Genomic DNA, 57,671 nt, shown 5'->3' on the forward strand with positions numbered 1-57,671 from the left:
ACAGCCATCCACAACAGGTCACGGTCCAACGACGGCCCAGCAAAAGGACAGACCGGCCCGGCCCGCCCCAATTCATCGTGTGGCTGAGCAAGATAGCCTGTTACCCAGCTATGAACTACCTGTACATGGGAGTCCGAACCCCCGTGTGCAGCAGTGCTGTCCGATAACTTCGACAGGCATCGAATAACGCTTTCTGCCACCGCTGTTACCCCGCTCCCCGTCCATACGCCCGACGTACAACACCGGCACGCCAGAGATGAGATCGACCGATGTCCGCTACGACACTGCCTCGCGTCGCGATCGTATATGAGCCTGAGTCGATTCCGCTGCTGGACCTCACAGCAACCGCAGCGCGCAATGGATTTCACCTCGTTTGGGTCACCAACGGTGTCGACGCACGGATGCTTGACCGACTAGGCACAGTTGTGACAACCGTGGGCCTGTCACCCAACGACATAGCGCAACAGCTGACGAGGCTGGACGTTGTCGGCATCACAACATTCGCCGATGACCAGATCGAACAAACAGCCGCGCTCGCTTCGCTCATGAATCTCCCGGGCAATTCAGCGACCACAGCGCATCGTCTTGTCAACAAGATTGCGCAGCGGCAGGCACTCGCCGATGCGGGCCTGCCCGGGCCCTCGTATGTCGGCATCCAATCACCTGCCGACATTGCCGTTCAGCGCAAGCCTTTGGAAAAGCTCAGATACCCCGTCGTCATCAAACCGGCATTCGGCTTCGGCGGCCTGGATACCTTCTGTCTGCCCAACGCTGCTGCGGTCCATGACGAGCTAGACATCCGCCGCGCCGCCGGTCCGTGGCAATCCACGATAATCGAAGAGTGCCTTGGCACGTACCCGCCCCTGGCGAGAAACGGATTCGGTGACTATGTCTCCGTCGAAATGCTTGTCGAAAGCGAACTCGAGTCGGTGGTGGCCATTACCGGCCGTATGCCGCTGGCAGAACCCTTCCGGGAGACCGGCGCCTTCCTGCCGTCAACGCTCAGCCCAACCGAACAATCCGACGTGATCGACATGGCGGTCCGCGCAGCGCGCGCGCTAGAAGTGCGTCATGGCTGCTTGCACATCGAGATCAAGCTGACTGACGCCGGGCCGCGCATTATTGAAGTGAACGGCCGGGTTCCTGGAGGCGGCATCGTCGACCTGGTTTCCACGTTTACCGGAGTCGACCTGTTTGAGTGCGCACTGAAGTCGGCGCTAGGACACCCAACACAGCGCAAGGCCAGTGCCACGGCCAGCGGAGTCTGCTATCAGCTGGCGCTGCAACCACCGATAGGGCGACGAGTTCGCCTGATGCCTCGCTGGTCCGACCAAGCACGTAAAATCCGTGGGCTGGAAAGCGTTACGCTGCGTTCGACGGAGGCCGAGGTGGACATTCGCGAGGGTTCGTACGGTTATCTACTGATGGCCGCGGGCGTTGCGAACGATCACTGCGCATTGCTCGACACGCACCACTCGCTCGCGCGTCTGTTGGTGGCTGACTGAGGCCATCGGCATCTGACAATGGAAGAAGTTATGGGAGAACTGCATCCACGGGTCTTTGAACACCTGAGTTGTTCAAACGCAACATATCTCGTCCGCGATCACGCTTCGATGACTACTGCGATCGAGTCACCCTCAGATTTCGCAACTGCGCTCGGCTACCCGCTCGGCCGAATCATGAAGACACTGCTGTGCCGCACGCGGTCAACCGGAAACTATGCCGCAGTGACCTGTCCGATGGATGTCCGGATTGATTTCAAAGGCGTTGCCGTAGAACTAAATTGCGGTCGAATGGAAGCAGCCAGCGCACAACAACTCGAAGAGGTCACCCACTATCCGCAACGCGGTGTATCCCCGTTCGGGCTCGATGAACGTATAGCCGTCGTCATCGCCAGGCAGGCATTGAACTACGACACGGTGTTGGTCGGCGGTGGTGCGGTCGGTATCGAGATCGAGATCGCTCCACAAGAGCTGATCCGAATCGCCGGAGCCAGAGTGGTCGATTTCAGCCCACCTAATTGACGCACTCTCCGCCCAGAGTCCGCCAATCATCCTTGGAACGCTCCGTGGAAGTACTCAAGGACACGGTGAGCGTGTCGGAACGGTTGGCGCGCAGAGCCGTTGGGCTGGCCCCCTGCACCTACCGCCGCCTGCGCAGGCCTAGAAGCTGCCAGGCCCGGACGCGCAGTATCCCCCCGGGGCGTAGAGCCGTTGGCCTCAGTTGGCTCCGCCGATGAGTATGTGAAGTTACTAGCCCGGCAACGCGTTTGGGCACATTCAGTATGTAATTCACAGCTAACGATTTCACAACGGGCGGTTGCATCGGAAGCCGATGGAACTAGTAGTGGAATCTAGCCTGCCAACTTCATCCGGTGGACCACTGAAACGTTACTGACCGACCAGGCCATTAAAGCCCAGTTGGCCTGACCCCGACCGGTCGATCACGCGGACCAGTCCACGGGTTCGACCACTACGGTGTGGTGACCATGACGTTGGCCGAACTAACCGAGATGTTTCCGACCCCATCCTGGGCACGCACCGCGTAGTTATACGTCGTGTTCGGGGCTGCGGTCGTGTCGGTCAAAGTAGTTGCAGGCCCGGTCGCGACCTGCACCCAGTTGTTGTATGAAGCATCTCCGCGCCACAGGTTGTAGGTAACGACGCCCGAGCCTTGTCCGTCGCTCGACGGACTGAAGGAAATGGTCGCACCGTTAGCAGCCACGTTCGACGCGGTCACGCCCGTAACTGTTGTCGGTGCCGCTGTGTCGGTGCCACCGTTCCACTGTTGCAACACACGGAGACTGGACCACGGAATGTCCGTCATATCGTAGTAGTCCCACGACAGTCCGGCGTTCGAGTATGCCATCGGCACCTGGCCGGACTGGCCGATCAAGCTCGGATCGCCTTCGAACGCCAGAGCAAATGGCGAACCTGCCGTGTCACATACATACGCACCGTACGTTTGCAAAGCCGCGGCAATGGCCTTCTCTCCAGCCGGCAGGGAGCTGATGTTCACCGAGGGGTCGAGTTGGATTCGAGCACCTTCCGGAATGCAGTTGGCATTCGTTGAGGGACCGTCAGTCTTCGCCGCCGGATAGCGGAAGTAGCCAGTGCACGCGAAGCTCGATCCGATCTCCAGCGCGTGTGGTATTGAGCCAGCTTGGATTTCGCGCATCCGTATCACACCAGCCAACCTCGATACGTTGGAAGCGGTGGCCGATCCGGTCGTACCGCCGCCTGCGGCGATACCGGGTCCGGTCTTGACATCGACGGCAGTACCGCCCCAGGCCGTCGAAATCGCGCCGCTCGATGGGGAATTGGCCTGCCAGAATTCATATGCCGTAACCGGACTCGTACTCCAGTCGATGTCCTCGATCACGTGGTCGGTACCCGCATTCGGGATAGCGCCAGAAGGCAAGTGAATGGAGCTCGGGATCGGACACGTGCCCCAACTGGTATTCGTGCACGTGACCGTCACCGTCGGCGACGAGGACGTTGCGTTGTAGATCGGTATCGCATAGTCGTTGAGATCTGCGGTGTGCTGACTACTGTTCAAGTTGGCCACCATCGATGACGAATTCGACATCAATGCGGGCGACGAGGGGATCGCAGAGTTCCACACGCTGGTCGTAGCGAACGGAAAGCCCGAAGTGGCCGTGAAAGATGAGTCAGCGTGCGCTAACGGCGCTACGACCGTCAGTGATGTGGCGATTGCGAGGGACGCACCAACCCGCCGCCAGCACGCTACCGGCCGAGTGTCTGCGGTCGAGATCCCCATCTGACGCCCTGCAACGTAGTCAGTCATGCGCCGCAAGCTAGCACACCAGATCGCACCACACGGATGGAATTGGGCAAATTTCTTCCAAATATACGGTGATGGGCATCCAGACTGGGATTCGTGAATGAATTTGTATTTCAACGATTTTCGTTATGCTAAAAGACGTATCCGGCCCGCTTGGGTGCATTTGGTGACGTCTTAGCTAACTTCGTCCGCGGAGGCGTCGAGATGCGGACTCCAGAACCGTTCGGCGCAGTCGGCGACGGTGGGACCGATGACACCGCGGCATTTGCAACCGCGACATGGACGTTGCCCGCAGTGTCCGATAGCACGGGCGTCGAGCTGCTGAGCAAGAATCGCGGATCTGAAATATTGACCCTGAATACAGTTGGGACGGACCTCGTCTACTCCACACCTTCACTAACCGCAATCGCGATCACGCAAGGTGGTCTTCAGCGACTACTCAACGACGGCACCTAACTGGTGCACGGCCTAATTTGCTGAACCACAGGAGGTTCCATGACCGCTCCATCGTCATTCGTCGCGGTTGCCGCGCCGACCGGTAACGCCACCACCGACACCGCCAATATTCAGAACGCCATTACCGGCCTTGGTTCGGCGGGCGGCACGGTCGTGCTTCAGGTCGGGTACTACGCACTGAGTGCCCTCGGGATTACGGTCAGTGCGCCGGTGCGCCGGTGCGCCTGGTGGGCCAAGGTCCGGTGACTACCGGCGTCTATGTGAACTCTGCGTCGGGTACGGCGATCATCGTCAATGCCACGGGTGTGACGATCGAAGACATGGCGATTGCCAACGCAATTGGGGCCGGCGCGGCCCACCTCCGGCGCCGGGGTTGCTGACACATCTGCCTCATGGTTGCTGCTGAAGAATGTGGATCTATTTCCTTGGGCGCCGGCACGGCTAGGTCCGTCGACAGCGTGGCGGTGGGCACATCACTGATTACGGGCAACGTGTTCCACATACCGCCTTCGGGCACGTTCAAGGCTACCCACTCTTCAGCTCGGCACTCGTTGCGATGAGCGGCTGACATACGTTGAATAGCAATGCTTTTGACGCTTCAGTATCGTTATTGCCCGTCTTCTGTATTGATCACCGATGCGCAGCTACTGTTCACCTCGCCGCTGTCTGCGACGTACATCAGGCTGCCGCTGGGGCTAACCGCTACTCACCGGGGTGCCAATCATTCGAGCGCCAAGCTGCTTGCCTCAGCGACCGTCACGACTGGCCATGCCAAGGCCGGGCTGCAAACTGCCCACCACAAAATGGTTACTTTCGGCTTCTCTGATACATCGAACAGACTGCCAGAACCGTGATTTCGCGTTCGTCAGCAATGCAAACTCGCGTCACCGTTCCACCGACGGGGACATAGAAGATCCGTGCGTCAGACTGGCCCCATCAGAACTTCGCCAGCGGCGTACTGATCTCTTTGGTATGGCATCGCCAGCGGAGGCTAGACGACATCCTGTACTCGGGTATAGAAAGCATCGACCCACCGGCAACACATGTATAGGTCAGGTTGGTTGCCTTGTTCGGCAATATGCCGAATCGTTTGATATCCAACATGTTTGGTGTTCAATGCAACGTTGGACCAGTACCCTCGATCCGACCTGCGGCTGCCCGGGCACACGATAGCGAGGCCAGCTACTGCGGCTGCTCAAGAACCACGCTGCGGATTGCGGTCAAGATGGCCGGGTGATACGCGGAATGGTCACCAGCCTCGGTGTGCACCAATTCGGTGCCGGGGAGTCGGTCGAGGGCTCGAAGACCGCCCTTGATACCGAACTGCTCTACGTCCCATGGCGAGGCCACCACTGTGATCTCAGTGCCACCCCGCGACAACGAACTCAGCACAACCTCCGGTACATGCAGCAGCCCAAGATGGCCGAGCAGCACTCGCAACAAGCGTGGCATCCAACGACTCGACAATTCGCCCACGCGGATCCGCATCGGTTTCAACAAACTGATGATCCGCTTTCGGGCGTGCTCGGCGCTCTGCGCCGAGTCCCCGGCCCCCACACTGGAAGCCAATAGCGACTTCCTTAGTCTCCACTGCCACGGCCACGTGGTGAAAACTTGCCAGGTCCACATGACCTGATTGATCATCACCAAGTGACCCGCGTTGACCGCCCGCGCTACATGCGCGGCATACCACGATCCTGAGCAGACACCCACGAGCTCAAGCTTTTCCGGATTGTCGGTGGTGTGACGCGCCGCATCTATCGCATCATTGACATCCGACGTGGAGTACACCGTCAGCCATTGATCGCGCGAGATTTGGCCGCCAGATCCCAGGCCCGATCGATCCCAACGCACCGCCTGTGACCCAGACTGCGCGATTTGGCGAGAAAGTTCGACCCACTCCCTGCCCGGACCGTGATGTGAATCATTAGCCGTTGCAAAAAACATCACCGATTTGCCTGCGGCATCGGCGCCCGTAGTAGGGAGTGTCCGAATAGCGAAGAGCGCCTTATCTCCAATACGTTCGATCCGTTCCTCAACCAGAGCACTGTTGGGCTCGCTGGCGGGCATCACCGCTGAACGCACATACTTCGGCAAGACTTGAACACGGTCCGTCGGAGTATTCCTGTCGATCCAGTCAATGGCCGAATCCCCCGCGTCGAGCGGCATCGGCACCATCACGTCCGCCGATTGCGCAAATTCAGGAAACCCCTCTGCAGCAATCGACTCGACGCCGTCGACCCGTGCCGATTCCTCGACGCCGTCGGCCCTCTCCGAACGACCGATAACAAGAGTGCCATTGACTGGCCGGTGCCCGGTGTCAAACCGGAATCCGCTGAATTGCGCCGCCGCTCGTTCATCGATACGAGAGCCGATGATCGACGTACTGCCTGGCACGGTCGCATCCTCGCCCACAGCCAGGCGGTACAACGTTGTGTGCTCTCGCAAGTACCTGCGGCCGGTACTAACCGGATCCAGATACACCACGTTGTCCAGAGAAGCCGGCCGCTGCTCAAGATATCTGTTTAGCAATAACGAACCCGCGCGAATGCCGATTCCGGTGATCGATTGCGTACCAATGGATCTCAAGTATTTGATCGCCTGGGCAATACTCTCCAGCCAGTCTGCGACAGCGTCTCCACGCCCTTGCGGATACGCGGAATCGCCGGTGCCCAGGTAGTCGAATCGCAAGACCGCAAAGCCGTGCTGCGCCAGCGAATCGGCAACAACCCGCTGAAACCGGGCACTGTCCATGCCTTCCTTGCCCAAGGATCCGCACATGAACACCCCGCCCCGCACCCGACCGTCAGCGGGGAGATGCAGGACGCCGAACAGTGGGCCCTCATCAAGAGCAAAGAATGTTGGCTCTTCGATGGCAGCCGTGCCTTTGGATCGCGTCAACTCTGATTTTTCAGCCATCACATTCCCAGCTCGATTTGCTGAGCATTGACGAAGACCCCCCGTCACCGCCGTTCCCACGGTACCCACGAGCACCATCTCCCTTAACTGCAACACACCTGTCGGCAGTCACCGCGCCACCCGAAAACAGGCCCGCAGCAACATCTGCCAGTTTCGTACCATCCGCCTCAACTTAGAACATACGTCGACCTATGGCAATCTATCAGTTAAGTCTCACCGAGGACGGTTCAGCGGACTTGACCTGCATAACTCGTCGCCATCAACCATCTATGGCTAACGTCAATAACCGTGGTCGATCCGGCCCATAAACGGGCTCGTAGCAGGGGCGACGACATTGTCGGGCATCAATCAAATCGACGGCGCCGCGATCACCCAAGCCCCCCGGGAGGCTCCCGCCCCAAGCAACGCTGCACCACTCCGGAAATTGACGGCGATGACGTATCAAGTTGCTCGAGGCCCCACCCTGCTGCTCCTGAAGGTCCAACCCACCAAGACATACCGCCAAGCCCAGACGATCACAATCGTCCATGCCATCAGCCCGTTCATGCAGCTCCAGCCCTCCCCCGAACCCACTGAAGGCAACTCCGAAGGAACGTCTTGCCGTGATCGACTCGGCCATCCCTGGGCAAAATCCATGAAAACGATATCCTCACATATATTGCCTGATCAGTAGCTATTTTACGCACGCGAGACAGGTCCGAAATTAACCCTCGCCCAGGTTATGCTGTTATCGTTTCGTACACACACATCAAGTTTCAGCAAATTTTCGATGCGGCCCAGTTGCCCACTCAGGGGAGTGATCAAGTGCCAGATGTAGCACTCGCGCCACTCAATGAGCGCACGGATACGCCCACGCATCGAGGCGCACTCACCGGTGTGTGGGTCGGCGTTGCCATGGTCGTGGTGATACCAGCCGCTCTGATCCATTTCACGCCCAGCCCGACCGATCACAGCTGGCTCGGGACACTGCTGATCGCAATGTTGTCGGGCAGCCGGTACGCGTGGATCGTAGGTGATGGACGTAGACGCCTGGTCGAAATGTCGTTTTGGGTGTTCACCTATGTTTTTCTGGGCATCGCAGCAACAGTGCAGATCCGGACCGGTGTTTACCCTGTTACCACGCCGCGCGTTGATCCAGCGCTCAACGGGCCGGCAACGATACTGGTACTTGTCGGACTTGCCGCTTTCACCCTGGGGCTGATGGTGCCTGCCACATCCTCGAGACGAGCGCGGACGCCGGTTCGGATCAACGAACGCAGGACGATCTTTCTCGCGTTTGTAGCCTTAGCCGCCAATGGCTACTACGTAGCCAAGCTCGGCGTCGGTGTGCTGTTCGCGAATCGACTAGACCGCGATAACACGGAGCAAACCGTTTGGCCCGACTCGGCCACATTCGGAATAATCGCCGCATTGGCGTCGATGTCGATCGTGGTTGCCTTCGTAGCTCTGGTCAAGCACCTCCAACAGTCCACGACTCCCAGCCGGCCCATGATTGTGCTGACGATCATCGTCGGCGGCACTCTGGCGATGACCATCAATCCGATTTCCAGCGCGCGTTATATCTTTGGGACCGCAGCCCTCGCAGCTCTCGCTGCCTTTGGAATGTTCGCCACCCGCCGCCGTTTCCGGATTGTCTCGATACTCGCGGTTGTCGCGCTGATCGTAGTGTTCCCTCTTGCGGATGCTTTCCGTTACACCAGCAACGCCGACTTCAAAGCCACCGACACCCTTTCCGCACTGAGCTCAGCCGATTTCGACGCCTTCGAGCAAATCAACAACACGATCTTGTACGTCGACAGGCACGGGAGCACCCACGGCAGGCAGGCGCTCGGTGTTGTCCTGTTCGCGGTTCCGCGGCGAATCTGGCCAGGCAAGGCAAATGACACCGGAGCTCTCATCGCCGAAAGTCGCCACTACGAGAACTTGAACATGTCCGCGCCGTTCTGGTCAGAGCTCTACATCAACGGCTTGTGGATAGCGCTGGTTGCCGGCATGTTTGCATTGGGCGCACTGGCGAAGATCGCCGATACACGAATCGAAGAAAGCCTCCTGCGTTCTAGGTCACCGGCCATGCTGGCCTGCGTGCTGCCGTTCTATTTGCTGATCGTTCTACGGGGTTCGCTGCTCCAGGCCATGTCGTACTTGACAGTCATCGTCGTCTGCAGTCTGTTCGTCACCGACCTCCGAAAGAGGCCCGATGGCACTGAATAACCTGCGGACCTCGGCGGTACAGAAATGGCTGGTGCTCGCGCTCTCGTTGGTCCTTGTCCTGATGACTGCGCTGCTCTGGTCGAGACCGACCGCCGCACAGACCAGCAACACGCATAGCGAATCGGCACTTGTGATCCCACAATCCAAGTCGGCGCTCTTTGTTGGTGACAGCTTTACGGCGGCCGCTGGCGTAGGCGGTAACGGCCGCAGCGCATACCCATTTCTTGCCTGCGCGGCCGTCGGCTGGGGATGCAACGTCGATGCGCAGGGTGGAACCGGTTATATCGACGATGGTCACCAATTCCGCGCAGGCATACAGCAAGAACACGCAGGCACACAGAAGGCGATCGATCGGCTCGACGGGGACAAAGCTAGATACATCGTCGATGTGCTAGTTGCAGACCTCGGCCGCAATGACATCGGCGTTGAATCCGCCGCCGCCATCCTTGACGCGATCACCGCATTCTTCACGAAGGCCAGATCATTCTGGCCCGACGCCGTCTTCATCGCAATTGTTCCAACCTTCATCGACCCGATGCCATACGACAACTACGAACCGTTAAAGAGCGGGTTGGCGTTGATTGCTGAGAATCTGAACGTGAAAATTATCGACCCAATTGCCGACGGCTGGTACCGCGGCGTGGACACCAGCGCGATGGAGATCGAGCAGGATCACATTCATCCCAACGCCTACGGCAACCAGTACATCTCGGAGCGAATCCAGGACTCGTTGGCTGCATTAGGGGTAGCTGCACCGAGGACGGTCTCCTGATATGGACGGACAGTCTTTTCTGCAATTGCTGCGTACGCGCTGGAGCCTGGTCGCGGTTGGTCTGATGCTCGGGCTCATCGGCGGTACCACTGTGGCATTGCTGACACCGATCAAGTTCTCCTCGACAGCAGAGGTTCTGCTGCGCACACCCGGATGGGCTGCGATCACATCCGGAGATGTCGCCGACTCCAGCCCGTACTCGGCGAACGAGTTCGCCCAAGAGCGCGCAAAGACTTATGCCAACCTGCTCAGCGCTCCCGGTTTCTCGGGCAGGTTGGTTGAAAATTCTCATCTGCAGCGCGATCCGTCCGAACTCTCGAGTGATCTGAGCGGGCGCGTCATCCCGGACACCGTCCTGATCGAAGTCACAGCAACCGATCGGACCGCAACTGGCGCGCATGAACTCGCGACAGCGACAGCCGATGAACTGGTGAATGAGATCAGAGCACTCGAAACACCTGCAGGCGCCCGGATCGCAACAATCGATCCGGTGCTGACCAGTCCTGCCACCGTTCCCCGAAACGCGTCCGATCCGGACGTGGCGTTCATTTTGATCATCGGCGGAGCCGCCGGATTCTTGGCGGGCATTACCGCCGCAACTTTGATGACCGACCGCCGCCGTGCCACGGCAGCGATTCACACGTCGGATGGGAGTTCCGAGTAATGCAAAAGCTCAAAAGCCTTCTCCGTTCATGGCCGCTGTTCCTTGGCGCAACGATCGGCGTGATAGCGGGCCTGGCGTATGCCCTTCTGATACCCACGACCTACACCGCAACATCGGTCATGTTCCTGACCTCTCCGGCCAGCACCGACTCCATCGGCGCGTACCAAGGTGATCTGTTCTCGCAGCAGCGCGCCACCACCTATGTCCAACTGTTCGCCAGCGACGACCTGGCCACGAAAGTGATCGATGACCTCGGGTTGAAAGCCACACCCAGCGAACTCAAACAGAAGGTCGTCGCCTCTCAGGTTCCCAAGACCGTTCTGATGACGGTCTCCGCCACCGACACCTCCGCGCAGCGGGCCACTGACATCGCCAACGCCTACGCCGCGAACTTCAATGACTATGTGCAGCGGCTGGAAACCTCCCGCGTCACCGGCACACCGGCGATCGCCGTCAGCATTGTCAACAAGGCGGTAGTGCCGAAAACTCCGTCCTCCGTGGCACTTCCAATCGTCTTGGCTGCGGGGCTGGCCGGCGGGTTGGTACTCGGCGGAGTCGCGATGTGGGCATGGCGGCGCTGGCGGTCACCGAAAGTTGGCGCGAGCTCTCCGGCCACTGCAGCGAAACTCGTCGACGACGCGCGGCAACGAGCATCAGCCACGGTTCCTTCTGACTCAGCGCCCCAGCCGACTGGTGACGCAGTGCCCCAGCCGACTGAATCGATTGCCGCCGGGTCGCCGACGCACCCCGGCGCTGGGGCGCCGTAGATGACACATGCCCGTCGCCCGCGCCAGCAGTGGCGCACGCTCAGAAGAATTCTGGTTACCGCCGTTGCTGCCTCCATCACAGCGGTGCTGCTGATGCCCGGTATAGGACCGCCTTTCACTCACAGCGGACCGCGACTGCTACCCGGGTACGCAGCCAAAATTGCAGGTACCTTCTTTGCACCGAAATCGGTTTTCGCACTGTACTTTCCGCCTTATCCGGTGTCACTTGACAATCTGCCACCTCAGTCGGACTACTACGCAACGCAGTATCTGCAGCCCAACGGAGAAAGCGGAAAGCACGCGTATTGCGGTGGGCTGCTTCGGGATCGGCCGATTCCGCGCAGCCCACGCTCAGGCAACTGGCGACTGGCAGATCTGCAGGACGAGGTTCGCACCGCGAAAAAATTCGGTTTGGACGGTTTCACCATCGACATCCTCACCAAGTCATCCAATCCAGAGTGGGTCACCCAGGTTCCCGCTCTCCTCCTGACCGCCGCGCACAATGTCGATCCAAGCTTCAAGATCATGCTGATGCCGGACATGAGTGGTGAGCTCGCCAGCCTGACGCAAGACGAATTAGCTTCGGACATGATGAAGTTGGCGTCTTATCCGTCGGCGTTCCGACTGGGCGATGGCCGATTGGTCCTATCCCCCTTTCTCGCTGAGGCCCATGATGCGCCGTGGTGGTCTGTGTTCCTGAACATCATGGCCAACCAGTACAAGACACCGGTGGCGTTCGTTCCCCAGTTCCTGAACTCCAGCCCGTATATCGATTCGTTTACCCCATTTACGTACGGCATGGCCGAATGGGGTGGCCGCAGTCCCCAGTTCACGCCGATCAGCAATACGCAAGACCCTGATGTGCAACACATCCACAACAACGGGATGCTGTGGATGCAACCAGTTTCGGTACAGGACGAACGCCCAAATCAATCCATCTACGACGAAGCCGTCAACACCACGAATCTTCGGGCCACCTGGATGGCCACGATTTCCAATCAGGCCGATTGGGTCCAGTTGAACACCTGGAATGACTACAGCGAGGGAACTTCCTTCGCGCCTTCGGTCAAGCACGGCACGGCCTTCCTCAAGGCAAGCCAGTACTACATGCGCAAGTACAAGACCGGAAAACAGCCTGCAATCAACGGGGACCTTGTCGTGTTGACCCACCGAACCCAGCTCACGAACGCCCCGACAAGCTTCCAAGAATCGCAACCCATGGTGCTGCGGGACGGTAGTGGCCCTGTCTCTGACGCCGTCGAGGCACTGACATTCTTGGCCGTTCCTGCCGATGTCACGGTGACTGTGGGGTCGAATAAGCGCACCTGCAAAGTCCCAGCCGGCGTATCGGTGTGCACTCTTCCGCTGGCCCAACCCAGTGCAGCGGGCGACTCGGTGTCTGCGCGGGTAACCCGTTTGATATTCGGCTTCCCAATGACGTTCGCATCAGTCACCTCCCCGAACAAGGTCATCCCGTTGCCGTATGTCCAAGACCTGCAATACGTAGCGGCGGTGAACTGATGCGAGTATTGATTGTCGGCCTCAACTACGCGCCCGAACCGAGTGGAAACGCGCCCTACACCTCGGGGTTGGCAGCCGGACTGAAGGCTCGGGGCCACGACGTCCACGTGTTGGCGGGGCTGCCCCACTACCCGGCATGGAAAATCGAGCCTGGCTATGCGCGGCGACGAGCCTGGATTGATACCGTCGAATCCGTTCCGGTGCAGCGTCTTCCACACTACGTTCCCGATCCGCCCAGTCAGCGCGGCCGATTGTTGATGGAACTGAGCTTCGGCCTCAAGACGCTGCTTCTCCGTTGGCCCGACCATGACGCCATCGTCTTCGTCAGCCCGGGCTTGATCCCCACCGCAATGGGTATGCTGCGTGCAAAATTTCGGTTCCGTCGGCCAGCGATCGGAATTTGGATTCAAGACCTGTACAGCCGTGGCGTGGTCGAAACCGGACTCATGTCTGGCCGATCAGCAGGACTGGTAGGAACCCTCGAGTCGAGATCCCTGAAGGCGGCTGACGGTGTGGCCGCCATCCACGATCGATTCAAGGCATACCTGGTGTCCGAACTTGCGGTCCAACCGGACTCCGTCAAAGTTATCCGCAACTGGACCCACCTGCGCCCCTACGAATTGAAGGACCGTGCCGGGGTGCGCAGCCGCCTCGGCTGGCGGTCCGACGAAACTGTGGTGCTGCACGCTGGCAACATGGGCAACAAGCAAGGGCTGGAGAACGTCGTGCACGCCGCCAGAGCGGCTCAAGAACGCGCTGCACCAGTGCGATTCGTCTTGTTGGGTGACGGGAACCAGCGCGAGCTCCTGGAACAACTAGGTGCGAACATTTCCACGCTGCAGTTCATCCGGCCGTTGCCGGACGACGAGTTCAAGGCCGCGATGGGTGCCGCCGACATCTTGCTGGTGCAAGAAAAGTCGGGCGTCGGAGAGATGTCGGTGCCGAGCAAAATGACGTCCTACTTCACCACCGGCAATCCGGTCATCGCCGCAACAGATGCTGGCAGCATCACCGCTCAAGAGATCACAGTCTCTGGCGCCGGCGTGGTGGTCGGCGCCGACGATCCAGACGAATTAGTGGATGCCGCAATAAATCTCGGTTCAGATCCAGAACGCGCACGCAAACTGGGGGCGGCCGGTCAGCAGTTCTGCGCTCAGACACTTTCGATGGATCACGCCATCGACCAATACGAAGAATGGATCCGGGCATTGGTCGACCGTCGTAATCAGAGCACTACAGCAACGACTCCGCAGAAGTAGAGAGGAACTCTTAATCATGACCAAGAAAGCACTCATCACCGGCATCACCGGTCAAGATGGCTCGTATCTAGCAGAGCTATTGCTACACAAGGGATATGAGGTCCACGGACTTATCCGTCGGTCATCCACGTTCAATACCTCCCGGGTAGAGCACCTGTACGTCGACCCGCACGAGTCCAATGCCCGGATGTTCCTGCACTACGGCGATCTGAGCGAAGGTTCGCGGCTGGCCACCCTATTGAACGAAATTGCACCCGACGAGGTGTACAACCTCGGGGCACAGTCGCACGTACGGGTCAGCTTCGACGAGCCGACCTATACCGGCGACACCACCGGCCTGGGGTCCATCCGACTGTTGGAGGCCGTACGCATGGTCGGGTTGGACTGCCGCTACTACCAGGCATCAAGCTCCGAGATGTTCGGCGCTACCCCGCCGCCACAGCACGAAGAGACCCCGTTCTACCCTCGCTCCCCCTACGGCGCAGCAAAAGTCTATTCCTACTGGGTAACTCGTAACTACCGTGAGGCCTACGGCATGTACGCGGTCAACGGCATCCTGTTCAACCACGAATCACCGCGCCGTGGTGAAACATTCGTTACTCGAAAGATCACCCGTGCGGTTGCTGCCATCAAAGCCGGCCGGCAAGAGCACCTGTACCTGGGCAATCTCGACGCAATACGCGACTGGGGTTACGCGCCCGAATATGTCGAGGGCATGTGGCGGATGCTGCAGGCTGATACCCCTCAGGATTACGTACTGGCCACCGGAACTGCCTACTCTGTCCGCGACTTCGTCGAACTGTCGTTCGCGCACGTCGGTCTGGATTGGCAGGAATACGTCCGATTCGACGACCGGTATCTGCGCCCAACCGAAGTGGACTCGCTCATCGGCAGCGCCGCGAAGGCTCACGAAGTACTCGGATGGAAGCCCAATGTGTTGACCCCGGAATTGGCTCGCATCATGGTCGACGCCGACATCGAAGCACTCGAGCACAGTGGCAAGCCGTGGATTGACCGACCTGTGATGGACGATTGGCTGTCCCACGCATGACCGACGAATTCGCGCCAACCGCAATGGATCGCGATGCCCCGGTTTTCGTCGCCGGGCATCGCGGGCTGGTCGGCTCAGCTATCTGGCGAACGTTCACTCAACGGGGATTCACCAATCTGATTGGGAAGCGTTCGGACGAACTGGATTTGCGCGATCGCGACGCAGTGTTCGACTTCTTCGCCGACACGAGACCGGAAGTGGTGGTTCTGGCAGCGGCGAAAGTCGGCGGCATTCTTGCCAACTCGACGTACCCGGTGGATTTCCTGTCCGACAACGTCCGCATTCAGACCAACGTCTTGGACGCGGCCGTGGCGCAGCGTACTGAGCGACTGTTGTTTCTCGGATCGTCGTGCATCTACCCGCGGTTGGCACCGCAGCCCATCCGAGAGGACTACCTACTGACCGGGCCGTTGGAGGAAACCAACGATGCTTACGCGATTGCCAAGATCGCCGGCATCATCCAGGTGCAATCCGTTCGGCGTCAGTACGGCCTGCCATGGATCTCTGCAATGCCGACCAATCTCTATGGGCCAGAGGACAATTTCTCACCGCAGGGATCACATGTACTGCCCGCTTTGATCCGCCGCTACGACGAGGCGGCCCGTGACGGAATCACGTCGGTGACCAACTGGGGCACGGGAAACCCGCGGCGTGAATTCCTCCACGTCGACGATATGGCTTCGGCCTGCCTGCACCTGCTGGAGAACTACAACGGCGCGCAGCAGGTCAACGTCGGTACCGGGCAGGACTGCACGATCGCCGAGATCGCAGAAGTGATTGCCGATGTTGTCGGGTTCACCGGCGAAACCCATTGGGATACGGCGAAACCCGACGGAACTCCGCAGAAATTGTTGGACGTCGGCCTATTGCAGTCAACCGGGTGGTCAGCGTCGATCGACCTGCGCAGTGGCATCGCGTCGACCGTCGATTGGTATCGCAACCATCTGCAGGAGTTACGGACATGACCACGAACATCAGGCGGTCTTTGGCCGGCTTCAGCGGTGCCGGTTATGACAAAGGCGCCGGCATGATTAAGCAGATCGCCTGGCTGACGTTGTCCGGCTTACTGGTCACCCAGTGGTGGTGCCCACTGCGCTTACGCCTGACAATCTTGCGTGCCTTCGGCGCAAAGGTGGGCCCCGGCACGCTGATCCGGCACCGAGTGCGTATCCATTGGCCGTGGAAGTTGACCGTTGGGGCCAACAGTTGGATCGGCGAGGACACCTGGATTCTCAATCTCGAGCCGGTGACGATCGGTGATGACGTCTGTGTCTCACAGTCGGTGGTGTTGTGCACCGGAAGTCACGATCGCTGGTCGCCCACTTTCGAATTCGACAACAGACCGATCACTATCCGCGATGGCGCCTGGTTGGCGATCAGAGCAACAGTGCTACGTGGCGTGACCATCGGTGAATGCGCGGTGATCGGCGCCACGGCTCTGGTCACCGCCGATGTGCCTGACGGCGCAACGGTTCTCGCCCCGCGGGCGGCGGCGGTCGAACGGAAGTCCTGATGAGGATACTGCAGGTAGTGACGCTGCTGACGCCAGACGGCGCGTACGGCGGGCCGGCACGAGTCGCTTTGAATCAAGCTGCCGCGTTGAGCGACCACTCACACGACGTCACGGTTGCCGCGTCATGTACCGGCTATGCAGTGCCGCCGACCACGATCGATGGAGTTCGGGTACAGCTCTTTCCGAATTCGACGGTCATCCCCCGTACCGGCTTCGCGGGGACTCGCGCCCGAGGCATGTTGCCGTGGCTCCGCACCGCGATATCGGACTTCGACGTGGTTCACGTCCACCTCGCCCGAGATTTCGTGACCCTCCCGGCAGCGAGGCTCGCGCTGCGAAACAAGCCAGTGGTCCTGCAGACCCACGGCATGATCGATTCCTCCGACCGACTGCTGGCCAAGCCGCTCGATGCACTATGGACCAAACCTGTTCTACGGCAATCAAGTTCGATCATGTATCTGACGCCTAGAGAAGCTGTCGACCTAACCGAGGTAGCTGGACCCCGTATCCGACTGCATCCCCTGCCCAACGGGGTACCGGTGCAGGACTACCAGCCGCCCGCCGATGCTGATACACCCGAAGTCCTTTTTCTCGCTCGGCTGCACCCACGCAAGCGGCCGGAGTTATTCGTCGAGATGGCACACCAACTCCTGCGCTCGGGCACCAACGCGCGGTTTGCACTGGTCGGTCCCGACGAGGGCTCTGGTCCTGCAGTCAGACAACTGATCGCACAGGGTGGCTTCGCCGACCGGATCACGCTGGAACCACCCATCGCTCCCGAACACGTGGCACGACGGATGTCCAGTGCCACCATTTACGTGCTGCCATCGGTAGACGAGCCGTTCCCGATGAGCGTGCTCGAAGCGATGGCACTAGGGCGGCCGGTAGTTGTTAGCGATACCTGCGGTTTGGCGCCGATGATCCGTGAGTCGGGCGGTGGACGAGTCGTGAACCATAGCTTGGCTGAGCTGGCGGAGGCCGTCGGTGAGCTACTCGCCAACCCCGAAGCCGCAATCGCAGTCGGTAGTCATGGCCGAGCAGCGACACTCGCGAACTACGGAATGCCCGAGGTAGCAATGCAATTGGAAGATATCTATACCGATGCCATTTCGACGAACCGGATCGGCAGGTGAATCGATGAGACTCAGCCAACGCCTGTCCCCGCTCATTGGATGCGTAATACTACTTGTGTCGGCATGTGCGTCTGGCACGTCTGCCCCCCAGACGACTGAACCACCGCTGAAAACGGCAGCCCCTCCGTCAATCGCACCCGATGTACTCGGCCGGCGCGGCGAGTTGGTCGATTCAGCACCGTTCGATTCGCCATCCGAGGCCTTGACCCACGCTGGCGGCACAGCAACCAGAATCGTCTACCGCTCCACCTCCGGCATCGATGGCGGACCGCGGTTGGTCCGCGGCTCGGTCTTCGTGCCGCCAGGTAACTCGCCGGATGGCGGATGGCCGATCATCACATACGGCCATGGCATCAACGGTGTAGCGAACGGCTGCGGTCCGAGTTTGTTCCCCGACCTCCTCGGCTACGACCTGGTGGTCGCATCCTTGTTGAAACTGGGCTTCGTGGTTGCTCTCTCAGATTACGAAGGGCTTGGTGAAACGGGCCAATACCCGCTACTCGAGCCAAAAACGGCTGCATACAATTTGATTGACATCGTCCGTGCAGCGCGGCAGGTTGTCCCAGCTGCATCAGACGAGTGGCTGGCGTTCGGGGTATCCGAGGGCGGTCATGCCGCTTGGGCGGCGAACGAGTGGGCGAGTACCTACGGCGACGGACTGCACTTCCTGGGGTCCGCCGCACTCTCACCGACTACCAACCTGTCAGGTCTCGCTCGGCTTGCGTCCTCCGGGTGGCTAAGCCATGACGAGCAAGCTACTTTGCCGATGACACTCGCGGGTCTGCGGGTTACCCATCCAGACATCAATCTCAACGATTATTTGCACGGCCCGCTCGCCATCAACCCGGCAATGTGGCAGGCGTGTGCAGGGCCCGACGTTGCACAACGATTGCAGGTTGCATCCACCCTTGACCGCTACGCGAGCGAGCCGTCCTCCGATGCGGCTGCCGACCGTCTCACACACGCGCTGAACGATCTGGCTGTCCCGCAAAGACCGGCATCCGGACCAATGTTGGTGATCACCGGCGATAACGACACCATCGTCCGTCCGCAATGGGTCCGTACCGCGGTACACGACGCGTGCCGATTCGGCGATAAAGTCCAGTTCATAGTGCGCCCGGGTGAAGGTCACGACAATCTCAAGGGCGGAGACGATGCCGGCGTATGGCTGCTCGACCGTCTTGCGGACAAGCCCGCTCCCAACAATTGCTGACAAGGCACCGACCGAATGACATTGCGCGCGAAGCTAACTCAACTGCCAACCTGGCAACTGGCCGGGACAGCCGCGGGGGCCATGCTCACGGCTGCAGCAGTGATCACTGGGGCTGTGGTGATCGATCATCGGCAAGCCGCCCTGGCTGAGCCTGTCCGCGCCGCAACCACAAACTCGGGACCGGCCGCTCGCGATGTCACCATTCAACTGAATTTCGCCGCACTCCCAGACGGCAGAATTCCAGACCACCTCGGGAACGTCGCGCTGTCGACGGTCGAAGCCGGCCGGAGCCTCACCCCAATGCAGGTTCTCGATGGGCAGCTGCGGCACGGCGCCCCAACGGACAGCGACGCGTCCAGCGAAATGGTTGCGGAGCTTCCTCAACCCGTAACCCAAATCGGTGCCACAATCATCTTCCCGCCGTACAGCGGGAGCGTCGCTCTGGCGGCCTGGGATTCGCAACCCTTTCCTGACGCCAAACCCGACGCCGGCATCCATATGGTCGTCGGTCCCGACCGGTGGGAGATGAGCGTGTGGGACGCGAACGCGGGGCGCGATGTACTCGCAGGCGGGAACTACCCAGCGGGCAAGCCCGGTACCGCTCAATCGTTCCAAGTGGTTCGAAACGGCGACACTGCGGTGTTGACCACACCTGACGGCAAACAGCACTCGGTGACTGATCCGCGTGTCGGTCAATGGACCGGCAGCTCGGCGACGTGGGAACTCTACGAAACCCAGCCGGGCCTCACGCCGGCGTCGATCAGCGCATTGTGGGCAACATGACACCGGATGACATCGAGAACCCGCCGGTCGGCAGCAGACCGGCGGCCCGGCTGCACGCGATCAGCAGTGCCCTCGATCAGGCGATGTCGAGCGCGAGCAATGGGCTCATCGTGATGGCGGTGGCCCGGGTGGCCTCGGTGGACGCCTTCGGTACCGCATCACTGCTGTTCGCGGCGATGGCCGCCGCCCTCTGTGTGGTTCGCGGTGCGGGTGGAACACCGATCATGTTGGCGGCAGGACACGGCCGCGCAGCACTGCGCACCGAGGCCGGCTTCGCAATGACCGCCGCAGTGGTATTCGCACTAGTGGTTTCCGCAGTCGTCGCGATATCGACATCCCTTACCGGCATGCCCGTGCTGGGTTTGGTTTTCGCGGTAGCGATTCCTTTGGTGCTGGGCTTTGACGTACTGCGCTACGCGGCCATCTCAGCGGCCCACCCTCACCTGGCGCTGCTGTGGGATTCGATCTGGGCGCTGGGCAGTGCGACTGTATTCATCATCACGGTGATCAAACAGGACTCATTCTCCGAGAACGGCGTCCTGTTGATCTGGACCGGCCTCGCCGGCGGCAGCCTGCTAGGGCTGGCGATCATGTCCCGGCTGCGTCCGCGGTTCAGCGGTATCGGCCACTGGTGGCGGGCCGGCTACGCATCGCGAATCCGGTACGGAACCGAGGCCGGTGTCGAACAGCTCACCGTGATCGTGGTCCTCTCCATGGCGTCAATCGCCGCCAGCACCGCTGCCGCCGCGGCACTACGCGGCGCGTCTGTACTGGTGTCCCCCATCGCCATCCTGATCAGCGCGCTGCCGCTTGTCGTCATCCCCCAATCGGTGCGTGACGGCACCTCAGTAGTCGCGGTATGGGGCAAGCTGATCCGTATCGGCGCCTGTCTATCTGCAGTCGTCGTCATCCTCGGTGGGGCGTTGTGCTTGCTGCCCGACCACATCGGAGTGTTCATCTTGGGCGACTCTTGGCCGCTGGCGCACTCGGTGTTGCCGATCATCCTGGTGGAGTACGTCGGTGTGGTCTGGATGTCGACGTCGATGAGCTTCCTGCGATTCCAGGGCAAGAGCGCCCAACTACTCGCTACCCGAGTCTCGTACGCAACCGCAACCGTTGTCCTGTGCACAGGAATCGCCTTCGTTACTCGGTCCGCGCAAGGAGTAGCCACCGGTTTGGCATTTACGGCGCTCAGTATGGGAACCGTTCTGGTGCTGCTGAACCGACCGAAACACGGAGCGAATGCTTCGATTCCCCTACACGAAAGCGTTCAGCCCGATTCCGGCATGGAACCCAATTCCCTGCCAGGCCTTTGACCGTTGAACTGGTCGATTCGCGCACGAAAACTGCGCACTGCCAACGGTTCTCAAAACCGTAACTATGCTGGGCGCAACCTGAAAGACCCACTGCCGAGAAGCCCGGTGTGATCTACTGCACAAATGGGGGCGATACGCAAGGCAGGACGGCACCGAGTTCGGGTGTGGCAATTGGATGTTCTCGCTGCCGGATCTCCTGTATGGGTAGTGAGCGGCCCGGTCGGACCAAACAGTACCGAACAGACATTGCTGGCAACGCTCCGCAATATGGCCCATTACGGTTCGCAATACCGGGTTGGTCTCATCCCAGACTCTCGGAGGAACGGCTGGCGATTTCAGCCTGAAATCAGTAGTGACGCGGTCATAGACACCGGGCTCGAAGGCGGGGCTTCAACACAACAAGTACTCGACAAGGTCGTTGGCAACCCACTCGGGCATCCCGTCACACTGTCGTTGATCGGTGAACGGGTGTGTGTCGGCCTTGATCACGGTATCGGCGACGCCCATATTCTGGCAGACATCATCGCCAGCCTCTCGGACTGCCACACTGATGTCAGTTTCCTCGAGCCACGAGTTACCGACAACGCCGCTCACCCGTTGGTGCGAGCCTTATTTGCACAAGTGCGAAACTCCCAGTCGCTGTTCAGGGCCATTGAAAAAGACTTGCGTTCCACCCGTTCTATTGCGCGTAAGGCAGTCCGAACAATACGCACAAGAAAAAGCAACCCTCTAGATGCGGTCGAAACTGAACGTTATTCAGCGGTATTTGTGACGAGCGGACCCGGTTTTGCCAACGTTATACGACACCTCCGTCTGGCGTCGGGCTCGACCGCCTCAGTGAGTTCAGTGCTGATGCTCAGCATTCACCGGGCACTGTGCACTGCGGGAATTCCGTTGACGGACAACATCGAATTCCTTGTTGATCTGCGCCGTTTCTTGCCCACGGACCGAACCACTCTTGCAAACTTCATGGCCGTTGCAAGTGCGCGTGACATACGCGCTTCGTCGATCGACAAATTCGCTGATCAACTGCGCGAGGCACTTAACTCTCCTCGAATCTTGGTGAAGGTTGGATTGTCCGTCACTCTGGCAAAGATGTTGATGTGGTGCGGCCTCGACCGCCGCAATACTTGGCCGATCCCCGCGGGAAGTACCGAAGGTGATCTAACGCTGACTGTCTCAGATCTCACGAAGACTTCCACACGCACCAAGACGCGGTGGTCACAACCAGAGGTGGTCGAAATCTCCGTCGCGATGCCACCCGCCAGCCGATCACACGTTTCGGCTGCGATATGGCTAGCGCCCAATGACTCTGTCCAGATCACCGCAACGTACTTCCCATCGAAAGTCGACGGCGCCGCGCTGCGCGCAGCCCTGGAAGATGCATTACGTCCAGAGCTGCCCACCCGAGTGCTAGAGGTTCACCTCGGCCTGGATTCTGAGCTACACGCCGAGTAGGACCCCCTCAGCCTTCCAGTTTGTAACCCAACCCACGGACCGTCACCAGGTGCACCGGGTTGGCCGGATCCGCCTCGATCTTGGAGCGCAGACGCTTGACGTGCACGTCCAGGGTCTTGGTGTCACCGACATAGTCGGCGCCCCAGACCCGGTCGATCAGCTGGCCGCGGGTCAGCACCCGGCCGCTGTTGCGCATCAAGTACTCCAACAAATCAAATTCCTTGAGCGGCAAGGTAACCGGCTCACCGTTGACCGACACGATGTGGCGTTCGACATCCATCCGCACCGGACCGGCCTCCAGGACACCGTCGACCGCACCGACGTCATCGGAATCCCCACCACGACGCAGCACGGCCCGAATCCGGGCAATCAGCTCGCGGGCTGAATACGGCTTGGTGACGTAGTCGTCGGCGCCCAATTCCAGGCCGACGACCTTGTCGATCTCGCTGTCCCGCGCGGTCACCATGATGACCGGAACGCCCGAACGTGCCCGCAGTTGCTTGCACACGTCGGTGCCACTCATACCCGGCAACATCAGGTCCAGCAACACGATATCGGCTCCGGCGCGGTCGAATTCGGCCAATGCCGAAGGACCGTCACTGACGACGGTTGCCTCGAACCCCTCTTTGCGCAGCAGGAATGCCAGGGGATCAGCCAGGGACTCCTCGTCCTCCACGATCAGCACACTGGTCATTGATTCTGACGCCCTCCTTGTGATGGGACTGGGTATTCATCCGACTCGTCGTCCGAGTCGAGATAAGCCGGAATCGACAGCGTGAACGTCGATCCGGTGCCCGGCTGGCTCCACAGCCGGATGCTTCCATTGTGGTTGGCCGCAACGTGTTTGACGATGGCCAACCCAAGACCGGTACCACCTGTGGCCCGGGACCGCGCCTTGTCGACGCGGAAGAATCGTTCGAAGACCCGCTCCTGGTCGGATTTCGCGATACCGATGCCGCGGTCGGTCACCGCGATCTCGATGGTGCCGTCCCGCTCGCGACGGCTGATTGAAACACGAGAACCCTTGGGCGAGTATGCAATTGCGTTGGACACCAAGTTCGACAACGCGGTCGAAAGTAGCGTCTCGCTGCCCAGCACCTGGTAGCCGTGCGGGGTGTCGGTGGTGATGGCGATATCGGCGTTGTCGGCGGCCACCTTGTGCCGCGAAACCACCTCGGCCACAATCGAATCGATATCCACCGCGTCAAGATCCGGCAGTGGCTCGGCGCCCTGCAGACGCGACAGCTCAATCAGCTCGCCGACCATGTTGGCCAGCCGATTCGATTCCGTCACGATCTTCTCGGCGAACCTGGTCACCGTCTCGGTGTCGTCCGTGGTGGCCAGCAACGCCTCAGCAAGCAAGCCCATCGCCCCCACCGGGGTCTTCAGTTCGTGGCTGACATTGGCCACGAAATCGCGCCGGCTGGCCTCCATCCGAGCCTGTTCGGACTGATCAGAGGCGTACACCACCGCGAACCGACCGTCTTGTTCGGTCAACTGGCGCACCCGACCATGTACCGACAAAGCCTCGCGGCCAGGGGTGGAGCGCTTGGCCGGCGCCAGATCGAACTCGACCTCCTCGCCGGTGGCCAGCGTCCGCTGCGCGGCCGCCCACGCCTGATCGACCAGCAAGCGATCTCGCACCAGCCCCAGATCGGTGGCCCGGTCATTGGTGTAGACGACGTCACGGTAGGTATCGACCACCGCGATCCCCAACGGCGACAACGACACGATGTGGGCGAACATCTCCGAGAGGGTCATCCCGGACTCGTCCGCGACGCGACGCTGCCTGCGCTCGACCAACCGCGGCGCCAACCAGAAACCGATGGCGAGCCCGACCGCCAACGCGAGCAGCGCGACGACCACTGCCATCGGCAGTGCGGACGACACGCTCACGGGCAAATCGTACGCATTCGGTGAACGCCATCCCAGCAGCGTGCAGCCAGATCGGGACAAGTCACACACTCAAATCCAGGTGTTCTGCCGGTGTTTACCCGCGTTCACCCACTGTTCGCTGTGCGAGCGTCTCGTAATTGGCGTTGGTCGACTAGTGCTTCTTGGCACCCTGCGCCGCCACCGCGGCGGCTCCGGCGGCCGCAGCCTCCGGGTCCAGGTACTCGCCGCCCGGCACCGTCGGCTTGAGGTTCTCGTCCAGCTCGTAGCGCAGCGGGATGCCGGTCGGGATGTTCAGGCCGGTGATGTCCTCGTCAGACATCCCGTCCAGGTACTTGACCAGGGCACGCAGCGAATTTCCGTGCGCGACGATCAGCACTGTCTTGCCGGCTTTCAGGTCGGGCACGATGGTCTGCTCGAAGTAGGGGACGAACCTCTTGACGACATCGGCGAGGCACTCGGTGAGCGGCCCGCCGTCGATGTCGGCGTAGCGCGGATCGGCGTCCTGGCTGTAGGTGCTGCCGGCCTCGATCGGCGGCGGCGGGGTGTCATAGCTGCGCCGCCACGTCATAAATTGCTCCTGGCCGTACTTGGCCAGGGTCTCGGCCTTGTCCAGACCCTGCAGCGCACCGTAGTGCCGCTCGTTGAGGCGCCAGTCCCGGTGCACCGGGATCCAGTGCCGGTCGGCGGCGTCGAGCGCCAGGTTGGCGGTGGTGATGGCGCGCCTGAGCAACGATGTATAGAGCACGTCCGGCGCCACGCCCTGCTCGACCAGCAGCTTGCCGCCGCGGACGGCTTCGGTCCGGCCCTTGTCGGTCAGGTCGACGTCGACCCATCCGGTGAACAGGTTCTTCTCGTTCCACTGGCTTTCGCCGTGACGCAGCAGGATCAAGGTCGCCATGGGCTGCATCTTCTCACGGACGGATTCGGGGTGGCCGTCCTGGCTGCTCCCCGGTCACACCCATGCGACGGCCCACCCGTTCTGCGCACGGCACAACGCTGCCCTACTCGGGACGAAGATGCTCGAATGCCTGCAGGTTCTTCACCGACTCGCCACGGGACAGGCGCCACTCCCACTCTTTCTGAATGGAGGTGCGAAAACCGAGTTCCAACAACACATTGAAGTCGAAATCGACGGCTTCGAGCACCTGCCCCAGGATCCGGTCGATCTCATTGGGGGTCACCGCGTCCAACGACATCCGTCCCACCAGGTAGATGTCGCCGACATTGTCGAGCGTGTATGCCACCCCGTACAGCCGCCGATTACGGCGCAGCAGGTGCTTGTACACACCCTCGAAGTTCTCGTCCGGCCGACGGCACACGAACGCCTCGACCCGCACGCCATGGTCACCGACGGTCAGCAGCGTGTTGGTGCTCAGTCGTCGCTCCCCCGGCAGTACCACCACGATCCCCGGATATCCGCCGGCACCGCCGTCGTGATAACTGAAATCCAGTTCCTGCGAACGCAATACATCTTCGATGAGCCGCTGCACGTCAGCCGCGGTGCTCATGGGTGATCTGCCTTCCCCACTCGCTCGCGAGTCACGCGCGCACCCCACGGCGCATCGAGAACCGGCGGGCGCGGCGGACGGCGTCGCGCCTCGGCTGCCGCCCACGGTAGTCGGCAATGGCTCGGGTGTAACTGGCCAACAGCGCGTCGACCGTGTGCACCCAGGAGAACGTCGCGGCATGCTGTAAAGCGCCGTCGCGCAGGGATTCCGCGCGTCCCAGCGCCGATCGCAGTGCCGCAGACCAATCCTGTGGGTCGTGGCTGTGCACCAGCACGCCACTGACGCCGTCGCGCACCGCCACCGGCAGGCCACCCACCGCGGCGGCCACCACCGGAGTGCCACATGCCTGCGCCTCCACCGCGACCAATCCGAAAGACTCCGAATAACTGGGCACGGCAACGAGATCCGCAGCCCGGTAAAGGTTGACCAACTCGGCGCGGGACTGTGGCGGCAGGAACGTCACCCGCTCGGCGATCCCCAACTCTTGCGCCAAAGCCACCAGCCCGTCCGGAGCGGCCAGGCCGCTGCCCGACGGACCTCCGGCCACCACCACCCGCACCCCGGGCAACAAGGCCGCCGCCCGCAGCAGCACGTCGGGCGCCTTCAGCGGCTGAATCCGGCCGATGAAGGCGATCATCGGCTCATCGAGCGAAAGCCCAAGGGCCGCACGAGCTTGCGCCTTGTCGCCCGGCGTGAACGTCGACAGGTCGACGCCTGGATACACCACGTCGATCCGCCCGCGGTCCGCATGGTGTAGTGACACCAGCTGCTGTGCTTCGTCTTCGGTATTGACGATCAACCGGTCAGCGGCGTCGACGACCTGCTGCTCACCCACCGCACGCAAGGCCGGTTCCGGCGTATCGCCGTCTGCCAACGACAGATTCTTCACCGCGGCCAGCGTGTGCGCGGTGTGCACCAGCGGCACTGCCCAGCGGTCCGAGGCCAGCCAGCCAACCTGACCGGACAACCAGTAGTGCGAGTGCACGATGTCGTAATAGCCCGGCTCGTGATTGGCCTCGACCCGCAGTACGCCTGCGGTGAACGCGCACAGCTGGGTCGGCAGATCGTACTTGTCCAGGCCTTCGAACGGCCCGGCGACGATGTTGCGGACCAGCACCCCGGGCGCCACCCGGACCACCGGCGCGTCGGTCGACGACGTCGCCCGGGTGAAGATCTCGACCTCGACCCCGCGGCGCGCCAATTCCAGCGCACTCTGCAGAACGTAGACGTTCATACCGCCGGCATCGCCGGTGCCCGGTTGAGCCAGCGGCGAAGTATGGACCGAGAGGACGGCGACACGCACGCCCTCCATCCTTACACCGCCGGCCGGGCGGCCACTCGCCCGGTCTCCCGAGCTGGGATTTCAGGCGGCGCGAGAGGCGCGACGCATGGCTCCGATCGGGTCGGCATACAGCCCGCCCAGCGACACCACGCCCGCCCCGGCCTCCTGGACCCGGTTACCGAAGGACGTCAAGCGCAGCTCGCGCGCCCCGAGCACCGACCGCTCAGCAAAGGCCTCTTCGACCAGCGCGATTCCCTCGGGATACTCGGTGAACGCCTGGCCGCCGACCACCAGGTCGTCAGGGTTGAGCATGTCGCGAAGCAGTGCGACCGCCTCGCCGAGCACTCGGGCCCGCTCGGCCAGCAGCTCCCGGGCACCGGCATTGCCGCCGCGCGCCGCCCGCAGCACCGCTGTGATGGTCGACGCCGGCCCCTCATCGCGCACGATCCGCTGCTTGCGGGCCGCAGTCAGCACCGCTTCGTCGCTGACGGTGGACTCCAGCCGGCCGGTGCCGCCCAGCAGCTCCGAATACGCCGGCAGCGCCGAGATGGTCCCCGGGCCGCTGGTCGGCGAATGCACCTTGCCACCGATCGACAAAGCGAAACCGACCGTCTCACGGGCATAGATGTACAGGCTGGTGGCGCTCTCCGATGCCGCAGCCGAGCGGCGGGCGCCGAGCAGCAGCTCAGCCCCGGCCATAGCGTCCACATGCGAGGCCAACGACACCGGAAGCCCCAGCGTCTGCGCCAGAACCGGCCCGATCGGGGCGTCGGTCCAGCCGAGCCTGGCGTGGTCCAGGTGTCCGGTGGCACTGTCGACCACACCACCGGACGCCACCCCGACCCACAACGGACGACGGCGATGCCAACGGCTCAGGTACCGCTGCGCGCTGCCTGCCAACGCCGCCAGCGCGGCGTTCTGGTTACCCCGCGGCGTCGGCGTCTCGACGACGTCAAGGGTCCGGCCGAACAGGTCGGTGGCCACGATGCTGGTGGTACGGGCTCCGATGTGCAGGCCCAGGGTCAAGAACGGTTCGTGGTTGACCTCGACGGGCACCCGCGGGCGGCCGATCGCGCCGGACACCGCCAGGTCAGCCCGCTCACGCAGCACCCCGGCCTCCAGCAGCGCGGTGACCTGGCGGTTCACCGTCGCGATGCTCAGTCCGGTGGTCTGGGCGATGACATCACGGGCCACCGGACCGCGCAGCCGAGCGGCGCCGAAGACCGAGCCGGCGGCTGCGTCGGCGACCCGCAGGGACGGCGCGACGATGTGATAGCGGGCCAGCAACGCACGCTTGGCGTGTGCAGCCGAGCGCTCAGCGGCCGAAGCGGTGTGGGTGATGGAGGTGCGAGTGGTGACCGGGGCGCTCATAGGGGTGTCCTTTGTTGAAGTGTCGGGAGGTGGGGCCGGGCCACACCTGACGACAGTTCAGGACAACGCTAAGGGTCCAGGCTCAGTCAGGCGCGGCGAAAATCGCGACAACAACAACACGCACGCCACATGGCGGTGCGGGATGCCTGACCGGTGAACACGTCGATGACCGTAGCACGCCCACTAAGGTCGGTCACATGTCTGTTGCCCAACACTCCTCGCGCCTTGCGATCGTCACCGGCGCCAGCTCAGGAATCGGCGCTGCCACGGCGAAAACCCTTGCTGGACTTGGCTTTCACGTGATCTGCGCGGCCCGCCGGGCAGACCGCATCACCGCACTTGCGGCCGAGATCGGCGGCACCGCGATTGTGACGGACGTCACCGACCAGTCCTCGGTCGACGCACTTGCGGCCCACGCCACCGAACTCGGAAAAGTCCACGTCCTGGTCAACAACGCGGGCGGTGCCAAGGGCCTGGCACCGTTGGCCGACGCTGACGACGAGCACTGGACCTGGATGTGGCAGACCAATGTCATGGGCACCCTGCGGGTCACCCGGGCCCTGTTGCCTGCACTGATCGACTCCGGCGACGGCCTGATTGTCACCATCACCTCGATCGCAGCTCTGGAGACCTACGACAACGGCGCCGGTTACATCGCGGCCAAGCACGCCCAGGGCGCCATGCACCGCACGCTGCGGGGCGAACTGCTCGGAAAACCGGTGCGGCTCACCGAGGTTGCGCCCGGCGCGGTGGAAACCGAGTTCTCGCTGGTGCGTTTCGACGGGGACGCCGAGCGTGCCGACGCCGTCTACAACGGCATTACGCCGCTGGTCGCCGAGGACGTCGCCGAGGTGATCGGATTCGTCGCCTCCCGACCGCCGCACGTAGACCTGGACCAGATCGTCATCCGGCCACGCGACCAGGCGCCCTACAGCCGGTTCAGCCGCCGGGCGCAGTAGTTTCCGGGCCGGTGCTGGCGACCGGAGCCGACGACGTCGTGGTCGATGTCGTCGCAGTCGATGTCGCGGGCCCCTGCGGCGGCGGAGTGGTCGTGGTGGTCGGCGTGCCCGAGTATGTAGGCGCATCGGTCGGGGTGGCCGGCGCGGTCGACGGAATCGATGTCTGGGCAGGTGGCGCATTCGGCGGCGGCAGCGCAGACATCGACACCCAGGTATCCCAGTCGACCGCCCAGTCCCAGATGTCGCCATCGGCGTAGGACAGCTGGATCGAGGTACCGGTGACCTCGACCGGGTCACCGTAAATAGCGCTCTGGAAGTACTGCTGGGCATTGTCAGTGGACAGGTTGATGCACCCGTTGGTGACGTTGGTGTTGCCCTGCGCACCGGAACTGGCCGGGTTCGCGTGGATGAACTCTCCGTTGTTGGAGATTCGCACCGCCCAGCGTTCGTGCACGTGGTCGTAGCCGGCGGCCGGGTTCGACATCCAGAAGTCGGCGTACTTCTCGCTGACCACGTGGACGCCGCTGCGCGTGATGTTGCGTGGCTTGTCGGCCTCGCCGTAACTGCACGGGAAGTCGAACAGCACGCCGGAATCGGTGATCACCTGGATGCGGTGGCTGGTGGCATCGGCCTTGACCACCTGGCGGCGGCCGATCGAGATATCCAGCGTGCTGTCCTGCGCGCCGAATGCACCGTCACCGAACGGCACGCCGTATAACTTGGCCGTGACGTGGACCTTGGTGCCTGCCGGGTAGTACTCGTGGGTGCGCCAGTGCATGCGTGATCCCTCACGCTCGTCGGGCAACCAGGCCCAGCTGCCCTCGACCGGGGGGTCGGTGACGACCTTCACGTTGCGCTCGACGGAGGCTTTATCACTGACCGACGCATCGAACTGCAGGATGATCGGCGCCGCGACCCCGACGGTCTGCCCGTCGGCGAGCTGAAACTGCCCGTTGACCTGCTTGTTCGGCGTCAGTGTGGTGAACCCGCCCTCGACCGGGTGAGACTTGCCGTCCCGGCCCACGACCGAGCCGCCCCAGGTGTAGGCCACCCCGTAGCCCAGCGCCTCGGTGGCGTTGAACGAGGTGCGATCGCCGTTGAGCACTCCGGCGACGAGCTTGCCGTCCGGGTTTGTCAACGTGACCTTCTGAAACCAACCATCCGTGACGTCGACACCGATCGGCGTGGTGGGCGCGACATCCGTCGCGCCGTTTGTCGGCCGGTAGGTCAGCGTGGGCGCCGAAGGAGCCTGGTTCTGGGCCACGGGATGGCCCGATTCCTCAGAACAGGCGGCGAGCACCCCGGAGGTACCCACCGCGATCGCGGTAAGCGCCTGCCGCCGGTTGATGTTCACGGGTGCCAAATCTACCTACAGCGAACACCCGATTAAGCATGGCTCGGGTGTGAGATCGATCCCGAACTCCGTTCTCACCCCGTCCCGCACCGTCCTGGCCAGCGCAATCAGATCCGAACTGGTAGCAAATCCACGGTTGGTGAGCGCCAGCGCATGCTTGGTGGAAAGCCTGGCAGCTGCCCCGTCACCCGGATAGCCCTTGCCGAATCCGGCATGTTCCACCAGCCAGCCCGCGGCCAGCTTGACGCCGCCGGTAGCCGGATAATTCGGGACCGGACCGGCGAAATCGCTGCGGATCCGCTCGAAGTCCTCGACCGGGACCACCGGGTTCATGAAGAACGAACCCGCACTCCAGGTGTCATGGTCGTCGGGGTCGAGCACCATGCCCTTGCCCGCGCGCAGCGCCAGCACCGCGGCGCGCACCTCCAGCGCATCGGCGCGCTGCCCCGGTTCGATCCCCAGGGCGGTGGACAACTCGCCGTACCGCAGGGGGGCGCTCTGGCCGTCGACGTCCAGTTCGAACTCGACTTCGAGGACGACGGCCCGGTCGGAGTTCTTCAGGACACTGTGCCGATAACCGAATTCGAGCTGATCCGGCCGCACCCAGGCGTCGGTGCCCGTGCGGCGGTCCAGCAGCCGGACCCGGCTGATGGTGTCGGCCACCTCGGCCCCGTATGCGCCGACGTTCTGCACCGGGGTGGCTCCGGCCGACCCGGGGATCCCGGACAGACATTCCAGACCGCCGAGCCCGTGCGCCAGCGAGGTGACCACCACGTCGTCCCACAGGGCACCGGCCTCGGCACGAATCCGGTTGTCGGACACGGTGATTTCGGTATTGGACAGCAGGACGACGGTCAGATCGGCCAAATCCTCGGAGATGAGCACATTGGACCCACCCCCAAGCACCAGCAGCGATTCGTCGTCGTGGACGCCCGGCAGCAACGCCGCAATGACGCTGTCGGTGGTTTCGCACGTAATGAGCTTGCGGGCCGGCGGCCCCACCCGAAACGTGGTCAGCGGCGCCAGCGGAGCGTCGTAACGCACCGCCGTGCCTGGAATATCCGAACTGATCACGGGCCCCAACGGTAGCGTGGGCGGCTATGCCGCGCTCTTTCGACATGGCCGCCGACTATGGCGCCACCGTTGAACAGGTGTACCGGACCTTCTGCAGCAAAGATTTTTGGCTGGCTCGGCTGGCCGAATCCGGGGCCGACATCTGGAGCCTTGACTCGGTATCGGACGACGGCGCCGGGGGGCTCGACTTCATCTCCACCCAGACCATGCGCGCCCCTGGTCTACCTGCGGTGGTCACCCAGCTGCACCGGGGCGACCTCAGCGCGATCCGTGAGGAGCACTGGGGTCCCGTGGTGCAGGGGCAGGCGCTGGGCACGATCCGGGCGCGTATCCCCGGGGCACCGGTCAGCATCAGCGGCAGCGCGGTGCTCGGCCCCTGCGGGTCCGGGGCCCGCCTGCAGATGACCTCGACGGTGGAGGTGCGCATCCCGTTGCTGGGCGGCAAGGTCGAGTCCATGATCGGGCAGCACATGATCCACCTGCTGCGACTGGAGGCGGACTTCACCATGGCCTATCTGTCGCCTCGGTTGAGCAAATAGCGACATTTCGGCGTCTTCCGTGGCAGATGACACCAGGGGCGGCCGGCTCGGCGCATCGGGCCCGCCCGTCGGCTATCCGACTCGCGGCACCACGGGCTATAACCGGTTGCGCCGCAGCGACCGCTGGCTGGTGCACTCGCCGCGGGTGCGGGCCGCACTGTTGGCCGCTGTCGACCCGCTGGTGGTCGACCTGGGCTACGGAGCCCTGCCGGTCACCACACTGGAGTTGGCCGGGCGGCTGCGCAGGGTACGACCCGACGTGCGGGTCACCGGGCTGGAGATCCACCCGGACCGGGTCCAGCTGGCCCGCGACCTCGCCGATGTCGCGGGTGTCGACTTCCGGCTGGGTGGCTTCGAATTGGCCGGTCTGACACCGGTTTTGGTGCGCGCGTTCAACGTGCTGCGTCAGTACGACGTGACCGAGGTGCCGGCCGCGTGGGCCCAGCTGACCAGTGCTCTGGCCCCGGGCGGTCTGGTGATCGACGGCACCTGCGACGAGTTGGGCCGACGCTGCTGCTGGGTACTGCTGGACGCCGCCGGGCCAGTCAGCCTGACCTTGGCCTGTGACCCGTTCGCCATCGAGCGCCCCTCGGATCTGGCCGAGCGGCTCCCGAAAGTGCTTATCCACCACAATGTTCCGGGGCAACCTGTGCATCGGCTGCTACGCGCCGCAGACCGGGCCTGGGCCAGCACCGCCGGGCACGGGGTGTTCGGGCCACGGATGCGCTGGCGGGCCATGCTCGACCTGCTGATCGACGAGGGTTTTCCCATTGCGCCGCCGCGGCGGCGACTGCGCGACGGGGTGCTGTCGGTGCCGTGGGAATCGGTCATGCCGACCCCGCTGGGCTGAACAATCGGTTTAGGATGCCGCTCATGCCTTTGGCGGACGGCGACCAGTACGCCGGATACAGGATCAGCAGGCTGCTCGGCGCCGGCTGCACCGGCACGGTGTACCTGGCCTCCGACCCACGGTCCGGCCGCGAGGTGGCACTGAAGATCCTGCGGGCCGACCCGTCGTCCGACAAGATCTTCCGGCAACGCCTCACCTCGACCAACGCAGAACTCGCCCGGCTGCGGATACCCCGCGTGGCATTGATGGTGGACTCCGGTGAACGGCGGGGGCGGCTTTGGATCGCCTCGGAGTATGTCCCCGGCGTCGACGCCGATCTTCTTCTCCACCAACACTTTCCCTCCGGCGTGCCACACCTGTCGCTAAGCCTGATCATCGACAAGGTGGCGCACACCCTCGACGCCGCGCACGCCGCCCGGCTGCTGCACCGCGACGTCAAGCCCGCCAATATCGTGCTGGACGACCCGTTCTCGACGCATTACCGGGTGATGCTGACCGATTTCGGGCACGGCACCACCGACCCGTCCGCCCGGGCCTACCGGTATGCCGCACCGGAGGTGTTGTCCGGCCGCACAGCCACACCGAGCAGCGACCAATTCGCGTTGGCCGCCACCGCCTTTCATCTGTTGACCGGCAAACCGGCCTTCGACAGCCCGACCCGTGAGGCAATCGACCGTCATCTGCAGTTCGACGAGGCCGCATTGGCAGCGGTGGCCGACGCGCCCCCCGGGCTGCGGAACGTCTTCGCCAGGGCGTTCGCGATCAACCCGGCCCGCCGATTCGACTCCTGCGAAGAGTTCGCGGCCGCGCTGCACGCCCCGGTCCGGCAGCCCATCGGGCACACCCTGGTGACGATGCACCCAGCGGCCGAAACACCCGAGCTCACAACGACTTACCCCGACTCGAAACGCAGGCAACGGTCGGTGCTGATCACCGCGGGCATCGCGCTGGTGGCCGCCGTCGCGGTCACGATCGCCGTGGTGATGACCGGGAAGTCCCGCCCCAGCCTGTCCGCCGCCGCTCATCAGCCCGCATCGCCGACGTCGAGCGCACCCGCGGTGCCTGCGCCCTGCCAACAACTCAATGACGCTCTCGCACAGATGAAACCGCGCGACAAGCTGGCACAGTTGCTGATGGTCGGCGTCAAGGGTATCGACGACGCCCAGGCCGTGGTCCGCGTCCAACAGGTCGGCGGAATCATGATCGGCAGCTGGACCGACCTGACCATGATGGGTCCGCAGCTGCTCGGGCTGGAAGCCGAGAACCGCCCCATCCCGCTGGCCGTGAGCGTCGACGAAGAAGGCGGCCGGGTTTCGCGGCTGAAATCCCTCATCGGACCGCAACCTTCAGCGCGAGCCATGGTGCAGCAAGGCATGACGGTCGATCAGATCCGGGCGCAGGCCAAAGAGCGCGGCCAGGCCATGAAGGGCTTGGGTGTCACCGTCGACTTCGCCCCGGTGGTCGACGTCACCGAAGCCCCGAACGACACCGTCATCGGCGACCGGTCGTTCAGCAACGACCCCAACAAGGTGACCGAATTCGCCGGGGCCTACGCCGATGGCCTGCGCGATGCCGGGCTGCTGCCGGTGCTCAAGCACTTCCCGGGCCACGGCCGCGCCAACGGCGACTCGCACAAGGGCGCGGTGGTCACCCCGAATCTGGACGCGCTGAAAAGCAAGGACCTGATTCCCTATCAGACCCTGACCACCCAGCTGCCGGTTGCGGTGATGATCGGCCACATGCAGGTGCCCGGCCTCACGGACGGCAACCCGGCGAGCCTGTCCCCTGCCGCCTACGACCTACTGCGCAAAGGTGGTTACGGCGGCCAACCATTCAACGGACCGATCTTCACCGACGACCTGTCCAGCATGGGGGCGATCAACCAGCGTTACAGCGTGCCCGACGCCGTACTCAAAGCCTTGGCGGCCGGCGCCGACACCGCGCTGTGGATCACCACCAACGAGGTACCTGCCGTGCTCGACCGGCTCGAACAGGCACTGGGCGCCGGAGACCTGCACCAGGATCAGGTCGACCAGGCGGTCCGGACCATGGCGGTGACCAAGAATCCCGATTGGGCGTCCTGCGCCGCGAACTAGGCTGGGCACATGCGAATTGCCCTGGCGCAGATCCTCAGCGGCACCGACCCACAGACCAATCTGGACCTGGTCGCCGACCACACTGCACGCGCCGCCGACGCGGGCGCCGACCTGGTGCTGTTCCCCGAAGCCACCATGTGCCGTTTCGGGGTGCCGTTGGCGCCGATGGCCCAGCCCCTGGACGGCCCATGGGCCACCGCAGTTCGCCGTGTCGCCGCGGCCAACCGCATCGTGGTCGTCGCCGGGATGTTCTGCCCCACCGACGACGGCCGGGTGACCAACACCCTGATCGCCACCGGACCGGGCGTCGACGCCCACTACCACAAGATCCATCTCTACGATGCTTTCGGTTTCACCGAATCACGAACTGTCGCACCGGGTTTCGATCCCGTGGTAATCGACGTCGCGGGCGTGGGTGTCGGGCTGAGCACCTGCTACGACATCCGTTTTCCGGAGCTGCACACCGAACTGGCCCGGCGCGGAGCCCGCGTCCTGACCGTGCACGCATCGTGGGCCTCAGGCCCGCACAAACTCGACCAGTGGACGCTGCTAACCCAGGCCCGGGCGCTGGACACCACCAGCGTGGTGGCCGCCGTCGACCAGGCGTATCCAGGCGACGAACTGGCCAAGGTCGGTCCGACCGGAGTCGGCGGCAGCCTGGTGTCCTCACCCACCGGAGCGGTGCTCGCACAGGCCGGAGCCGATCCGGAACTGCTGATGATCGATGTCGATCTGGACAGCGTTGACCAGGCCCGACGCAGCATCGCGGTCTTGAGCAACCGCACCGAATTCGGCCGTAAGGCAGAATCGGCGGGGTGAGTGATCCCTGGGCCCGACCGGCCAGCGACGAACCGACACCGTCCGCGCAGCCGCCCGTGGCGCCCCCCGCGGTGCCTGAGCAGGCAACGGACGCTGCGACGACGGCGTTCTCGGCCAACACGGCCACGACGGCGTTCTCGGCCAACGCCACGACAACCGCCTTCGCCCCGGACCAGCCGGTCGATGCGGCCGCCCAGGCCACCGACTCCCCGCAGCCGCACGCACTGCCCCAGGAAGTGCCGGCGACCAACCCGCCACCGGCCCAGGGCCGCTTCAACCTCAAGCGCATCCTGCGCGATCCGCTGTCGCTCGTCCTGATCGGGGTGATCGTGCTCGCGCTGACCGCGGCCGGTCTGATCGGCGGCGAGGTGTACGCCCGGCACATCGGCAGCACGGTGGTGTCGCAGGCGACCGCATGCGTCATCCAGGACAAGGTCAACGTGTCATTCGGCGCGCAGCCGTTCCTGCTGCAGGTGGCCCAGAAGAAATACGACGACATCACGGTGACCAGCGCGGGCAACAACGTCGGCATCGCCAAGGGCATGACGGCCCAGATCGTGATGAAGGACGTGGAGCTGAAGTCCAGCAGCAATTCGACCGGGACCATGGGCTCGCTGGAGGCCACCCTCAACTGGCCCTCCGATGGCATCAAGGACACCATTGCCAGCGCCATCCCGCTGGTCGGCGGATTCGTCAATGGGGTGACCACCGATCCGTCGGCGGGCACCCTGGAGCTGGAGGCCGGGCTGGCCAGCGTGGTGGTCAAGCCGACGGTGGTCGACGGTGCGGTGTCGCTGCAGGTGCTGCAGCTGGGTGGGCTGGGCTTCATGCTGCCGCACGAGACCATCCAGCCGGCGCTGGATGCCTTCGCGGCGCAGGTCTCCAAGAACTACCCGATGGGTATCAAGGCCGACAGCCTCCAGGTCACCGACAAGGGCATCGTCGCCAAGTTCTCGACCCAGAACGCGACCATGCCGCCGGCCAGCCAGAACTCCTGCTTTGCGGGCCTGCCCAACAGCTGAGCCCCGGCGGGATTCGTATCCGGAGCCCATGATGTGCTGCTGACGTTCTGGTCGCCCGACGAACTCGAGCGGGCCGCCGGTTAGCGGCTAGCCAAGCCCGTCGAGGACGGCGCGGGTGCCGGACAGACCCAACCGAGTGGCGCCGGCGTCGAGCATCGCGACCGCGTGGGCCGCGGTGCGGATGCCCCCGCTGGCTTTGACGCCCAAATCCGGCACCGTCGCGGACATGACGCGTACCGCTTGCTCGCTGGCGCCGCCCGCGGGGTGAAATCCCGTGGAGGTCTTGACGAAGTCGGCTCCGGCATCGGCCGCGGCACGGCACACGTCGACCAGGGTCTGCTCCCCGGACAGGCTCAGCAGCGCCGCCGATTCCACGATCACCTTGAGCACAGCGTCGGGCGCTGCCGCTCGGACCGCGGCGATGTCGGCGCCGACGGCGGCGATGTCGCCGGCTATCGCAGCACCCACATCGATGACCATGTCGACCTCGTCGGCACCGGCGGCCACGGCGCGTGTCGCCTCTGCGGCCTTGATCGTCGAATCATGTTTGCCCGAAGGGAATCCCACGACGGTGGCGATCTTGACGTCCGCCGGACCGCGCAGTGCACCGAGCATCGACGGGGACACGCACACCGCGTAGACGCCCAGGGCGCGGGCCTCGGCGGCCAGCTGCTGCACATCGGCGACAGTGGCTTCGGGTTTGAGCAGGGTGTGGTCGACCAGTGCGGCGACCTGCTCGCGGGTCCAGCCCATCAGAACTGCTCCTCTTGTCCGCCCGGATTACACCGGGTCTGCGCCATCGTGGCGTCGTCGACGACGGGCCGCCACGGCTCGAGATTCCAACTGGTCTTGCCCGGCGCAGCGGCCTCGGCAAAGTACCAGTGGCACAAGAACTGTGACCGCATTCCGGGAGTGTCGGCATCGGGTGCGTCGGCCAACACCTCGGACCACGCCTCTTCGCCCCGCAGCATCGAGGCCACTCCCGAGGCACGTCGCCCGGACAGGGTCGGATACACCCGCAGGCTGGCCTTGCCATCGAACTGCGCCCACTGCGTGTGATCGATGTACGGCGGCGCAAACACCGGATCGGCGGATGCCGGCGCGGGTTGCCACGCCAGCAGCCCGGCCGCGGACAACACGGACAACACGGCCAACAACAGGCGAGCTATCGGGATTTCCCTTGGATCTCAAGAATTTTCGGCCGCACGTCGACCAAGTACACCCCGGCGGCGCAGACCGTGATGGCCGCACCGAAGGCCGGATCCATCAATAGGCCGATGCCCGTGGTCGCAGCCAGGATCAACAGCCAGACCGGCTTGGTCAGTTTGTCGGCCGCGGTGTAGGCGTCCGGACGCTGAAGTGCCGCGTGGATGAATGCGTAAACGCCCATCAACGCGGCACCGATCCGCAAAAGACCAAGGACGCCACCCGCGACGTTCAAGAGGTGCACGCCCTCAAGACTATGCGGATGACGTCCTTGACGTCTAACTCTCCCGTCGCTTCGCTCGCCCAGGGAGAACCTACTTACTTCTGGGTGACCTTCTTGGCCGGAGCGGCCTTCTTGGCCGGGGCCTTGGCAGCAACCTTGGCGGGAGCCTTCTTGGCCGGGGCCTTGGCCGGAGCGGCCTTCTTGGCCGGAGGCTTCTTGGCCGGGGCGGAGTCGCCCTTGGCCGGCAGCTCGACGCCGACCAGCTTGGCGGCACGCTCGCCGACGGCGCGGGTCTGGCTGGCCACGGTGCCCAGCGCATCCTGGGTCAGCTCGACTGCCTGGTCGGTGACGCTCTCGACGCGCTCGCGGGCGTTCTCGATCGCCGACTGGCTGCGCAGGCGCTCCAGGGCGGCCTCGCCGCGCTCGACCAGCTTCTTGTAGGTGTCGGTGGCGTTCTCCGCGTAGGTCTCAGCGGCCTTGCGCAGCTCTTCGGTGCTGAACTTGTCGCGCAGCTCCTCGACCTGGCCGGGCAGCTCTTCCTGCAGCTTGGTCAGGCGGGCACGGCCCTCCTCGACGCGGGCTTCGGCGTCGCTGCGTGCCTCTTCGGCACGCTCGCGCAGGCTCGCGACGATCTCGTTCACGGTGGCGAGGGCCAGGTCAGCAGCGCCGACGGCGGCGAACAGCGGGGCCTTCAGGTCTTCGATGGTGGGCTGAGTGTTCTCGGCCATGGTGTTTGTTTCCTTTCTGGAGAAATCAGGATTCAGATCTAGAGAAAAGTCAGTGTCAGATCGCTATGGGTTGGTGAGTGTCAGTCGTTGTCTGCTCCCTCACTGGCGGCGGTCAATTCAGCTGTGTCAGAAAGCTTTTCGGTCTGGTCATGCTCGTTCTGCCGACAGAATGCGGCGTACATGTCCAACAGTTCTTGCTTCTGCGGCTCGGTGATCGCAGTGTCCGCGATGATCGCGGTTCGGACCTCGCCGGTGACCCCTGGCTCCAGGATCCCGGCCCGGACATACAGCACCTCGGCGGATACTCGCAGCGCCTTGGCGATCTGGCTCAGTACGTCGGCTGACGGCTTGCGCAGCCCTCGTTCGATCTGACTCAGATAAGGGTTGCTCACACCGGCTTTCTCGGCAAGCCCACGCACCGAAACTTGTGCCGCCTCGCGCTGGGCCCGGATGAAGCTGCCGATGTCCTGCGCGGCGTTGGATACCACGGCTGCGATGTCTGCATCCTGCGCCATCCCGGCTCCCCTTTTTATTCGCCGGCCGCTTTTGGTTGAGCGAGCCGTACCAATAAAAACCGTACGGTCGGGTGCTAACTATTGCAAGCAGTAGGGCTTGCGATCACAAAAACAACTGGGCGACCGAGTAGATGACCAAGCCGGCCAAGGAACCGACCACCGTGCCGTTGATTCGAATGAACTGCAGGTCACGGCCCACATGAAGCTCGATTCGACGGCTCGCCTCGTCCGCGTCCCAGCGCTCGATGGTCTCGGTGATGATCGCTGTGATCTCCGTCCCATATTGCGCAACAAGGTGTTTTGCCCCGCGAATCAGCCAGTTGTCGACCTTGTCACGCAGCTCGGCGTCGTCGCGCAACGACTCCCCGATTCTCATCACGGTCTCGGCGACCCGCGTGCGCAATTCCGACGACGGATCGTCCACCGATTCCAGGATGATCCGCTTGGCGGCGTTCCACGCCGTCTCGGCCGCGCGGGTCACCTCGTCGCGCGCCATGATCTGTTCCTTGACTCGCTCGGCACGGGCGATGGTGTCGTCGTCGTGCTGCAGATCGTCGGCGAAATCGAACAGGAACTTGGTCGCCGAGCGGCGGAGCTCATGGTCCGGGTTGCGCCGCACTTTGTCGGTGAAGTCCAGCAGCTCGCGGTGGATCCGGTCGCCGACCAGATGATCGACCCAGCGCGGAGACCAAGTCGGCGAATCCCGCTCGATCACCCGCTCGATGATCTCGCCGGAGTTCAGCGACCATTGGAACGCCCGGTCCGCGAGCAGCTGCAGCAGCGCCTGCTGACGCCCCTCGGCCAGCAGGCTGTCGAGCACCCGGCCCACCGGCGGACCCCACTGCGGCTCGGCGATGCGCTTGACGATCATCCGATCCAGTACGTGTTGCACGTCCTCGTCACGCAGCATCTCCACCAATACCCGGGCCACCGTAGACGTCTCGCCGGCCACCCGCTGCGCATGTAACGGCTCGGAGAGCCACTTGCCGATCCGGCTGGCGACCTGCGCATCGCGCAACTTCGTCTCGATCACCTCCGGCGACATGAAGTTCTCCCGCACAAAGGTGCCCAGCCCCTCGCCGAGTTGGTCCTTCTTGCGTTTGATGATCGCCGTGTGCGGGATCGGCAGGCCGAGCGGATGACGGAACAGAGCGGTCACCGCGAACCAGTCGGCGAGCGCGCCGACCATGCCGGCCTCGGCCGCAGCACGCACATAACCAACCCAGACCGCGGCCCCGCCGCGGGCCTGCAGCCAGGTACAGACACCGAAAATCACGGTCGCACCGAGCAGAAAGCCCAGCGCAACGGCCTTCATCCGGTTCAGATCGCGGCGCCGCTGCGCGTCGGCAGCGGGGTCGGCACCCGCAATCGACTCAGCCAGGCCGGCGTGCGGTGCGGGTTGTGATCGTTGGCTCGGTCGGTGTGCCACAACACCATCATCCTGTATGGGCGCGGCTGGTGGGCCGTAGTATCAAGCAGACCTAGGGAAATGGATTACCGCGACAGTGGCACAACAGACCCCGCCAACGCCGGCCAAGACCGACGGCCGCAAACGGCGCTGGCACCAGCACAAGGTCGACCGTCGCAACGAACTGGTCGACGGCACCCTGGACGCCATCCGGCTACGCGGTAGCAACGTCAGCATGGACGAGATCGCCGCGGAGATCGGCGTGTCCAAAACCGTGCTGTACCGCTACTTCGTCGACAAGAACGATCTGACCACCGCGGTCATGATGCGCTTCGCACAAACCACCCTGATCCCGAACATGGCAGCCGCACTGTCGTCGAACCTGGACGGCTATGCCCTCACCCGCGAGATCATCCGGGGATACGTCGACACGGTCGCGGCCGAGCCGGAGATCTACCCCTTCGTGATGGCCAACAGTTCGGCAAGCAAGAGCAAAGCGGTCGCCGACTCCGAGCAGATCATCGCGCGGATGCTCGCCGTCGTGCTGCGCCGCCGGATGGCGTCGGTCGGCATGGACACCAGCGGCGCCGAGCCGTGGGCTTTCCACACCGTCGGCGGGGTGCAGCTGGCCACCCACTCGTGGATGTCCAACCCACGGATGACCTCCGGCCAACTCATCGACTACCTGACCATGCTGTCCTGGAACGCGCTGTGCGGCATCGTCGAGGTCGGCGGCTCACTCGAAGTCTTCAACTCGCAGCCTCATCCTTCCCCGGCACTGCCTCGGCACCTGCTTCAATAAGTCGGGTGACCTCCGTACTGCCTGAACTGTGGACCCACGAGCCGCACCGCCACCTGGAATTCCGCAAGGGCCAGCGCGTCGCCGACATCGACCCCGACGCCACGCCCGGGTTCAAGGGCACCAAGGTCGATGCGCCCGCGTTGCAAGCCGAACGGAACGCCCGCTACGCCGAGCTACAGGAGATGCTGTACGCGAACAGCATCTCCGGCGATCAGCGGTCCATCCTGCTGGTGCTGCAGGGCATGGACACCGCAGGCAAGGGCGGGATCGTCAAACATGTTGTGGGAGCGGCGAACCCACAGGGAATCCGGTATGCCAATTTCGGAGCGCCGACCGCCGAAGAGCTGTCGCATCACTTCCTGTGGCGGATCCGCAAGAAACTACCGACCGCCGGGCACATCGGGGTGTTCGACCGATCGCACTATGAGGACGTGCTGATCGTCCGGGTACACAACCTGGTGCCGCAGTCCGAGTGGGAACCCCGGTACGACGAGATCAACGCCTTCGAGCGCGAGCTGACCGACGCCGGGACCACCATCATCAAGGTCGCGATGTTCGTCTCCCTGGACGAACAGAAGAAGCGACTGGCCGCGCGGCTGGACCGGCCCGACAAATATTGGAAGTTCAACCCCGCCGACATCGACGAGCGGCTGTTGTGGCCCAAATATCAAGAGGCGTACCAGGCGATGCTCGACTGGACGTCGACGGCGTACGCGCCGTGGCACGTCATCCCGGCCAACAAGAAGTGGTACTCCCGACTGGCCATCACCGAGCTGCTGATCGAGGCCCTCGAAGGGTTCGACTTGTCTTGGCCCCCAGCCAGTTTTGATGTCGAAGCGGAGAAGCAGCGGCTGGCGTCGGCCTGATTCGCGTTCGCCGAGATAGCAACTTTTGCGGCCGATCCATGGTTCGGTCGCCATAAAGTGTTATCTCGGCGAACGCGGATGGAACCGAACCGCCGCCACGTGCGTCGAACTCTGGTGTGGCGGAAATTTTCTTGGGCACCGAGGCGCTCGGAGCCGGCCTCCTCACCCGGCACGCATTGCGGACGAAGTACCTAAAGATCCATCAAAACGTCTATGCCCCTAAAGGTTTCAAGCTCACCGCACGTGATCGTGCGATAGCGGCCTGGCTGTGGTCCGGTGGTCGAGCAACGCTCGCCGGATACTCGGCAGCCGCCGTGCTGGGGAGCCGCTGGCTGCCGGTCGACGCACCGCCGGAATTGGCGCGGGTCTATCAATCGTCGGCACCTGAAATCTTGATCCACATCGGCGCCATCGCCGAAGACGAACTGGTGGTTGTCGAGGGCATGTCCTGCACCATGCCCGCCCGCACGGGCTATGACCTGGGCAGACGGCTGTCATTCGAAACCGCCGTCATCCGCATCGACGCATTACTCAATGCGACTGGCGGATCGGTCGCCGACATCGCGGCCATCGCCGGGCGCTACCCGGGCGCCCGCGGCATCCGCAAGCTGCGCAAGGCCCTGATGTTTGTCGATGCCGGAGCCGAGTCACCGCAAGAGACACGCCTGCGATTGCTCCTGGTGCAGTCGGGTCTGCCGCGACCGGTCACGCAAATACCGGTGGTCGACCAGTGGGGCCGGGTGTGTCGCCGAATCGACATGGGTTACCCGCAGTGGATGGTCGGGGTCGAGTACGACGGTGAACAGCACTGGACCGATGCTCGACAGCACGAAGCCGACATCGAGCGGCTGGAATTCCTGGCCGCTCGAGGCTGGACGATCGTACGGGTCAGCCGCAACCAGTTGCGCTATCGACCATCGGAAATCGTCGACCGCGTGCGTCGGGCACTCAGGCAGGCGGGCTGCCCCATATAGACCGCGCCCAGATAGCAACTAATGCCGAGATTCACCACGAATGACGGCAGAAATTGCTATTTCGGCGCTATTTGATCAGGGTGAACTGACCGATGTTGGTGATGCCGCGACGGAAGAAGTCGGCGCAACCGGTCAGGTACTTCATGAACCGGTCGTAGACCTCCTGGCCCTGCAGGGCGATGGCCTGGTCCTTGGTCGCTTCGAGGTTGGCGGCCCACATATCCAGCGTGCGCGCGTAGTGCGGACGCAGCAGGTGGGTGCGCTCCAGCGTGAAGCCCGAGCCGGCGGCCAGCTGTTCGATGTCCTCGACGGCCGGCAGCTGCCCACCCGGGAAGATCTCCTCGCCGATGAACTTCATGAACTTCAGGTCGCTGATGGTCAGCTTGATGCCGTTCTCACGGAAGAACTGCTGGGTGTGCGCCAGGATCGTGTGCAGCAGCATCCGGCCGCCGTTCTCGGGCAGGATGCTGTAGGCGCGCTCGAAGAAGATCGGGTAGCGCTCCTGCTTGAAGGCCTCGAACGCACCGATCGACACAATTCGATCGACGGGCTCGTCGAACTCTTCCCAGCCCTGCATCCGGATGTCGATGCTGCGGTTGGTGTCGATCTTGCCCAGCCGCTCGCGGGCGTACTCCGACTGTTCCTTGCTCAGCGTGATGCCGATGACATTCACGTCGAATTTGGTGAGGGCGCGTTCCAGCGCACCGCCCCAGCCGCAGCCGATGTCGAGCAGGGTCATGCCGGGCTTGAGGTCCAACTTGCCCAGCGCCAGATCGAACTTGGCGTTCTGCGACTCCTCCAGGTTCATGTCCTCGCGCTCGTAATACCCGCAGGTGTACCCCATGGTGGGACCGAGGAACAGCGCGTAGAACTCATTCGAGATGTCGTAGATCGACTGCGACTCCTCGTAATACGGAGCAAGGTCAATATCGGCTTGAGCCATTTCGATTTCTATCCTTTGCGTTACATCCGCTGGAGTGGGCGGCGCCACCTCATTGTGAGGCCGGCTGATCTACCCATACGTGCGCATGCCCAGAAGTACCCAGCGAAAAAGAACCCGCACGCCAGGTTAACGAAAACTGCTCGCGGGCTCCAATCTGGAACCTGTCAATATGTATAGAAGCCCTTCCCGGACTTCTTGCCGAGCTGTCCTGCCTCGACCATACGCAGCAGCAGCGGCGGCGCCGCGTACAGCGGCTCCTTGTATTCGTCGTACATCGAGTCGGCGATCAGCTTCATGGTGTCCAGGCCAACCAGGTCGGCCAACTTCAGTGGACCCATCGGGTGCGAAAGACCCGCGACCACCGCGGTATCGATGTCCTCGACGGTGGCAAAACCCGACTCCGCCATCCGGATCGCGGACAGCAGGTAAGGCACCAGCAGGAAGTTGACGACGAAGCCCGAGCGATCCGAGGCCCGCACGACCTTCTTGCCCAGCGTCTCGCCGGCGAAGGCCTCGACGCGGGCGGCCGCCTCGGCACTGGTGGTCACCGAGGAGATGAGCTCGACCAGCGGCAGCACCGGAACGGGGTTGAAGAAGTGCAGGCCCAGCACCCGCTGGGGGTTCTTGGTGGACGCGGCGATCCGCATGATCGGGATGGACGAGGTGTTCGACGCCAGCACAGCGTCGGGGTCGGTGATGATCTCGTCGAGCTGCGAGAAGACCTTGGCCTTGACGTTGACGTCCTCGACGATGGCCTCGATGATGAGCTGACGGTCGGCCATGTCCGCGAGGTCGGTGGTGAAGCTCAGCCGGGCCAGCGCCGCGTCGCGGTCCGCTTCCTCGAGCTTGCCCCGCTTGACCGCGTTGTCCAGCGACTTGGTGATGCGCTCACGTCCGGCGTTGGTCAGCTCTTCGGTCGGCTCGAACGCCAGCACCTGAGCGCCCGACTTGATACAGACCTCGGCGATGCCGCCGCCCATCTGTCCGGCCCCGATGACCCCGACTCGTTCGATTGCGTTGCTCACCGTTGTCCTCTCGATCGTCTGCGTTGGAGTATGCGACAGGCCCCGCCCAAGAATCTGGGCGGGGCCTGCCGGCACTGCTTAATGACTCAAGCCTTCGGTTCCACTTCGCAAGCTCAGTGGCTCCGGCCTTTCGGTTCCACTTCGCAAGCTCAGTGGCTCCGGCCTTTCGGTTCCACTTCGCAAGCTCAGTGGAACTGACCCTCTTCGGTCGAGCCCTTCAGGGCCGCGGTCGAGGTGTTGGGGTCAACGGTGGTGGCGATGCGGTCGAAGTAACCGGCGCCGACCTCACGCTGGTGCTTGGTGGCGGTGTAGCCACGAGCCTCAGCCGCGAACTCGCGCTCCTGCAGGTCGACGTAGGCGGTCATACCGTCACGGGCGTAGCCGTAGGCCAGGTCGAACATGGAGTAGTTCAGGGCGTGGAAGCCGGCCAGGGTGATGAACTGGAACGTGAAGCCCATGGCACCCAGTTCCTTCTGGAACTTGGCGATGGTCGAGTCGTCCAGTGCCTGCTTCCAGTTGAACGACGGGCTGCAGTTGTAGGACAGCAGCTGGTCCGGGAAGTCGGCCTTGACGGCCTCGGCGAACTTACGGGCGACCTGGAGGTCCGGCACACCGGTTTCCATCCAGATCATGTCGGCGTAGGGGGCGTAGGCCTTGGCACGCGCGATACAGGGCTCGATGCCCTTCTGGACGTTGTAGAAGCCCTCGGCGGTGCGCTCACCGGTGACGAACGGCTTGTCGCGGTCGTCCACGTCCGAGGTGATCAGGGTGGCGGCCTCGGCGTCGGTACGGGCGATGACGACGGTCGGGGTGCCCGCGACGTCAGCGGCCAGGCGAGCCGAGGTCAGGGTGCGGATGTGCTGCTGGGTCGGGATCAGCACCTTGCCACCGAGGTGGCCACACTTCTTCTCCGAGGCCAGCTGGTCCTCCCAGTGGGTACCGGCGGCACCTGCGGCGATCATCGCCTTCTGCAGTTCGTAGACGTTCAGCGCGCCACCGAAGCCGGCTTCGCCGTCGGCAACGATCGGAACGAGCCAGTTGTCGACGCTCTTGTCACCCTCGACCTTGGCGATCTCGTCGGCGCGCAGCAGGGCGTTGTTGATGCGACGGACGACGGCCGGCACCGAGTTGGCCGGGTACAGGCTCTGGTCCGGGTAGGTGTGGCCGGACAGGTTCGCGTCACCGGCGACCTGCCAACCCGACAGGTAGATGGCCTTCAGACCGGCGCGGACCTGCTGCACGGCCATGTTGCCGGTCAGGGCGCCGAGGGCGTTGATGTAGGAGCCGTCGCCCTTGGTGACGCCTTCCCACAGGATTTCGGCGCCACGCCGCGCGAGGGTGTTCTCCTCGACGACGCTGCCCTGCAGCTCCTCAACCTGGGCTGCGGTGTAGTCGCGGGTGATGCCCTTCCAGCGGGGGTTGGTGTCCCAGTCCTGCTGAATCTCAGCGGCGGTACGTGGCTTTCCGACGTTGGACATTGATGCTCCTTCGTGTGGCCGCGTCGCTTGGGCGCCAGATTCAAACTGATTGTTAACGCTTCGGCGACTTCAACTTGTGTGCTGAAACGACGATGACACAGCACATACCCGCAGGTCTAGCGGTTTCGTGTGCCAATTTTCGCCAATGGGCCAATCGAAGTTGCGAAGATTGCGAAGTTGCTGGACGACTTGACCGGTTCAGTAGTTACCGTCTGGTAACACGTTTGCACTGGTCAGTACGGCCGTACTGTTAAAACTCGCGGGGTCACACACCGAAGATGCAGGCGACCGCTTTGACGTCGTCACCGACCACATATGTGAGCGTTGTAACAGCACGATCCTCCAGCTCCGGACCGAATTTGTCGGTGGATCCGGCGGGGTGTTCGTGCGTGATGATCTCCAGGCGATCCCCCAGGGCCACCGCAGCATCGTGCTCGATGGTCACCCGCAACGGCGCCTTGAGCAGTTCTGGCCGATGACTCTGCAGATAGTCCTCGACCACCGACCAGTACACGGAGTTGTTCATGTGGTCGAACAGATCGATATCGCTGACCCGGACCGGGTAGTCGACGATCCGGGTGGCGTCTTCACGGCCACCCGCCTTGAGATAAGCCTTCCAGCGCAGCCGGTCGACCGTGGTGGTGCGCTTCAGTCCTGCGACGAAGTCATCCGACATCCGCGACGGGCCCTGCGACTCGCGACTGATGCTGATCCAGAACGCCTCGGACTCCATCAGGCCGCCTTTTCGGCCGTCGATCCGCACGCGCATCTCGCACCAGCGGTTCGAGGTGCCCGAACACCAGCGCCGGAGCCGCAAGATGTCCTGGAAATCGATGGGCTCGATGAGATCGATCATGGTGCGCCGCACGATCCACAACGGGTGGGTGGCCTCGTAGCCCTGCTGGCGCAGCTGATCGGAGCCGATGTCCTGGATGTGCCGGCAGGCCGCATCGAAACGCAGGCGACCATCCCGGTCGATGTCGGCGAACCGCAACGGCCAACCGGTATCGAAGACGTCGGGGTGACCGTCCGGTACCGGCATCATGATTTTGGCCAGGCCCGTGGTCTGATCGGCAGTCTTTGCAGCGGCGCTCGTCACGGGGCCGATCCTGCCACAGCAACCCCTGTGCCAATTTTGCGAATATGGTATTTACACCATTGCTAGGCTGGATGCCGTGGCGAAGACTTTCGTGGGCTCACGGGTGCGCCAGCTGCGCGCCGAGCGTGGTTTCAGCCAGGCCGCGCTGGCCCAGATACTCGACATCTCCCCCAGCTATCTCAACCAGATCGAGCACGACGTCCGGCCGCTGACCGTCTCGGTGCTGATGCGGATCACCGAGGTGTTCGGCGTCGATGCCACGTTTTTCGCTTCCCAGGACGACACCCGGCTGCTGGCCGAGTTGCGCGAGGCCACCATGGACAGCGACCTGGGCATCGACGCCGACGTCGGCGAGATCGCCGACCTGGTGAACACTCACCCGTCGGTGGCGCGGGCCCTGGTCGGTTTGCACCGGCGGTACCGACTGGCCACCACTCAGCTGGCCGCAGCGACCGAGGACCGGTTCTCCGACGGCAGCGGCAGCGGATCGATCACCATGCCGCACGAGGAAGTTCGCGACTACTTCTACGAACGGCAGAACTACCTGCACGAACTCGATACCGCCGCGGAGGAATTCGTGGTCCGGCTGCAGATGAGCCGCTCCGAACTGTCCGGGGCGTTGGCCGAGCGGCTCTCGCGGGTGCACGGAGTGCGGATCGTGCGGCGGCTCGCGCTGGGTGACAACGTATTGCACCGGTACGACCCGGAGTCGAAGACGCTGGAGATCGGCGGTCACCTGTCGTCCGGGCAATACGTGTTCAAACTGGCCGCCGAGTTGGCGTACCTGGAATTCGGCGGGCTGATCTCTTCTTTGGTCGAGGAGGGGAACTTCACCAGCGAGGAGTCGATGACGCTGGCGCGCATGGGGCTGGCCAACTACTTCGCCGCCGCTGTGGTGTTGCCGTACGGCCAGTTCCACACGGTGGCCGAGGATTTCCGGTACGACGTGGAACGGTTGTCCGCGTACTACTCGGTGAGCTACGAGACGGTGGCGCATCGCCTGTCGACGTTGCAGCGACCGTCGATGCGTGGGGTGCCACTGTCTTTCGTCCGGGTGGACCGGGCCGGGAACATGTCAAAACGCCAGTCCGCCACAGGTTTTCATTTCTCGTCCTCTGGCGGAACCTGTCCGCTGTGGAACGTGTACGAGACCTTCGCCAACCCGGGCAAGGTGCTGGTGCAGATCGCCCAGATGCCCGACGGCCGCAACTACATGTGGGTGGCGCGCACCGTCGAGCGCCGCGCCGCTCGTTATGGACAGCCCGGCAAGACGTTCGCCATCGGCCTGGGATGCGAACTGCGCCATGCCAATCGGCTGGTGTACTCCGAAGGGCTGGACCTATCGGGCGGCGTGTCCACCCCGATCGGCGCCGGCTGCCGGGTGTGCGAACGGGACACCTGCCCGCAGCGGGCGTTCCCTGCTCTGGGCCGGGCGCTTGACCTCGACGAGCACCGCAGTACGGTGTCGCCGTATCTGGTCAAGCGGGGCTGAGAGCCCCACCCGGCCTTCGCCGAGATGGCAACTTTTGGCACGATCTCGTCGGATTGTCCGCGAAAGTTGCCATCTCGACGCCGTCCTAGGTACTCAACACCGCCGAACCGCCCTTGCTGATCGTCACGAAGGACACCGTCGTGGTGTAGCCGGTGGAGTCGTTGCCGGTCACCGTGGTGACCAACATCTGTCCGTTGTCGGCGCCGAACACGGTGCTTTCGCCGTTACCGACGATGGTCAGCGGACTGCCGATCACCGCACCCGAAATCGGGTCCACCACAGTGATTCTGGTGCTGTATCCGTGGGCATCATCCCCGGAGACCCCGGTCATGGCCAGCCGGCTGCCGTCGTTGTAGAACGTGCCCCAGGTCCAACCGTCCGCGGGATACGCCGTGGCAGCACCCATTTGAGTACCGGTGTAGGCATCGAACAGCGTGAGCACGCTGCGGGCCTTCGACGTACCCCAACCGGAGTCGGTCTCGACCAACACGCGGTTGCCGTCGTCGCTGAACTGCGTCCAGGCCGGCCAGTCCCCGGTATAGGTGCGCGCCGAACCGAGCTGGGCCCCGGTCAGCGTGTTGATCATCGCGACCCGGCTGGTGAAGCCATTGTCATAGTCACCGGCGAAGGTCGTGATCAAGACCCGGGTGTCCGAAGTACCCAGTTGCACAACGGGATACCAGTTACCATCGGCGGTGTCCACGCCGCCGGCGACGTTGACCGTCTTGCCGGTCTGCGCGCCGGTGACCAGGCTCAGCACGGCGACGTGGGTGGTGTAGCCCTTGGCGTCGCTGCCGGTGAACGCGGTGACGATCGCGGTCTTGCCGTCGGCGGTGAACACCGGCAGCATGTCGACGCTGCCGACCTGAACTGTGCCCGTCACGCTGAACACCTTGCCGACCTGCTTACCGGTCGCGGTGTCCACCACGGCGATGCGCGTGACACCATTCGAGACGGTGGTGATCACGGCCCTGCTGCCGCCGGCGTTGAGCTGGACGTTGACCGGGATCGAGCCATCGAAGATCGGCTCCCCGGTGATCCGGACGATGTCGCCCACTTGCTTACCGGTGCTGGTGTCGATGACGACCGTGCCGGCATTGCTGATGTAGTTGGCACCGTTGACCGACACCAAGGAGTAGACACCGACGACCACGTGAGTCTGATCGCCGACGAATTGCGGTGGCAGGTACGTCGTGAGCCCGCTCAGCTGAACGCCGGTTCCCACCTGAAGACCGGTCAGGGTGTTGTACGTGGAGATCAGGCCGATGTATGAGCCGGTCGCGCTGGTCGTGCCGGTGTTGACCACCAGCCGGGAGCCGTCCGCACTCAACCGGGCCGAGCCGATGCCGTCCTGGCCATAGGTGCTCGTGGTTCCGGTGGCCAGGTCATAGACCGTCACGACGGTGTTGTTCGCAGTGACCGTGTTGGTGGCACTGTCGACGACGAAATTGGCGACCGCGAGCACCGCACGGCTGCCGTCGGCGCTGAGCTGCACCCCGCCATAGGACTGGCCGGCGAAGACGCCGGTGCTGCCCAGTTGCATACCGGTGCCGGTGTCGATGACGCTCAGCGCCGTCGACAGGTTGGCGTTGGCGCTCTTCGTCTCAACTGTGACGACCGCGCGAGTGCCCTGCGCGTTCAGCTGCACCTTGACCGATGAGTCGTCGGAGTCACCGGTGAACGTGGACGTGGTACCCACCTGCAGTCCGGTCTGCAGATCGACCACCGCCAGCCGTGCGGTGTTGTTGTTGGAGGCGTCGGTGCTGTGGGCGACGACAACCACGCGGTCACCCTGGGCACTGAAAGGCAAAGCGGTGCTGATGGTTCCGGACAGCGAGACTGTGGATCCGAGCTGGATGCCACTGACTGCGTTGATGACCGCGACATTTGTGGTGACATTGCCGGAGGCGTCTTTGCCGTCGGTGTAGACAACGGCGCGAGTGCCATCGGCGGAGAACTCCACCTTCCACGGGGTGCCGGCCACGGCGATCGCGGTGCCGATCTTGCCGGCCGTCCGCGGGTCGACCACGGTGTAGCTCGGGCTGGTGCCGCCCGCCCCGGTGGTCGTGGTGATGATGGCGCGGGTTCCGTCCCGGTTGAACACCGCGCTGTAGCTGGTTCCGGCGATCTCGAGTGACCCGGTGTTCGTCACGCTGCCTTGTGTTTGCGCCGTCAGCGGTGCGATCCCGACGGTGACCGTCTTGGTGGTGGTTCCACCGTGCCCATCGGCGACGCTGACGGTGATGGTGTCGGTCTTGGTCGAGCCGGCAGCGCCCTGGGCCCCTGCGGCGTAGCGCAGCGCATCGGACGCGGTGTAGGTGAACTTGCCGGTCGCATCGATCGAGACGGTGCCGCCCTTGGCCGACGTGGCGACGACGGAATAGGTTGCGGTGTCTTTGTCGACGTCGGTGACCTTGATGGTTCCGGTGACCGATCCCGTTGTGGTGTCGGCCTTTCCGGCGGTCGTGCTCATCGACGGTGCGGTGTTCTTCCCGACGATGGTGACCGGCACGGTCTGTACCAGGCTGGCGCCATGACCATCGCTGACGGTGATCGAAACGGTGTCGGTCGTGTCGGCTGCGGTGGCGCCGTCGGCGGAGGCGGCGTGGCGGGCCGCCGCGGTCGGGGTGTAGGTGAATGTCCCGTTGCTGCTGACGGTCACCTTGCCGTTGGCTGCCGAACCGGTGTACTTCAGCGAATCCTTGTCCGCGTCGGCGACGGTGATCTTGCCGGTCACCACACCAGTTGAACCGTTCGTCTTGGTCACTGTCGGGCCCGTGCTCACCGTCGGCGCCGCATTGGCGGGCGCGATCGTCACCGCCACCGTCTGGCTGGCCGAACCACCGTGTCCATCAACGACTTTCACCGTGAAGGTGTCCGACGTGGCCGAAACCGGCGCATTGGGCACCGACGCCGCGTGCATCGCCGCCGCGGTGGGCTTGTAGCTGAAACTGCCATCCTGAAGGACCGTGACCGTGCCCTTCTTCGGCTTGGCGGTCGTGGAGATCGACACCGCATCACCGTCGACATCGGTCACATTCAGGTTGCCGGTCACCACACCGGTCACCGGATCCGGCGTGCCCACCGTCGGCGCGACCGTGGGTGCCTTGTTGTCCGGGGCCACCGCCACCGTCACGGCCTTGCTCGCCGAACCACCATTGTCGTCAGTCACCGTCACCGTGAACGAATCCGACTTCACCGACGAGGACGCACCGCTGGCCGATGCCGCATGCCGCGCGGCTGGCGTCGGGGTGTAGCTGAACACCCCGGTGGCCGAGTCGATCGACACCGCGCCCCTGACCGCTCCGGTCGCGGTGTACGTCAGCGAATCCTTATCGGCGTCAGTGGCTTTCACCGAACCCGACACCACACCGGTGGATGTGTTCGGCTTACCCACCCCGACCGAACTGATCACCGGATTGCGATTCGGCGTAGCCGCTGCCGGCACAGCCGCCGTCGCAGTCGGCGTGGGCAATGCTTCCGCCCCCGCACCGGAGGCGCCGATCACCTCGGCAGTCTTGCCGAGTTCACGTCGGGCGGCGGCCGCCATCACCCACATCGCCGGGGCGGCGGCGGGCGTGCCATCCGGGCCGGTACCCAACAACGCTTTCGAGATCTGCGACAGGACCGAGGGCGCGGACACGGGCGTGACTGCCGCGACCTGCGTGGCAGTGACCTGCGCAACCGCAGCCACCGCCGACGGCGCGACGGGAGTCACTGCCACGGGGCGAGCCGTCGCAACAGGCGCGCTCGGCCGCGCTGCCGGCGCTGCCGTGGCCGCGGCCGCAGTCGGGGCCGACGACGGCGCCTTCGGGGCCGGGTCGTCCTTGACCTTGGCCTCGGGCTTCGGCTTGTTCTGCGGCGAGGTCGATTGGCGATTCCTGGGCTTGCCCGACGGCTTCTTCTTGTCGGGGGCTGCAGCCGCTGGGTTCGCGGCGGGGTCATCGGATGTCGAGCCGCCCGCCGACGAGCCGTCACCGGTGACGCTGTCCCCGGTACCCGGATCACTCGACGCATCCTTGCTGCGCGTCGAATGCGGACCCGGCCGCGGGTGCTGGCTCTTCTGCGCTTTCGTGCCCTGTGACGATGCTCCGGACGACGAACCGGACGATGCACCTTCGTCGGCCCACGCCACCGCAGTGCCCAAGCTGACCGCGGCACCGACGCCCAGCGCCACCGCAAGACCACCCACCCGGCCGATATACCGCCCAGCACCCATACTTTGCCCCTGCCATCGTTGACGAACGCGTCAAAACTGTTGCCGCAAGGGGAACCCTAAAGTATTCACAGCTAATTCCCACTGATTTTCCATTGATTTACCGGGCTTTTCCCAGCTGATTTGCACGGGTCCGAATCCGACCGGTCAAGAGATCGACACCGACGGTCGGCAAAGACGACAGCCGCCACCCAACGGCAGTCCTGTGACAGACTCGGAAAGCGTGAGCACCTTCGAGCCGGCCCGCATCGAACCCGGCGGCTTCCGCGAACTCGGCCCGCTCAACTGGGCGATCGCCAAGATCGGCGCGAAGGCCATCCGAGCGCCCCGGTTCACCCTGTTCAACGTGCTCGGGCAGCATCATCTGCTGTTCCTGACATTCCTGCCCTACTCGGGCGTGCTGCTCGGCCGCGGCAAGCTGTCCCGTCAGGAAGCCGAGTTGGTGATCCTGCGCGTCGGACATCTGCGCAACTGCGAGTACGAGCTGCAGCAACATCGCCGGCTGGCCCGCAGCCGCGGCGTGGACTTCGAGACCCAAGCACGGATCTTCGAGGGTCCGGATGCCGCTGGTCTGACCGACCGGCAGCGGGTATTGATCACCGCCACAGACGAATTCGTCGTGACCCGGTCGATCTCGGACCAGACCTGGAAGTCCCTGGCGGCGTACCTGGACCGCAAGCAGCTCATCGAATTCTGCATGCTCGCAGGGCAATACGACGCGCTGGCAGCCACCATGGCGACGCTGCGCATTCCGCTCGATTTCCCGGACTGAGCGCGGTGCACAGCTAGAGGTACGTCACCCCGAGCACGCACGCCGTCATCAGCACCGGCAGGACCGGCAGGCACCACAGGAATGCCGACTTCACAAAAGCCTTGCGCCGCTGAAATTTTCGCGCATAGAACACTGCCACAGCGCCGCCGACAGCCACCACACCCGATACCACCAGCACCCAGGTGCTGACTTCGTCCATGTCCATCGCGAGCGAGATGGCGATCAGCCACGCGATGTGGCCGACCACCAGACCGCCGATCGCGGCAACAACGGTGTTGCGCAAGGTCAGAAGTTGATCATGTGGCCGGCCAGGCCGTGGAAGCATTCCTGCAGCGCCTCCGACAGAGTCGGATGGGTGTGCACGTTGCGGGCCAGCTCGTTGACAGTCAGGTCCCACTTCTGTGCCAGGGTCAGCTCGGGCAGCAGCTCGGAGACGTCCGGGCCGATCAGGTGTCCGCCGAGCAGTTCGCCGTACTTGGCGTCGGCGATCAGCTTCACGAAACCGGTCGGGTCGGCCAGGCCGTGCGCCTTGCCGTTGGCGGTGAACGGGAACTTGGCGACCTTGACGTCGTAGCCCTCGGCGCGGGCCTGCTCCTCGGTCAGCCCGAAGCTGGCCACCTGCGGCTGGCAGAAGGTAGCCCGCGGCATCATCCGGTAGTCCCCCAACGCCAGGGTCTCGGCGCCGGCAATGGTCTCGGCGGCCACCACGCCCTGCGCCTCGGCCACGTGAGCCAGCTGCAGCTTGGCGGTGACGTCACCGATCGAGTAGATGTGCGGCACGTTGGTGCGCATGTAGTCGTCGATCGCGATGGCGCCGCGCTCGGTCAGCGCCACCCCGGTGCTCTCCAGCCCGTAGCCCTCGACGTTGGGACCAAAACCGATGGCCTGCAACACCTTGTCGGCCTTGAGCTCTTCGGTGTTGCCGTCCTTGCTGACCACCACTCGGACGGAGCCATCAGCCCCTTCATCAACAATCGACTCCACCTTGGTGCCGGTGAGGATCTTCACGCCCAGCTTCTTGTACTGCTTCTCGATCTCCTTGGAGACCTCGGCGTCCTCGTTGGGCAGGGCCCGCGGCAGGAATTCGACGATGGTGACGTCCACGCCGTAGTTCTTCAGTACGTAGGCGAACTCCATGCCGATGGCGCCCGCGCCCGCGATGATGATCGAACCGGGCAGCTCACGGGTCATGATCTGCTTCTCGTACGTGACGACGTTCTCGCTCAGCGAGGTGCCGGGCACCAGCCGCACCGACGAACCGGTCGCGATGATCGCATTGGCGAACGTAAGTTCTTCTGTACCACCGGCATTGAGAGCCACACTCATCGAGGTCGGCCCGGTGAAGGTGCCGTAGCCCTCCACCTCGGTGATCTTGTTCTTCTTCATCAGGAAGTGCACGCCTGCGACGCGGCCCTCGGCGACCTTGCGGCTGCGGTCGAACGCCGCACCGAAGTCGAAGCTGGCCTCGCCGCTGATACCGAAGGTCTTGGCTTCCTTGCTGAAGATGTGCGCCAGCTCCGCATTGCGCAACAGTGCCTTCGACGGGATACACCCGACGTTCAAGCAGACGCCGCCCCAGTACTTCGGTTCGACGATGGCAGTGCTCAAACCCAACTGGGCTGCACGAATGGCGGCGACATATCCGCCGGGACCGGCTCCGAGAACGACGACGTCATAGTGAGTCACGAATAACACCTTAATGGGCCACGCGGGGCGCACGAGGGCACATCAGCACCGACACAGAATCGGGTACCGAACCTATCCGCCGGCAGCGCTGCTCCGAACCCCTGTTGTCCGAGCACATGCGGCGGCACCCGCCGCTCGCGCCAAACGAATGTGAGCGTGTCCATGACGATCGAACCCAAAACCCTCGCGGCGGCGAGTTTCGCCGCCATCACCATCGCAGGTCTCACCGCCTGTTCGGGCGGTGAATCACAGTCCGGCCCGGTCGCCTCCACTACCTCGGTCATCGCGACCAGCTATGCGATGGCTCCGGCCGCCACCGGCCCGATAGGCCCAGGATGCGCCGATTACGCAGCGCAGTATCCCGCCGGTCCGGCATCAGTGACCGGGATGACCAGAGACCCTGTCGCGACCGCCGCCTCCAACAACCCGTTGCTCTCGACCCTGGCCTCGGCACTGTCGGGGAAACTCAACCCGCACGTGAACCTGGTCAACACCCTCAATGACGGCGAGTACACGGTGTTCGCCCCGACCAACGCCGCATTCGACAAGCTCCCGCCGGCGACCATCGACAAGCTCAAGACCGATTCGGCGCTGCTGACCAGCATCCTCACCTACCACGTCGTACTGG

The 57,671-nt window shown here is 63.5% G+C and carries 55 protein-coding genes and 1 pseudogene (2 of these 56 cut by a window edge); 32 read left to right on the forward strand and 24 right to left on the reverse strand.

Features of this window, described 5'->3' with window-relative positions; genetic code table 11:
* Nucleotides 1–368 carry the start of a DUF6875 domain-containing protein gene (locus tag ABIA30_RS09595; protein ID WP_370064485.1) on the reverse strand. 502 nt of this gene lie to the left of the window's left edge, so the window shows 368 of its 870 coding nt (coding positions 1–368); it begins with the start codon at nucleotides 366–368; the stop codon falls past the left edge of the window.
* On the opposite strand from ABIA30_RS09595, the gene ABIA30_RS09600 reads away from it, so the two are divergent.
* The gene (locus ABIA30_RS09600) at nucleotides 270–1,505 is read left to right on the forward strand and encodes an acetyl-CoA carboxylase biotin carboxylase subunit family protein (protein ID WP_370064487.1); all 1,236 of its coding nucleotides are present in this window, start codon (nucleotides 270–272) and stop codon (nucleotides 1,503–1,505) included. The two genes, ABIA30_RS09595 and ABIA30_RS09600, sit on opposite strands and share 99 nt — an antisense overlap.
* A gap of 18 nt (nucleotides 1,506–1,523) precedes the next feature.
* Complete coding sequence (locus ABIA30_RS09605) at nucleotides 1,524–2,024, forward strand: aminoacyl-tRNA deacylase (protein WP_370064489.1); 501 nt, start codon at nucleotides 1,524–1,526, stop codon at nucleotides 2,022–2,024.
* Nucleotides 2,025–2,472: 448 nt separating this feature from the next.
* Here ABIA30_RS09605 and ABIA30_RS09610 read toward each other — a convergent pair whose 3' ends face one another.
* A complete protein-coding gene (locus ABIA30_RS09610; RefSeq protein WP_370064493.1) occupies nucleotides 2,473–3,381 on the reverse strand; it encodes a hypothetical protein in 909 nt (302 codons plus the stop codon).
* A gap of 178 nt (nucleotides 3,382–3,559) precedes the next feature.
* Between ABIA30_RS09610 and ABIA30_RS09615 the strand changes: the two genes are divergently transcribed.
* From ABIA30_RS09615 to ABIA30_RS09625, 3 genes are all read left to right on the forward strand, one after another.
* On the forward strand, nucleotides 3,560–3,784 hold the full coding sequence (locus tag ABIA30_RS09615) for a hypothetical protein (RefSeq protein WP_370064495.1): 225 nt from the start codon (nucleotides 3,560–3,562) through the stop codon (nucleotides 3,782–3,784).
* Between the two features lie 515 nt (nucleotides 3,785–4,299).
* Nucleotides 4,300–4,506 carry a hypothetical protein gene (locus ABIA30_RS09620; protein ID WP_370064497.1) on the forward strand — a complete coding sequence of 69 codons (207 nt, stop codon included), beginning with the start codon at nucleotides 4,300–4,302 and terminating at the stop codon, nucleotides 4,504–4,506.
* A 338-nt stretch (nucleotides 4,507–4,844) separates the two neighbouring features.
* A complete protein-coding gene (locus tag ABIA30_RS09625; RefSeq protein WP_370064499.1) occupies nucleotides 4,845–5,114 on the forward strand; it encodes a hypothetical protein in 270 nt (89 codons plus the stop codon).
* A gap of 328 nt (nucleotides 5,115–5,442) precedes the next feature.
* Here ABIA30_RS09625 and ABIA30_RS09630 read toward each other — a convergent pair whose 3' ends face one another.
* A complete protein-coding gene (locus ABIA30_RS09630; protein WP_370064501.1) occupies nucleotides 5,443–7,179 on the reverse strand; it encodes a serine aminopeptidase domain-containing protein in 1,737 nt (578 codons plus the stop codon).
* An 804-nt stretch (nucleotides 7,180–7,983) separates the two neighbouring features.
* On the opposite strand from ABIA30_RS09630, the gene ABIA30_RS09635 reads away from it, so the two are divergent.
* From ABIA30_RS09635 to ABIA30_RS09700, 14 genes are all read left to right on the forward strand, one after another.
* The gene (locus ABIA30_RS09635) at nucleotides 7,984–9,390 is read left to right on the forward strand and encodes an oligosaccharide repeat unit polymerase (protein WP_370064503.1); all 1,407 of its coding nucleotides are present in this window, start codon (nucleotides 7,984–7,986) and stop codon (nucleotides 9,388–9,390) included.
* Nucleotides 9,377–10,162, forward strand: coding sequence for an SGNH/GDSL hydrolase family protein (locus ABIA30_RS09640; RefSeq protein ID WP_370064505.1), 786 nt, complete (start codon nucleotides 9,377–9,379; stop codon nucleotides 10,160–10,162). Before ABIA30_RS09635 ends, ABIA30_RS09640 begins: the two co-directional genes overlap by 14 nt.
* Nucleotide 10,163: 1 nt before the next feature.
* Nucleotides 10,164–10,826 (forward strand): YveK family protein, encoded by a 663-nt coding sequence (locus ABIA30_RS09645; protein WP_370064507.1) that lies wholly within the window; start codon nucleotides 10,164–10,166, stop codon nucleotides 10,824–10,826.
* On the forward strand, nucleotides 10,826–11,593 hold the full coding sequence (locus ABIA30_RS09650) for a YveK family protein (RefSeq protein ID WP_370064509.1): 768 nt from the start codon (nucleotides 10,826–10,828) through the stop codon (nucleotides 11,591–11,593). The genes ABIA30_RS09645 and ABIA30_RS09650 overlap by 1 nt, the downstream gene beginning before the upstream one ends.
* Nucleotides 11,594–13,114 carry a glycoside hydrolase family 71 protein gene (locus ABIA30_RS09655; protein WP_370064511.1) on the forward strand — a complete coding sequence of 507 codons (1,521 nt, stop codon included), beginning with the start codon at nucleotides 11,594–11,596 and terminating at the stop codon, nucleotides 13,112–13,114. It begins immediately after the preceding gene.
* Nucleotides 13,114–14,373 (forward strand): glycosyltransferase family 4 protein, encoded by a 1,260-nt coding sequence (locus ABIA30_RS09660; RefSeq protein ID WP_370064513.1) that lies wholly within the window; start codon nucleotides 13,114–13,116, stop codon nucleotides 14,371–14,373. The genes ABIA30_RS09655 and ABIA30_RS09660 overlap by 1 nt, the downstream gene beginning before the upstream one ends.
* Before the next feature lie 16 nt (nucleotides 14,374–14,389).
* Complete coding sequence (gmd, locus tag ABIA30_RS09665; protein ID WP_370064515.1) at nucleotides 14,390–15,424, forward strand: GDP-mannose 4,6-dehydratase; 1,035 nt, start codon at nucleotides 14,390–14,392, stop codon at nucleotides 15,422–15,424.
* Nucleotides 15,421–16,389: a GDP-L-fucose synthase family protein gene (locus ABIA30_RS09670; RefSeq protein ID WP_370064517.1), complete on the forward strand. Its 969-nt coding sequence runs from the start codon at nucleotides 15,421–15,423 to the stop codon at nucleotides 16,387–16,389. The genes gmd and ABIA30_RS09670 overlap by 4 nt, the downstream gene beginning before the upstream one ends.
* Nucleotides 16,386–16,937, forward strand: coding sequence for a putative colanic acid biosynthesis acetyltransferase (locus ABIA30_RS09675; RefSeq protein WP_370064519.1), 552 nt, complete (start codon nucleotides 16,386–16,388; stop codon nucleotides 16,935–16,937). Before ABIA30_RS09670 ends, ABIA30_RS09675 begins: the two co-directional genes overlap by 4 nt.
* A complete protein-coding gene (locus ABIA30_RS09680; protein ID WP_370064521.1) occupies nucleotides 16,937–18,070 on the forward strand; it encodes a glycosyltransferase in 1,134 nt (377 codons plus the stop codon). Before ABIA30_RS09675 ends, ABIA30_RS09680 begins: the two co-directional genes overlap by 1 nt.
* A 163-nt stretch (nucleotides 18,071–18,233) precedes the next feature.
* Nucleotides 18,234–19,283: a lipase family protein gene (locus tag ABIA30_RS09685; protein WP_370064523.1), complete on the forward strand. Its 1,050-nt coding sequence runs from the start codon at nucleotides 18,234–18,236 to the stop codon at nucleotides 19,281–19,283.
* A 99-nt stretch (nucleotides 19,284–19,382) separates the two neighbouring features.
* Nucleotides 19,383–20,066: a hypothetical protein gene (locus tag ABIA30_RS09690; RefSeq protein WP_370064525.1), complete on the forward strand. Its 684-nt coding sequence runs from the start codon at nucleotides 19,383–19,385 to the stop codon at nucleotides 20,064–20,066.
* Nucleotides 20,063–21,382, forward strand: coding sequence for a hypothetical protein (locus ABIA30_RS09695; RefSeq protein ID WP_370064527.1), 1,320 nt, complete (start codon nucleotides 20,063–20,065; stop codon nucleotides 21,380–21,382). The genes ABIA30_RS09690 and ABIA30_RS09695 overlap by 4 nt, the downstream gene beginning before the upstream one ends.
* A 207-nt stretch (nucleotides 21,383–21,589) precedes the next feature.
* Entirely contained in the window at nucleotides 21,590–22,840 is a 1,251-nt protein-coding gene (locus ABIA30_RS09700) for a hypothetical protein (protein ID WP_370064529.1), read from the forward strand.
* A gap of 7 nt (nucleotides 22,841–22,847) precedes the next feature.
* Here ABIA30_RS09700 and regX read toward each other — a convergent pair whose 3' ends face one another.
* The 6 genes from regX to ABIA30_RS09730 all read right to left on the reverse strand — a co-directional run bounded on the left by regX (nucleotide 22,848) and on the right by ABIA30_RS09730 (nucleotide 28,897).
* Complete coding sequence (gene regX / locus ABIA30_RS09705) at nucleotides 22,848–23,534, reverse strand: two-component sensory transduction protein RegX (protein ID WP_370064531.1); 687 nt, start codon at nucleotides 23,532–23,534, stop codon at nucleotides 22,848–22,850.
* Nucleotides 23,531–24,736, reverse strand: a complete 1,206-nt coding sequence (locus ABIA30_RS09710) for a sensor histidine kinase (RefSeq protein ID WP_370064533.1) — start codon at nucleotides 24,734–24,736, stop codon at nucleotides 23,531–23,533. Before ABIA30_RS09710 ends, regX begins: the two co-directional genes overlap by 4 nt.
* A gap of 151 nt (nucleotides 24,737–24,887) precedes the next feature.
* Nucleotides 24,888–25,643, reverse strand: a complete 756-nt coding sequence (locus ABIA30_RS09715) for a phosphoglyceromutase (protein ID WP_370064535.1) — start codon at nucleotides 25,641–25,643, stop codon at nucleotides 24,888–24,890.
* A gap of 94 nt (nucleotides 25,644–25,737) precedes the next feature.
* Nucleotides 25,738–26,244: a YbjN domain-containing protein gene (locus tag ABIA30_RS09720; protein ID WP_370064537.1), complete on the reverse strand. Its 507-nt coding sequence runs from the start codon at nucleotides 26,242–26,244 to the stop codon at nucleotides 25,738–25,740.
* 31 nt (nucleotides 26,245–26,275) lie between these two features.
* On the reverse strand, nucleotides 26,276–27,556 hold the full coding sequence (mshA, locus tag ABIA30_RS09725; protein WP_370064539.1) for a D-inositol-3-phosphate glycosyltransferase: 1,281 nt from the start codon (nucleotides 27,554–27,556) through the stop codon (nucleotides 26,276–26,278).
* A gap of 51 nt (nucleotides 27,557–27,607) precedes the next feature.
* The gene (locus tag ABIA30_RS09730) at nucleotides 27,608–28,897 is read right to left on the reverse strand and encodes an ROK family protein (protein ID WP_370064541.1); all 1,290 of its coding nucleotides are present in this window, start codon (nucleotides 28,895–28,897) and stop codon (nucleotides 27,608–27,610) included.
* 197 nt (nucleotides 28,898–29,094) lie between these two features.
* Between ABIA30_RS09730 and ABIA30_RS09735 the strand changes: the two genes are divergently transcribed.
* The gene (locus ABIA30_RS09735; protein ID WP_370064543.1) at nucleotides 29,095–29,856 is read left to right on the forward strand and encodes an SDR family oxidoreductase; all 762 of its coding nucleotides are present in this window, start codon (nucleotides 29,095–29,097) and stop codon (nucleotides 29,854–29,856) included.
* Here ABIA30_RS09735 and ABIA30_RS09740 read toward each other — a convergent pair.
* Both ABIA30_RS09740 and ABIA30_RS09745 read right to left on the reverse strand, forming a co-directional pair.
* Nucleotides 29,837–31,219 (reverse strand): Ig-like domain-containing protein, encoded by a 1,383-nt coding sequence (locus ABIA30_RS09740; RefSeq protein WP_370064545.1) that lies wholly within the window; start codon nucleotides 31,217–31,219, stop codon nucleotides 29,837–29,839. The two genes, ABIA30_RS09735 and ABIA30_RS09740, sit on opposite strands and share 20 nt — an antisense overlap.
* A gap of 6 nt (nucleotides 31,220–31,225) precedes the next feature.
* On the reverse strand, nucleotides 31,226–32,284 hold the full coding sequence (locus ABIA30_RS09745) for a UDP-N-acetylmuramate dehydrogenase (protein WP_370064546.1): 1,059 nt from the start codon (nucleotides 32,282–32,284) through the stop codon (nucleotides 31,226–31,228).
* A gap of 26 nt (nucleotides 32,285–32,310) precedes the next feature.
* On the opposite strand from ABIA30_RS09745, the gene ABIA30_RS09750 reads away from it, so the two are divergent.
* The 6 genes and pseudogenes from ABIA30_RS09750 to ABIA30_RS09775 all read left to right on the forward strand — a co-directional run bounded on the left by ABIA30_RS09750 (nucleotide 32,311) and on the right by ABIA30_RS09775 (nucleotide 37,610).
* Nucleotides 32,311–32,823, forward strand: a complete 513-nt coding sequence (locus tag ABIA30_RS09750) for a DUF2505 domain-containing protein (RefSeq protein ID WP_370064548.1) — start codon at nucleotides 32,311–32,313, stop codon at nucleotides 32,821–32,823.
* Nucleotides 32,824–32,842: 19 nt separating this feature from the next.
* Complete coding sequence (locus ABIA30_RS09755) at nucleotides 32,843–33,673, forward strand: class I SAM-dependent methyltransferase (protein WP_370064550.1); 831 nt, start codon at nucleotides 32,843–32,845, stop codon at nucleotides 33,671–33,673.
* Between the two features lie 23 nt (nucleotides 33,674–33,696).
* Nucleotides 33,697–34,443 (forward strand): annotated as a pseudogene (locus ABIA30_RS09760) (serine/threonine-protein kinase); the annotation flags it as partial.
* A 213-nt stretch (nucleotides 34,444–34,656) separates the two neighbouring features.
* Complete coding sequence (locus tag ABIA30_RS09765) at nucleotides 34,657–35,769, forward strand: glycoside hydrolase family 3 N-terminal domain-containing protein (RefSeq protein ID WP_370065487.1); 1,113 nt, start codon at nucleotides 34,657–34,659, stop codon at nucleotides 35,767–35,769.
* Nucleotides 35,770–35,778: 9 nt separating this feature from the next.
* Nucleotides 35,779–36,588: a carbon-nitrogen hydrolase family protein gene (locus ABIA30_RS09770; RefSeq protein ID WP_370064552.1), complete on the forward strand. Its 810-nt coding sequence runs from the start codon at nucleotides 35,779–35,781 to the stop codon at nucleotides 36,586–36,588.
* The gene (locus tag ABIA30_RS09775) at nucleotides 36,585–37,610 is read left to right on the forward strand and encodes an LmeA family phospholipid-binding protein (protein WP_370064554.1); all 1,026 of its coding nucleotides are present in this window, start codon (nucleotides 36,585–36,587) and stop codon (nucleotides 37,608–37,610) included. Before ABIA30_RS09770 ends, ABIA30_RS09775 begins: the two co-directional genes overlap by 4 nt.
* An 87-nt stretch (nucleotides 37,611–37,697) precedes the next feature.
* Here ABIA30_RS09775 and deoC read toward each other — a convergent pair whose 3' ends face one another.
* The 6 genes from deoC to ABIA30_RS09805 all read right to left on the reverse strand — a co-directional run bounded on the left by deoC (nucleotide 37,698) and on the right by ABIA30_RS09805 (nucleotide 41,729).
* On the reverse strand, nucleotides 37,698–38,363 hold the full coding sequence (gene deoC, locus ABIA30_RS09780) for a deoxyribose-phosphate aldolase (protein ID WP_370064556.1): 666 nt from the start codon (nucleotides 38,361–38,363) through the stop codon (nucleotides 37,698–37,700).
* Nucleotides 38,363–38,764, reverse strand: coding sequence for a DUF2599 domain-containing protein (locus ABIA30_RS09785; protein ID WP_370064558.1), 402 nt, complete (start codon nucleotides 38,762–38,764; stop codon nucleotides 38,363–38,365). The genes deoC and ABIA30_RS09785 overlap by 1 nt, the downstream gene beginning before the upstream one ends.
* Nucleotides 38,765–38,775: 11 nt before the next feature.
* Entirely contained in the window at nucleotides 38,776–39,060 is a 285-nt protein-coding gene (locus tag ABIA30_RS09790) for a DUF2516 family protein (protein ID WP_370064560.1), read from the reverse strand.
* A 74-nt stretch (nucleotides 39,061–39,134) separates the two neighbouring features.
* Entirely contained in the window at nucleotides 39,135–39,767 is a 633-nt protein-coding gene (locus ABIA30_RS09795; protein ID WP_370064562.1) for a heparin-binding hemagglutinin, read from the reverse strand.
* Between the two features lie 80 nt (nucleotides 39,768–39,847).
* Entirely contained in the window at nucleotides 39,848–40,282 is a 435-nt protein-coding gene (locus ABIA30_RS09800; protein WP_370064564.1) for a helix-turn-helix domain-containing protein, read from the reverse strand.
* A gap of 103 nt (nucleotides 40,283–40,385) precedes the next feature.
* Nucleotides 40,386–41,729 (reverse strand): DUF445 domain-containing protein, encoded by a 1,344-nt coding sequence (locus ABIA30_RS09805; RefSeq protein WP_370065489.1) that lies wholly within the window; start codon nucleotides 41,727–41,729, stop codon nucleotides 40,386–40,388.
* Between the two features lie 58 nt (nucleotides 41,730–41,787).
* Between ABIA30_RS09805 and ABIA30_RS09810 the strand changes: the two genes are divergently transcribed.
* The 3 genes from ABIA30_RS09810 (at nucleotide 41,788) to ABIA30_RS09820 (ending at nucleotide 44,332) form a co-directional block, all read left to right on the forward strand.
* Nucleotides 41,788–42,492, forward strand: a complete 705-nt coding sequence (locus ABIA30_RS09810; RefSeq protein ID WP_370064566.1) for a TetR/AcrR family transcriptional regulator — start codon at nucleotides 41,788–41,790, stop codon at nucleotides 42,490–42,492.
* Between the two features lie 5 nt (nucleotides 42,493–42,497).
* Nucleotides 42,498–43,358, forward strand: coding sequence for a polyphosphate kinase 2 family protein (locus ABIA30_RS09815; protein WP_370064568.1), 861 nt, complete (start codon nucleotides 42,498–42,500; stop codon nucleotides 43,356–43,358).
* 116 nt (nucleotides 43,359–43,474) lie between these two features.
* Nucleotides 43,475–44,332, forward strand: a complete 858-nt coding sequence (locus tag ABIA30_RS09820) for an endonuclease domain-containing protein (protein WP_370064570.1) — start codon at nucleotides 43,475–43,477, stop codon at nucleotides 44,330–44,332.
* Nucleotides 44,333–44,399: 67 nt separating this feature from the next.
* On the opposite strand, the gene ABIA30_RS09825 is transcribed toward ABIA30_RS09820, so the two are convergent.
* From ABIA30_RS09825 to ABIA30_RS09840, 4 genes are all read right to left on the reverse strand, one after another.
* On the reverse strand, nucleotides 44,400–45,275 hold the full coding sequence (locus tag ABIA30_RS09825) for a cyclopropane mycolic acid synthase family methyltransferase (RefSeq protein WP_370064572.1): 876 nt from the start codon (nucleotides 45,273–45,275) through the stop codon (nucleotides 44,400–44,402).
* A gap of 164 nt (nucleotides 45,276–45,439) precedes the next feature.
* Nucleotides 45,440–46,300 (reverse strand): 3-hydroxybutyryl-CoA dehydrogenase, encoded by an 861-nt coding sequence (locus ABIA30_RS09830; RefSeq protein WP_370064574.1) that lies wholly within the window; start codon nucleotides 46,298–46,300, stop codon nucleotides 45,440–45,442.
* Between the two features lie 185 nt (nucleotides 46,301–46,485).
* The gene (gene aceA / locus ABIA30_RS09835) at nucleotides 46,486–47,778 is read right to left on the reverse strand and encodes an isocitrate lyase (protein ID WP_370064576.1); all 1,293 of its coding nucleotides are present in this window, start codon (nucleotides 47,776–47,778) and stop codon (nucleotides 46,486–46,488) included.
* A 265-nt stretch (nucleotides 47,779–48,043) separates the two neighbouring features.
* Nucleotides 48,044–48,823 (reverse strand): acyl-ACP thioesterase domain-containing protein, encoded by a 780-nt coding sequence (locus ABIA30_RS09840; protein ID WP_370065491.1) that lies wholly within the window; start codon nucleotides 48,821–48,823, stop codon nucleotides 48,044–48,046.
* 130 nt (nucleotides 48,824–48,953) lie between these two features.
* On the opposite strand from ABIA30_RS09840, the gene ramB reads away from it, so the two are divergent.
* The gene (gene ramB, locus ABIA30_RS09845) at nucleotides 48,954–50,369 is read left to right on the forward strand and encodes an acetate metabolism transcriptional regulator RamB (protein ID WP_370064578.1); all 1,416 of its coding nucleotides are present in this window, start codon (nucleotides 48,954–48,956) and stop codon (nucleotides 50,367–50,369) included.
* Between the two features lie 85 nt (nucleotides 50,370–50,454).
* Here ramB and ABIA30_RS09850 read toward each other — a convergent pair whose 3' ends face one another.
* Nucleotides 50,455–54,588: a VCBS domain-containing protein gene (locus ABIA30_RS09850; RefSeq protein ID WP_370064580.1), complete on the reverse strand. Its 4,134-nt coding sequence runs from the start codon at nucleotides 54,586–54,588 to the stop codon at nucleotides 50,455–50,457.
* A 220-nt stretch (nucleotides 54,589–54,808) separates the two neighbouring features.
* Here ABIA30_RS09850 and ABIA30_RS09855 point away from each other — a divergent pair, with 220 nt between their 5' ends.
* The gene (locus tag ABIA30_RS09855) at nucleotides 54,809–55,357 is read left to right on the forward strand and encodes a carboxymuconolactone decarboxylase family protein (protein WP_370064582.1); all 549 of its coding nucleotides are present in this window, start codon (nucleotides 54,809–54,811) and stop codon (nucleotides 55,355–55,357) included.
* A 13-nt stretch (nucleotides 55,358–55,370) separates the two neighbouring features.
* Here the strand turns inward: ABIA30_RS09855 and ABIA30_RS09860 are convergent, their stop codons facing one another.
* The gene (locus tag ABIA30_RS09860) at nucleotides 55,371–55,640 is read right to left on the reverse strand and encodes a hypothetical protein (protein ID WP_370064584.1); all 270 of its coding nucleotides are present in this window, start codon (nucleotides 55,638–55,640) and stop codon (nucleotides 55,371–55,373) included.
* 2 nt (nucleotides 55,641–55,642) lie between these two features.
* Entirely contained in the window at nucleotides 55,643–57,043 is a 1,401-nt protein-coding gene (gene lpdA, locus ABIA30_RS09865) for a dihydrolipoyl dehydrogenase (RefSeq protein ID WP_370064586.1), read from the reverse strand.
* A 162-nt stretch (nucleotides 57,044–57,205) separates the two neighbouring features.
* Here lpdA and ABIA30_RS09870 point away from each other — a divergent pair, with 162 nt between their 5' ends.
* A protein-coding gene (locus tag ABIA30_RS09870; protein WP_370064588.1) for a fasciclin domain-containing protein crosses the window boundary here: on the forward strand, nucleotides 57,206–57,671 show its 5' portion. The gene runs 185 nt beyond the window's last position; only the first 466 of its 651 coding nucleotides appear in the window; its start codon is at nucleotides 57,206–57,208; its stop codon lies off the right edge, out of view.

Source organism: Mycobacterium sp. MAA66, from assembly GCF_041261665.1.
Taxonomy (GTDB): Bacteria; Actinomycetota; Actinomycetes; order Mycobacteriales; family Mycobacteriaceae; genus Mycobacterium.

Bases quoted from the DNA above. Each gene is read 5' to 3' on its own strand.
- ABIA30_RS09600 (WP_370064487.1), top strand. From the start codon at position 270: ATGTCCGCTACGACACTGCCTCGCGTCGCGATCGTATATGAGCCTGAG.
- ABIA30_RS09605 (WP_370064489.1), top strand. From the start codon at position 1,524: ATGGAAGAAGTTATGGGAGAACTGCATCCACGGGTCTTTGAACACCTG.
- ABIA30_RS09620 (WP_370064497.1), top strand. From the start codon at position 4,300: ATGACCGCTCCATCGTCATTCGTCGCGGTTGCCGCGCCGACCGGTAAC.
- ABIA30_RS09625 (WP_370064499.1), top strand. From the start codon at position 4,845: ATGCTTTTGACGCTTCAGTATCGTTATTGCCCGTCTTCTGTATTGATC.
- ABIA30_RS09630 (WP_370064501.1), bottom strand. From the start codon at position 7,179: ATGGCTGAAAAATCAGAGTTGACGCGATCCAAAGGCACGGCTGCCATC.
- ABIA30_RS09640 (WP_370064505.1), top strand. From the start codon at position 9,377: ATGGCACTGAATAACCTGCGGACCTCGGCGGTACAGAAATGGCTGGTG.
- ABIA30_RS09645 (WP_370064507.1), top strand. From the start codon at position 10,164: ATGGACGGACAGTCTTTTCTGCAATTGCTGCGTACGCGCTGGAGCCTG.
- ABIA30_RS09650 (WP_370064509.1), top strand. From the start codon at position 10,826: ATGCAAAAGCTCAAAAGCCTTCTCCGTTCATGGCCGCTGTTCCTTGGC.
- ABIA30_RS09655 (WP_370064511.1), top strand. From the start codon at position 11,594: ATGACACATGCCCGTCGCCCGCGCCAGCAGTGGCGCACGCTCAGAAGA.
- ABIA30_RS09660 (WP_370064513.1), top strand. From the start codon at position 13,114: ATGCGAGTATTGATTGTCGGCCTCAACTACGCGCCCGAACCGAGTGGA.
- gmd (WP_370064515.1), top strand. From the start codon at position 14,390: ATGACCAAGAAAGCACTCATCACCGGCATCACCGGTCAAGATGGCTCG.
- ABIA30_RS09670 (WP_370064517.1), top strand. From the start codon at position 15,421: ATGACCGACGAATTCGCGCCAACCGCAATGGATCGCGATGCCCCGGTT.
- ABIA30_RS09675 (WP_370064519.1), top strand. From the start codon at position 16,386: ATGACCACGAACATCAGGCGGTCTTTGGCCGGCTTCAGCGGTGCCGGT.
- ABIA30_RS09680 (WP_370064521.1), top strand. From the start codon at position 16,937: ATGAGGATACTGCAGGTAGTGACGCTGCTGACGCCAGACGGCGCGTAC.
- ABIA30_RS09695 (WP_370064527.1), top strand. From the start codon at position 20,063: ATGACACCGGATGACATCGAGAACCCGCCGGTCGGCAGCAGACCGGCG.
- regX (WP_370064531.1), bottom strand. From the start codon at position 23,534: ATGACCAGTGTGCTGATCGTGGAGGACGAGGAGTCCCTGGCTGATCCC.
- ABIA30_RS09715 (WP_370064535.1), bottom strand. From the start codon at position 25,643: ATGCAGCCCATGGCGACCTTGATCCTGCTGCGTCACGGCGAAAGCCAG.
- ABIA30_RS09720 (WP_370064537.1), bottom strand. From the start codon at position 26,244: ATGAGCACCGCGGCTGACGTGCAGCGGCTCATCGAAGATGTATTGCGT.
- mshA (WP_370064539.1), bottom strand. From the start codon at position 27,556: ATGGAGGGCGTGCGTGTCGCCGTCCTCTCGGTCCATACTTCGCCGCTG.
- ABIA30_RS09730 (WP_370064541.1), bottom strand. From the start codon at position 28,897: ATGAGCGCCCCGGTCACCACTCGCACCTCCATCACCCACACCGCTTCG.
- ABIA30_RS09735 (WP_370064543.1), top strand. From the start codon at position 29,095: ATGTCTGTTGCCCAACACTCCTCGCGCCTTGCGATCGTCACCGGCGCC.
- ABIA30_RS09750 (WP_370064548.1), top strand. From the start codon at position 32,311: ATGCCGCGCTCTTTCGACATGGCCGCCGACTATGGCGCCACCGTTGAA.
- ABIA30_RS09765 (WP_370065487.1), top strand. From the start codon at position 34,657: ATGACCGGGAAGTCCCGCCCCAGCCTGTCCGCCGCCGCTCATCAGCCC.
- ABIA30_RS09770 (WP_370064552.1), top strand. From the start codon at position 35,779: ATGCGAATTGCCCTGGCGCAGATCCTCAGCGGCACCGACCCACAGACC.
- deoC (WP_370064556.1), bottom strand. From the start codon at position 38,363: ATGGGCTGGACCCGCGAGCAGGTCGCCGCACTGGTCGACCACACCCTG.
- ABIA30_RS09795 (WP_370064562.1), bottom strand. From the start codon at position 39,767: ATGGCCGAGAACACTCAGCCCACCATCGAAGACCTGAAGGCCCCGCTG.
- ABIA30_RS09800 (WP_370064564.1), bottom strand. From the start codon at position 40,282: ATGGCGCAGGATGCAGACATCGCAGCCGTGGTATCCAACGCCGCGCAG.
- ABIA30_RS09825 (WP_370064572.1), bottom strand. From the start codon at position 45,275: ATGGCTCAAGCCGATATTGACCTTGCTCCGTATTACGAGGAGTCGCAG.
- aceA (WP_370064576.1), bottom strand. From the start codon at position 47,778: ATGTCCAACGTCGGAAAGCCACGTACCGCCGCTGAGATTCAGCAGGAC.
- ABIA30_RS09840 (WP_370065491.1), bottom strand. From the start codon at position 48,823: ATGATGCCGGTACCGGACGGTCACCCCGACGTCTTCGATACCGGTTGG.
- ABIA30_RS09850 (WP_370064580.1), bottom strand. From the start codon at position 54,588: ATGGGTGCTGGGCGGTATATCGGCCGGGTGGGTGGTCTTGCGGTGGCG.